The organism is Amycolatopsis sp., from assembly GCF_035276945.1.
Classification (GTDB): domain Bacteria; phylum Actinomycetota; class Actinomycetes; order Mycobacteriales; family Pseudonocardiaceae; genus Amycolatopsis_E.
Window position 1 is genome coordinate 1 of the sequence record NZ_DATELF010000075.1, and the last position, 57671, is coordinate 57671.

The following is a 57671-nucleotide window of genomic DNA, read 5'->3' on the forward strand; positions in this document are numbered from 1 at the left end:
ATCAGCTCCTTCGTCGCGGCGTACACAAAAGCGTTGCGGCGCTGGAGAAAGACGTCCGTGAGTGGATCAAGACGTGGAACGAGGACCCGAAGCCGTTCGTCTGGAAGAAGACCGCGGAGGAGATCCTTGACTCTCTCGCACGATATATCTCACGAATTTCCGGCGCGAAACACTAGTGAGTGTCCTCCCATGCCTTGTACGCGTCCCGGACCATGCACACCGCGTCGTCGATGTCGTCGGTCACATGCAGCAGCGCCATGTCCTTCTCACCGATCTTGCCTTCGGCGAACACGGTGCTCTTCACCCAGTCGTAGAGCCCGCCCCAGTACGAACGTCCAAAGAGGACGACCGGGAACTTCGTCACCTTCTTGGTCTGTACCAGCGTGAGCGCCTCGAACAGCTCGTCGAGGGTGCCGAAACCGCCGGGCAGGCAGATGAACGCCTGCGCATACTTGATGAACATCGTCTTACGCGTGAAGAAGTACCGGAAGTTCACCCCGAGATCCACCCACGGGTTCAGGCCCTGCTCGAACGGCAGCTCGATGCCCAGCCCGATGGACAGCCCGCCGGCTTCGGACGCGCCGCGGTTGACCGCCTCCATCGAACCGGGCCCACCACCGGTGATGGCCGCGAACCCGGCGTTCGCCAGCGCGGCGCCGAGTTGCCGGCCCAACTCGTACTCGGGATGTTCCCGCGGCGTGCGAGCCGACCCGAACACGGTCACCGCGCGCGGCACCTCCGCCAGCGCACCGAACCCCTCGACGAACTCGGCCTGGATGCGCAGCACCCGCCATGGGTCGGTGTGCACCCAGTCGGATGGGCCGCGCGAGTCCAGCAGCCGCTGATCGGTGGTGGTCGCCTCGACCCGCCGGCTGCCCCTGAGCACCACCGGCCCCAGATGTTTCTCCCGCGGGTGCTCCGGGTATTCGAATGCTTCTTCCGTCACCCCGCGAGCTTAGCGGCCTTCGCAGAAGCGACTAAGGTAACCAGAACGGGTGACTTCGTCACTCTACGCAGTCGTATTCAGGGTTTGCCGATGACGGGAACCTTTCCTCGATCGCGGCCAGGGAGTCGATCAACGCGGGCAGGTGGGTCTGGCCGAGATCCGTTGTCCAGAAGTTCAGCCTGTCGCCACTCCCGTCACGATCGATCGCGGTTCCCTCGACCTCGACCTTGCCCGACCGCTCGACCAGCACGGTGCGGAAGTACCGTAACTCGTCAACCCGGCCGGGACTTGCCCCGTTCGGCCAACGGCCACCACCTTCACCGGGCTGGACAACCAGTTGCCGTCCCAGAAATCGGTGGCGCCCGGGTACGTCCGCCCCCAGCGCGCGAGGAGTCCCGTTCATTTGGCGAGGAAGTCGCGCAGCACGTGGGCGACCTGCCGGATTTCCGTGGCCGACACGTGTTCTTCGCGGGTGTGCGCGAGCGTCGGGTCACCGGGGCCGAAGTTCACGGCGGGCATGCCGAGCGCGGCGAACCTCGCTACGTCGGTCCAGCCAAGCTTCGCCGCCACCTTCCCGCCCGCGGCTTGGACCAGTTCGGCCGCGGCGGGCGCGGAAAGGCCGGGCAGCGCACCGGCCGAGGAGTCCACAACGGACAGATCGAGGCCGCCGAAGACCTGCCGCACGTGCTCTTCGGCCTGCTCCGGGGTGCGGTCGGGGGCGAAGCGGAAGTTGACGGCGAGCACGGCTTCGTCGGGCACGACGTTCCCGGCGACTCCGCCGCGCACGGACACGGCCTGCAACCCTTCCCGGTAGGTCAGCCCGTCGATTTCGACATCGCGCGGCCGGTACTCGGTCAGCCTGCGCAGCGGCTCGTCAAGCGCGTGGATCGCGTTCACGCCCGTCCAGGCCCGCGCGGTGTGGGCGCGTTTGCCGGTGCGGCGCAGTTCGACGCGCATCGTGCCCTGGCAGCCGGCCTCGATCACGGCGTTCGAGGGCTCCCCGACGATCGCCAGGTCCCCGCCCAGCCAGTCCGGCAACTCCCGCTCGATCCGGCCAAGACCGTTACGGACGGCTTCGACCTCCTCGCAGTCGTAGAAGACGAACGTGAGGTCGTGCCTCGGCTGGGTGATCGTCGCGGCGAGGTGCAGGAACACCGCGTCGCCGCCCTTCATGTCGACGGTGCCCAGACCGTGCAGCACGTCACCGTCGCGCCGCAGCGGCAGATTCTGGTTCACCGGGACGGTGTCCAGGTGTCCGGCGAGGACGACCCGAGAGGGTCGCCCGAGGTTGGTCCGCGCGAGCACCGCATCGCCGTTGCGCACGACTTCGAGGTGCCCCAGACGGGTGAGCGCGGCCTGCACGGCGTCGGCGATGAAACCTTCCTCGCCGGAAACACTCGGAATGTCCACGAGTGCGCAGGCGATGTCCACCGGGTCAGCGCGCAGGTCGAGTTCGGTCATGTCTGGGGAGACTAGTGGGAGGACTACGGTGAGTCAGGTGCACACTCGAAGGACTTTGGCCATCGGAGCCCTCGCGTTCGTACTGGCCGGCTGCGGCGGTCAGGAGGCCGGCCCCACGCCCCGGGGCGGAGGGCAGGCCACCAGCCCGGACGCGCTGGCCGTCAAGCTCACCGCGCTGACCACCGACGAGTGTTATCGCACGCCCGCCAGGCAGTTGCCGAAGGGCTGCCAGAAGTACGTCACCGAGTTGAGCAGCACGGCCGGCATGGTGCGGGCGCAGGCCGGCCTCACCGCGTCGGCGGACGGGCTGGCCAAGGAGATCGACGACTACCGTTCGGCCCACTGCGACACCGTGCCTACTCCAGGTAATCCCTGCTCGGAGACCCTGTCCCGGATCGCCGACACGCTGCGGGAGATCAAGCTGAGGGTGGACACCCAGGTCACCAGCCGCTGAGGACCGGCGTTTACCTTAGGGCCGTGACCGAGACTCCGAACCCCGAGACCACCGGCGCGCACGGCGTCGGGCTGGCGACCGTGACGACCGACGGAACCGTCCTGGACACCTGGTTCCCGCACCCCAAGCTGGTCGAAGCCGGCGCCTCCGGGACCGAGCGGCTCTCCCGGGAGCAAGCCGTCGAGGCGCTCGGTGACGCCGTCGCCTCGCTGCTCGGGCCGGACAGCGACCGGGGTGTCGAGGTCGTCGCCGTCCGCACCGCCGTGGGCAGCCTGGCCGAGTCGCCTGCCGACACGCACGACGTGTACCTGCGCCTGCACCTGCTCTCCCACCGGCTGGTCCGGCCGCACGGCCAGAATCTGGACGGCGTCTTCGGCCTGCTCCCCAACGTGGTCTGGACCAACTACGGCCCCTGCCCGGTCGAAGGCTTCGAAGCGACGCGGCTGCGGCTGAGGACTCGCGGGCCGGTCACCGTTTTCGGCGTCGACAAGTTCCCGCGCATGGTCGACTACGTCGTGCCCACGGCCGTGCGCATCGGCGACGCCGACCGCGTCCGGCTCGGCGCGTACCTGGCCAGCGGCACCACCGTGATGCACGAGGGGTTCGTCAACTACAACGCCGGCACGCTCGGCGCCTCGATGGTCGAGGGACGGATCTCCGCGGGCGTGGTGGTCGGCGACGGCAGCGACGTCGGGGGCGGCGCGTCGATCATGGGCACCCTCTCCGGGGGTGGCAAGGAGGTCATCTCACTGGGCCAGCGCTGCCTGATCGGCGCCAACGGCGGCGTCGGCATCTCGCTGGGCGACGACTCCGTGGTCGAAGCGGGTCTCTACATCACGGCCGGGACGAAGGTGCTCGTGGACGGCCGGTCGGTCAAGGCGCGCGAACTGTCCGGTATCTCGGGCGCCCTGTTCCGGCGCAACTCGGCCACCGGCGCCGTGGAAGTCGTTCCGCGGACGGGTTCGGGCATCGAACTCAACGCCGCGCTGCACGCCAACGACTGATCAGGGGAGTTCAGGACGGAAAAGTTCACCTATCATTTACCCGGTGACCGTCGAAACGTTGCCCCGAGTGAATGGGTCGGTGTCCCGGCGTCCCCGGACGCCCGATGAGCTCGGCTTGCCCGGCGAGGCCGTGGTCGCGGGTCCCAAGGACTCCCCCACAACCCACCTCCGCGCGAAACTCGACGCCCAGTCGCGCGCGCTGCTGGCCTACGAGCAGGGGACCCGGTCGGGGACGGACCCGGAGGACCTGCACCAGATGCGCGTGGCGGTCCGCCGGATGCGCAGTGTGCTGAAGCTGTCCGGCGGTCCGGCGGTCGAACATGTCCGCATGGAGCTGAAGTGGCTGGGCGGGGCACTCGGCGACGTACGCGACTTCGACGTGCTCATCGGGCATCTGCGTGGGGTCACCGAAAGCTTCGATTCGGACGACCGCGAGGCCGCGGACCGCCTGATCGCGATCTTCGCGGCCGAGCGCGCCAAGGCGAGGCGCCGGATGAACCGGGCCCTGGGCAGCCGGCGGTACACCACGCTGCTGGAGACGATCGCCGACCTGTCCCGGACCGCCGAGATCTCCGGCACCTCGGACGGCGTCCCCCTCGATCCGGTGGACGCGCTGCGCAAGCCGTACCGCAAGCTCACCAAGGCGGTCGCGGCCCTGCCGGAGGACCCACCCGATGACGAACTGCATGCGCTGCGCATCTACGGCAAGCGCTTGCGATACGCCGCGGAAATGGCCACGGGCGCCGCGAGGAAGAAGCAGGCGGAACGGCTGCGGTCGCTGGTCAAGGCCACGAAGCGGCTGCAGGACGTACTCGGCGACCACCAGGACGCCGTGGTGGCCGCCGAACGGGTCCGCGAACTGGCCACCGTCTCGGAGGAATTGCCGGTCGGCTTCGTCGCCGGACGCATCGTGGAGCACGAGCTGACCCGTCGCACCGAGGCCCGCGCCACCTGGCCCACCGCGGTGGCCACCATCGACACCCTCGCCAGCCAGATCCTCCCTAACGCAGGTAGCCATCGGGGCGGACGAGGACGCTCGTACCCTCGTACGCGGCGAAGGCGTGACCGTTGACATCGACGACGAACGGACCGGCAACCCGCGCACCGGGACGTAGCACGGCGTAGGCGTGCGGCTCAGCGGGGGCGGGCTCGCCAAAGGCGAGGTGAGTGAAGTGCGGGCCGCGGAACAGGTCGAACAGCCGGATCGGCTTCCCGTTCGCGTCCACGACCGGCGCGTCCGGCGCGCGGTCTCCCGGGACGAGTTCGCCCGAGGCCGACGGCGAGCGGTAGCTGATGTCGAGCCCGAAGGTCTCCTCGCCGCGCTGGTGCGCTTCGGCGTCGCCCTCGGTGTGCTTGCGCAGCAACGTGGAACTCACGCCGAGCACCCGAGCCGCGACCTCCCGCCGCTCGGTCTCGTAGGTGTCCAAATCGGACTGCGACGCCAGCTTCCAGCCCAGGTTGTAGGCGTCCTGGACCCCGGTGTTGAGCCCCTGACCGCCGGTCGGCGGATGCACGTGGGCGGCGTCCCCGGCCAGGAACACCCGCCCCACCCGGAATCGCCGGGCGAGCCGCACGTTCGGCCGCCAGACCGTCGACCAGGTCAACTCGGTCAGCCGGACACCGGCCGACAACGCGTCCAGATTCCCCTGGAGGGTCGCCAGAGACGCGTCGTGGCCGTTCACCAGCGGCGTGCCGAACTGGAACAGCCCGGTGCCCGGCAGCGGGCTCAGCATGGTGCCCGACATGGGGTCGGAAGCACGGGCGAACCAGTAGCCGTAGGCGGGATCGAGGCCCTTGGCGCGCACGTCACCGAGCAGCATCCTGATGGACTCGTCCGTCGTGCCCTCGAACGCGACGCCGAGTGCCTTCCGTACGAAGCTGCCCCCGCCGTCGGCCCCCACGAGGTAGTCGAATCGTGAGGTCTCACCGGTGGACAGCGTCACCGTCACACCGTCGTCGTTCTGCGACAAGCCGATCAACTCGGTCCCGAGTTCGACGCGCACGCCGAACTCGGCCAGCCGTTCCCGCAGGATTCCCTCGGTCCGCGCCTGGCCCAGCACCCACGGGTTCGGGTAGGGCACGGCGGGGGTCGGTTCGCGCGACTCCGACATCCGCCGTTCGGCGACCAACCGACCGTCCACATAGGCCCGGAAGGTCGGCTGCGGCGAGCCGGCGGCGAGCACGGCGTCGAGTACGCCGATGTCCTCGAACACCTCCAGGGTTCGCGGCTGGATGCCATCACCCCGAGAGCCCCCGCAGTACGTAGTCGCTTTATCGACAATCCGCACGTCGACACCGCGTCTGGCGAGATCGATGCCCAGGGTCAGTCCGGTCGGACCGCCGCCCGCGATCAACACGTTCACGATGAATCTCCATTCAGTGAATTTTGATTCATCATGAACGCTGCTAGCGTGCGCTGTCAAGGAGGGCACGTGAAACGCAAGGAGAAGGCGGCCGAAACCGAGACCGCGCTGATGGAGGCGGCCAAGCGCCTGTTCGCCACACGGGGCTACCTGAACACCAAGATCACCGACATCACCGCGGAGGCGGGACGCGCCGCAGGGTCGTTCTACAACCACTTCTCCGGCAAGGAGGAACTCCTCGAAGCGTTACTGGCCGACCTGGCGGAGGCGGGGGACGCCACCGCGAGCACGGAGGGGCACAACCCGGACTTCTCCGACCCGGCCGCGATCCGCTTCCACGTGGCCGGCTACTGGACCTTCTACCGCGAAAACGCCGCGACCATGCTCGCGCTACGGCAGGCTTCGCTGGTCAACGAGGAGTTCGCGCGCAAGCTCAACCAGTTCACGCGCGAGCAGTTGAGCGACATCGCCGGGCACCTGGCCTACGTGCGAAATCTGCCCGCGAAGCCGGAAGCCAGCCTGACGCTGCTGGCCGCGACGATCGACAATTTCGCGCAACTGCGACCTGAACTGTCCGATGAAGAAGCCATCGAAGCTCTCACCCGGTTCATCTACCGCGGCCTCAACGGCACGGACTACTAGCCGGGCATTCCGCACATGAGCCGCCGACCTGCGGTGATACCCAGGAGATCATCTTGGGGCAGCCCGCTGACCAGCCGAAACGTGTTCATGTGCGGAGAACGGGGGCCGCCTACCCCGTTCGCCGCCGAGGTTTCACCCGGTGATCTTCGGGCGCGCCTGCGCCGACAGGTAGCCGCGGTTCCCTAGGCCAGGCGTGCGGCCGCCGCCTCGACGCGCTCGTCGGTCGCGGTCAGCGCGACCCGGACATGCCGCCCACCGGTCGGACCGTAGAAGGTCCCGGGCGCCACGAGGATGCCGCGTTCGGCGAGCCAACCCACCGTCTCCCAGGCATCCTCGCCGTGGGTTGCCCACAGGTACAGCCCGGCCTCCGAATGGTCGACCTGGAAACCGTTGTCCTGCAGGGCTTTCTGCAGCACGAGGCGGCGGCGCGCATAGCGTTCGCGTTGCGTCGCCAGCGCCGCGTCATCGGCCAGCGCGACGGTCATCGCCTCCTGCACCGGCCTCGGCACGATCATCCCGGCATGCTTGCGGACGGCGAGCAACCGAGCCACCAGCGCGGGATCACCGGTCACGAAACCGGCGCGATAGCTGGCGAGATTGGCCGATTTGGACAGCGAATGCACGGCGAGCAACCCGTCCGTCCGCCCGTCGCACACGTCAGGGTGCAGGATCGAGACCGGCTCGACGTCCCAGCCGAGCGTCAGGTAGCACTCGTCGGAGACGAGGAAAGCGCCGCGCTCGCGCGCCCAGCCGACCACCTTGCGCAGGTGCTCGACGCCGAGCACGCGCCCGGTCGGGTTGGACGGTGAGTTCAGCCATACCAGCCGGGGCCGCCGCGGGCCGAGCGCGAACAGGCCATCGGCGCGGAGCACGGACGCCCCGGCCAGCAGCGCGCCGACCTCGTAGGTCGGGTAGGCCAGTTCGGGGATGACCACCGTGTCGCCCGGCCCGACGCCGAGCAACCGGGGCAGCCAGGCGACCAGTTCCTTCGACCCGATGGTGGGCAGCACCGCGTCCGGTTCGAGCCCCACCACCCCGTGCCGCCTGCGCAACGCGTCCACGACGGCGGCGCGCAGGGCGGGGGTGCCGTGCGTGGCGGGGTAGCCGGGGATTTCCGACACCGAGGCCAGCGCCTCACGGATGGCCTCGGGCACCGGGTCGACGGGCGTGCCGACGGACAGATCCACCAGACCGCCCGAGTGGTCCCGGGCGGTCGCCGTGGCCTCGGCGAGGGAGTCCCAGGGAAAGTCGGGAAGCCGCAGGGTCATTCGCCGCGCGGGGCGAGGTCCTTGATCCACTGCGGATCGTCGCTGACCTTGCCGACCTTGGAGGCTCCACCGGGCGAGCCGAGCTTGTCGAAGAAGTCGACGTTGGCCTTGGTGTACTCGGCCCAGTCCTCGGGGACGTCATCCTCGTAGTAGATGGCTTCCACGGGACAGACCGGCTCGCAGGCGCCGCAGTCCACGCACTCGTCAGGGTGGATGTAGAGCATCCGGTCGCCCTCGTAGATGCAGTCGACGGGGCACTCGTCGATGCACGCCTTGTCGAGCACGTCGACGCAGGGCTCGACGATCACGTAGGTCACTGCGCTCTCCTGCTGTGTGAATGAGATCCAGCTACGGGTTCGGACATTACGCGGCTCCTGGAGGTACTTCCCTGGTAAGGCCACCCTTATTCTGCCTCGCCTACCGCACAATGTAACCCGTGTGGACCGCAGACATCCTGGAACTTCACTGTGCTGACGCCTGGCGCCCGGTGAGCGAAGACAAGATCGGGGACTGGCGGCTGCGGGCGGCGGCCGATCCGGTTGTGCTGTCTGGGGGGCGGCCCCCAGACCCCCGGCTGGAGGCAAGCCCTCAGACCCCATCTTGGGACGGGACCGCGCGAAGGGGCTTCACCGGCCGGGCCAACAGCGTACTGGCCGTTGGCGACCCCGGTATGCCGGTCGCGCGGGCGCTGGAGAAAGTGTGTGAATTCGCCCACACCCACCGGATTCCGGCAAAGGTCCAGGTGGTCGAGGGCAGCGAGACCGAGCGCGAGATCGCGGCCGCGGGCTGGAAGCCGGACACCGGGCACGCGCCGGGTCACGTCGTCTCGGTGCTCGTAGGCCCACTGAACGAAGGAGTACAGAGCGAAGGAGTACTGAACGGTCTGGGGGCTTGCCCCCAGACGGGATCCGGGCGTCACACCCCGGACGGGACGGTCTCGATGCTGTCCGAACCGTCTTCCGGGTGGTGGGAACTGACGGTCGGCACCTCGACGCCCGGCCCCGCACAGCGGCATGTCCTCACCACCGGCGAAATCGGGTATGGCGTCGCCGTTGTGGGGCGTGTCACGGCGGGCGCGGTCCGGGCCGCGGTGGCGGGCGGCATCCTGCTGGTGGCTCGACTGGCGGTGCGTCCCGAGTTCAGGCGGCGAGGCCTGGCGACGGCGCTGATGGCGGCGTGCGGATCGTGGGCGGCCGAACGGAATGCGGCGGCCTGCGTGCTCCAGGTGGCCGTGGACAACGCGCCCGCGCTCGAGCTCTACCGCCGGCTCGGTTTCCGCGAACACCACCGGTACCGCTACTGGCGGCCGTGGAAGGATCGGGTGCTGTGAAGGTTGTCGTAGTTGTGGGCGGAGTGGGTGGCGCCCGCTTCCTGCTCGGCGTGAAGGCCGCGCTCGGCCTCCCCCCGACCGGCCCCGGTGAGTCCCCGCACGAGATCACCGCGGTGGTGAACACCGGCGACGACGTGTGGATGCACGGCCTGCGGATCGCGCCCGACCTGGACACGTGCATGTACACCCTGGGCGGCGGGATCGACACCGAACGCGGCTGGGGGCACAAGGACGAGACGTGGGCGGTGAAGGACGAGCTTGCCGCGTATGGCGCCGAGCCCACCTGGTTCGGCCTCGGCGACAAGGACATCGCCACCCACCTGATCCGCACCAGGATGCTGCGTGCGGGATACCCGCTGTCCGCGATCACCGAGGCGCTGTGCGCGCGCTGGCAACCGGGCGTCCGGCTGCTGCCCATGACGGACGACCGGGTGGAGACGCACGTCGTCGTGGACGACCCGGAGAACGACGGCCAGCGGAAGGCGCTGCACTTCCAGGAGTGGTGGGTGCGGTACCGGGCCGGGCTGCCCGCGCATTCGATCGTGCCGGTCGGCGCGGAAGAGGCGAAACCGGCGCCCGAGGTGCTCGACGCGATCGGCGAGGCCGACGCGGTGCTGTTCGCGCCGTCCAACCCGGTCGTGTCGGTCGGCACGGTGCTCTCCGTGCCCGGCGTGCGGGACGCCCTCCGAAAGACCGCCGCCGGCGTGACCGGGGTGTCCCCGATCATCAACGGCAAGGCGCTGCGGGGCATGGCGGACGCCTGCCTCACCGCGATCGGGGTGGAAACCTCCGCGGAGGCCGTCGGGCGGCACTACGGGTCGCGGCAGACGTCGGAGAACGGCCTGCTGGACGGCTGGCTGGTCGCCGAAGGCGAGACGGTGGACGTGCCCGGCGTCGCGGTGCGCGCGGTGCCCCTGTTGATGTCCGATGTGGACGCCACCGCCGCGATGGCGATGGCCGCCCTCGAACTGTCCGGAGTGGATGTTGCGTAAACCCGATCATTCGGCGGGACGCCTGGAGGTCATCCCGGTCGAGGGGCTGCCGGAGTTCCGCCCCGGCGACGACCTCACCGGGGCGATCGCCGGCGGGGCGCGCTGGCTGCGCTCCGGTGATGTCGTGGTGGTCACCAGCAAGATCGTGTCGAAAGCCGAGGGGCGGCTGGTCCGGGTGCCCGCGGACCCCGGGGAACGCGACGCGGCACGGCGCAGGCTGGTCGAGGAAGAAGCCGTGCACGTGCTCGCCCGGTTCGGCAAGACCATGATCACGCAGAACCGGATCGGCGTGGTGCAGGCGGCCTCCGGAGTCGACGGGTCGAACGTGGCGGGCGACGAGATCGCCCTGTTGCCCGCCGATCCCGACGCCTCGGCGCTCGCGCTGCGCAACGGCCTGCGAGAACGGCTCGGCGTCGAGGTCGCGGTGATCGTCACCGACACGATGGGCCGGGCCTGGCGGGTCGGCCAGACCGACGCGGCCATCGGCTCCTCGGGCATCAAGGTCCTGCACTCCTACCAGGGCCAGTACGACGAGCAGGGCAACGAGTTGCAGGTCACCGAGATCGCGGTGGCCGACGAACTGGCCGCGGCCGCCGACCTGGTCAAGGGCAAGGTCGGCGCGGTGCCGGTGGCCGTGGTCCGCGGAATGTCCCTTGTGGACGACGGCTCGACCGCCCGCGAGCTGGTGCGCCCGGTCGAGGAGGACATGTTCCGGCTGGGCACCGCGGAGGCGATCGCCCAAGGCCGTCGCGAGGCCGTGCTGGTGCGCCGGTCCGTGCGGCACTTCACCGCCGATCCGGTGGATCCGGAGGCGCTACGCCGCTCGGTCGGGGCGGCGTTGACGGCCCCGGCGCCGCATCACACCCGCCCGGTCCGGTTCGTCTGGCTGCGCGACCGCGGGCTCCGCACGAAACTGCTGGAGGCGATGCGCGAATCCTGGCGTGCCGACCTACGCGCCGACGCGTTCACCGACGAGCAGATCGCCAGGCGGACCAGCCGCGGCGACATGCTGTTCGACGCTCCGGAACTGGTGCTGCCCTTCCTCCTGCCGGACGGCGCGCACACCTATCCCGACCCGCGCCGCAACGCCTGTGAGCGGACGATGTTCACCGTCGCGGGTGGCGCGGCGGTGCAGGGGCTGCTGGTCGCGCTGGCCGCCGAGGGACTGGGGTCCTGCTGGGTGGGCTCGACCATCTTCGCCGCCGACGTGGTGCGGGAGTTGCTCCAGTTGCCGGCGGACTGGCAACCGCTGGGCGCGGTGGCCATCGGACATCCCGCGGACGGCCCGGCCGCCCCGCGTGAGCCCCGGACCGAAGGGTTGCTCGAGCGGTGAGCCCGCGCCTCGACGCTATTTCCACTTTGGACGGATGGCGGCCGTCGAGCGCCGCCCAGGAGTCCCTGCGCCAGGCTTTTCTCGGGTTCCTCGCGGCGCGGGACGACGCGTGTGCCCGTTCCTGCGCGGCCGGCCACATCACCGCGTCGGCCGCGCTGCTCGACGCGGACCGCGAAAACGTGCTGCTGACTCTCCATCCGAGGGTCGGTCGCTGGCTTCAGCTCGGCGGGCACTGCGAGCCGGACGATCTGTCACTGGCCGGGGCCGCCCTCCGAGAGGCGACCGAAGAGTCCGGAATGGACGGACTGCGCGTCGACCCGGTGCCGATCCACCTCGACGTGCACCCGATCACCTGCTCGCTCGGCGTGCCGACCCGGCATTTCGACGTCCGGTTCGCGGTGTACGCCTTGCCCGGCGCGGAGCCGGTACGCAGCGACGAGTCCGACGACCTGCGCTGGTGGCCGCTGGACTCGCCGCCGCCCGGCTCCGCCGACCTGGCCGAGTTGCTGCTCAGCGCGCGGCGGCTCCCAGCTTCGCGAGGATCTGCCTAGCGTCGTTGCGCATGCCGGGCGCGTGCGGGTGGACAGGGCCGAGTTCCGCATGTTCGCGATGCCCTCGACCCACCGGACCCCCGGGCCTGGCACGCGTCGTGGCCCACGCTGGGCGTGTAGACGTCGACGAACTCGGTGCCGTGCCAGAATGCGTGGTCCGCGAGCATCCCGTTTGAACGCCCTTTCCTCCGCGTTCAGCCACGGAGCGTCGCCTTCGGCGAGCGCGGCCGCATTCGGGTTGCCGGGCGCGCAGTGCGCCGTCGAGTCCGGCACGATCGCCGGGTGGACGACCATCAACACCCGTGCCCGCGCGGCACGCAGATGGATTCCCTGAAGGGTCGCGGCGATCTTCGGCGCGGTCCGCGCGAACCTGACGGCGAGTTCGTCCGTGCCGTTCTTGGCGAAGTTGTCCCTACCCGGTGAGCCGGTCGGGTTACTGCCCCGGATCAGCACGCAGGTGATCAAACCTATGTCATTCCCGCCGATGCCGACGGTGACCAGCCCGGTATTCGCGTCGAGCGCGTCTGATTGTCACGCGATGGGGAGGAATTGCGTCCCGGTCATGTTGTCGGTGACCGCACCGGAACAACTCACGTCCTTGACGGCGGCGGGCCTGACCGCTTGTGCGACCAAAGCCGGCTAATCGTGGCCCGAACGGTCGCACAGCCCGGAACTGCCTGCCACGTCGGGAATCCCGGGCCCGGCGGTGTAGGAGTCGCCGAGCGCGACATAGCTGCCGGTGATGGCACCAACCGCCATGGCGGACGGGGTGAACACGGAAAGCGGCAGCGGACAGGAAAGGAGGGCAGCGATGGTTGTGCCGCGCTGGAAAAGTCTCACAAAAGGCCCCCGCAGACATCTTCGACGGTTCGCCGGGAATATGTCAGCGGCCTGACCGGACCAGCAACCGGCCGTACTCGTGGACCGGTCCAGAATTCGATTCTTTTTCCCCGCAGGTCACATCGCGCGTCACATCGCGCGGTAGTCCCGCACCGGCAACCGCGGGCCGAACCGCGGACGCCGGAAACCTGCCTCGAGGAGATAGCGGACGGCCCGCTGCCGTTGGGGCGCGTACGGGGCGAGCACTTCGGCGAGGCCGGCGTCGTCCAGCGCCTCGCCTACCAGTGCGTGGCCGACGACCGCGGGAATGTGATAGTCGCCGAAGCTGACCGCGTCCGGATCACCCCACGCCCGCTGCGCCACCTCGGCCGCGGTCCACCCGCCGATGCCCGGCACCTTCCGCAGCAACGACCGCCCCTCGGCGCCGCCGAGTTCGCTCGCGCCCGCCAGCCGGTGCGCGACCTGCGCGGCGAAGATCAGCGCCCGCCTGCGGCGGAGATCGACCCCGGCCCGGTGCCATTCCCAGTCCGCAATGGACAGGACCGCGCGCGGTGACGGAGGCACGCGCAACCCGGCGGGCGCCGGACCGGGCGCCTTCGCCCCGAACCACCGGCACAGCTCGCGCCAGGACCGGCGGGCTTCGAACCCGGTCACCTTCTGCTCCAGCACCGCGGGCACCAGCGCATCCCACACCCGCCCGCTCGCGCCGAGCCGCAGCCCGGGCATCCGGTGCCGCGCGTCCGCGACGACCTCGTGGTGCGCGACGAATCCGCGGTCGTCGTCGCGCGCACCGAGCAACGCGGGCAGGCCGTCGAGCAGGCGGCCGGCGCCCGGTCCCCACGCCTGCGCCTCGACCTCACCGTCGGCGAACCGGCGCACCGCGAGCGTGCCGGGACCGTCGGGGGTGTTGCCGGTCAGCCAGGTGACGCCCGACTCGCGGCGTTGGCACGGGTCGCCCTTGCCGCGGCCGTGCGGAGCCAGCACCGCACCCAGGTCGAGCGGGAACTCGGGTCGGTAACGCACCCCGGTGACGGTACCCGCCGGTTGGCTAGAGTTACCAAGCCACGGGGAACCGACCAGGAACGGATACGCAGTGCGATCACCTGATGACCTGTACGCGGTCGTGCCGGCAGGCGGAAGCGGAACCCGGCTCTGGCCGCTGTCCAGGGCCGCGCACCCGAAGTTCTTCCAACCGCTCACCGGCACGGCGAGGTCGTTGCTGCAGGCCACCTTCGACCGCCTCCGTCCGCTGGTCGGGCCCGAACGGATCTGCGTGGTCACCGGGGTCGACCACGCCGCGGGAGTCGCCCGCCAGCTGCCGGAACTGCCGGAACACAACATCATGGTCGAGCCGGCGCCCCGCGACTCCTGCGCGGCGATCGCGCTCGCCGCGGCGATCATCGAACGCCGTCACCCCGGCGCGCTGATGGCGTCGTTCGCCGCCGACCACCTGATCCAGGATGAGGAGGTGTTCCGGCGGACGGTGGTGGAGGCCACCGCGGGCGCGTCGGACGGCCTGCTGATGACCGTCGGCATCATGCCGACCCGCCCCGAGACGGGCTACGGATACGTCCAGTGCAGCGAGAAGGTGCGGCCGTCGACCGTGCAGAAGGTGGCGAAATACCGGGAAAAGCCGCCGCTGGACGTCGCGAAACAGTTCGTCGAGTCCGGAAAGTACCTCTGGAACGCGGGCATGTTCATCTGGCGCACCGATGTCTTTCTCGCGCGCCTCGCCGAATACCGGCCGGACATCGCGAAACTCATCCAGGAGATCGCCGCCGCCTGGGGCACCCCGCAGGGCGCTGAGGTGCTGGGCACGCTCTGGCCCACCGTCCCGCGCATCGCCGTCGAATACGCGGTGATGGAACCGGCGGCGGCGGACGGCCGGGTCGGCACCGTCCCGGGTGACTTCGGCTGGAGCGACATCGGCGATTTCGAGACGGTCGCGACGCTGCTTGGTTCAGACGAATCCGAAGCGACCGTTGTCGATCTCTCCGGGGAGCCCGCCGAGGGGCCTTCGGTGGTCGGCCTGGACAGCGACGGCCTGGTCGTACTCCCCCGGCGCGGGCGCGTGGTCGCGGCGCTGGACGTGCACGACCTGATCGTGGTGGACACCGAGGACGCCTTGCTGCTGTGCCGCCGCGATCGCGCCCAGGACATCAAGAAACTCATCGAACTACTGCGGGAACGTGGCGCCGAAGCGCACGTCTAAGGAGAACCGAGCCGGACGGCCGGCGAAAAAAGGAAACCGTTCCGCGGGTCTGCTGACGGCGAGCGCCGGTAGGCCCTACCCTGGACAACACGATCAGGCCTGGAAAGGCCTGCGGTGGAATCGGGAGGGCGAGGGCATGGACCCCCGCGAACGAGCTGACGCGTTGCTGGCCCGGGCACGGGCCCGGGGGGCCTTCGTCGTGACGCCGGATGATGCGACCTCCCCCATGGACGTGGCGAACACCCAGCAGATCCCCCGATCAGTGGTCGAGCGGATCGACCGCGGCGATGACCCGGACACCACGGCGGTGGTGCCCAGGTCGGTGATCGAATCGGTCCAGGGCAAACTGCCCATCGAACCCAAGCCGGACACCATGATCATGCCCGCCGTGCGCGAACCCGAGTCACACGAGGAAGAGGTCGGTGGCCTGATCCCGACCACCACGCAGTCCGCCGGCCGCTCCGATTTCGCCCGCCGCCTCGAAGGTCTGTGATTTTCCTAACGCGTTTCGATCCTGAGCCGGACGGCAAGGCCGAGCTTGATCGCGGCCAGCACCGGCTTCCACACCAGCCCGGGATGGCGGTCGGCGAGGTAGCGGTAAGCGCTCTCGTGGTGCGCCGCCAGCATCTTCTTGGGCGCCCGGGAAGTCGCCTTGCCCCCGATGTGGGTGACCGCGGCCGACGGGGCGTAGACGTTCTGCCAGCCCGCGCGGCCGAGCCGGTCACCGAGATCGACGTCCTCGAAATACATGAAGTACCGCGGATCGAATCCGCCGACCGAGTCGAACGCCTCCCGCCGGAACAGCTGGCAGGACCCGGAAAGCCAGCCCGACGTGCGCTCCACCGGCGCGCGTTCCTGGCGGTAGGCGCGGGTCCACGGGTTCGCGGGCCAGATCCTGCCGAACACCGCGTGCCCGATCCCGCGGCCGAGCGAAGGCAGCAGCCGGGCCGAAGGGTAGACGCTGCCGTCGGGCTCGCGGATCAGCGGCCCGAACGCGCCGCCGCGAGGCCACCGCCGGGCGACTTCGAGGAGCGTGTCCAGCGCGCCTGGGTCCCACTCGAGGTCCGGGTTGGCCACTACCACCCAGCCGTAGCTTTCGTCCAGCTCGGCGACCCCGCGGTTGGCGCCCGCGCCGTACCCGAGGTTCTCCCCGATGCGCAGCAGACGCACGTTCTTGCGCCGCGCGGCCTTGTCGAGCGCGTCGTCGGTGGAATCGTTGTCCGCGACCACCACCCGCACGTCGCGTGTGGTGGCCTTGTCGAGCGTGTCGAGGAAGCGCTCGAGGTCCTCGCCGGGAAAGTAGGTCACGACGACCACGGCGAACCCGTCGCCATAGCGTGTCGGCTGCGTCACCCGGCCCATTGTGCCGAATTCGCTCCGCCCCCCACGGACCAGCCCGCCAAACCCCGCGAGTCCAGCTCCCGCGTCAGGCGAGTCCAGCTCCCGCAACACCCGAGTCCAGCTCCCGCGTCAGGCGAGTCCGGCTCCCGCAACACGTGAGTTCGGTCTCGAGACAGGACGAACATCGCCACGACGCCAGTACACGCGTTGGTCGACGAGTCCGGGCGAGATGGTTGCTACCTGCTCTGTGCCACCGTCATCGAACCGGCTCACCGGCCGGAGGCGACCGGCGCCGGCGGACTGGACCTCATCACCCGGACCATCGAACTCTGAACAGCGCAAAGCCCGTGAGACGACCGTCCGGACTGCGTCACGGGCTCACTTCTCGGCCCCACCGGGGCGCCTCGCACGTTCACCCACGCCGGTGCGCGTACCAGGCTCGGCCGTAGGCCTCCCGGTGCCGCTCGGCGCTCGTGGCCCACGAGAACTCCTTCGCCCGCCGTTGCGCGGCGGCGGCCAGCGCGGCCCGGCGCGACGGGTCGTCGAGCAGTTCGGACAGGGCGACGGCGACGTCCCCCGCGCCCACTCCGCAGTAGGCCACCGCGTCCCCGCCCACCTCAGGCAGCGACAGCCGCCGCGTGGTGAGCACGCACGCACCACAGGCCATGGCCTCCAGCACCGGCAGCCCGAACCCTTCCCCGAGGCTCGGGTATGCCACCAGTTCCGCCCCGCCCAAGAACCCGGCCAAGGTGTCGAACGGCAGGTAGCCGGCCCGGATGACGCGCAGCCGCAGCGGCGCGGCGTCAAGGGCCTTCTCCACCTGGGTGTCCCAGCCGGGCTGCCCCGCCAGCACCAGTGCCGGCGGGTTCGGCCGGGTTTCCACCGCCTTGACGAAGCCGCGGATCAGCGCGGGCACATTCTTCCGTGGCTCCAGCGCGCCGAGGAACGCGACGTAGGGCGCGCTCTCGACGCCGATCAAGGAACGTGCGGCCTGGACATCTTCGGGCGAAGGCGGGTGAAAGCGTTCGACGTCGACGCCGTGCTCGATGACTTCCAGTTCCCGCGGCCGCACCTTGGTCACGCGGCCCAGTTCGGCGGCGGTCGCCCGGCTGGGCACGACGCACAGGGTGGCGCGGCGCAGGGCGGTGAGGGTCCACGCCCGGAAGAACCGGGCCTTGACCGACGAGTGCAGCACAGCGTCGGTGAAGAACGTCGCGTCGTGCAGGGTCACCACCGACGCGGCGGGATTCGCCAGCGGCATGGTGTAGTGCGGCGAGTGGAGCACGTCGATGCCCAGCCGCCGGACCAGCCTGGGCAGGGTGGCCTGTTCCCACGCCAGCCGCGCGGTCCTGGTCGCCGTGGGCTGGGCGGCCGGGACGATCCGTGACCCCGGCGCCAGCCTGCTGTACAGTCCAGTGTCGCGCGGCTGGCACACCACGGTGATTCGCGCGCCGTCCGCGTCGAGCGCCTGCGCCAGCGAGTCCACGTAGCGGCCTACCCCGCCTCGGTCCGCGGGCACGGCGGTAACGTCGATCAAGACGCTGGGTTCGCCTCTTCCCACCCGTGCAGAGTACGACCGAACCAACCGCGAACGGTGGGGAACTCACAAACTCATCGGGTCATGAATGGTCCAAACAGCGGTCGCCGCGGTGGTCCAGGAGAACTCGGACGCCCGCGCGAGACCCGATTTCCTCAGCTCAGCGGTCTTTCCAGGCGACGAAAGCACGGTGCGCAAGGCTGTCCCCAGCGCTTTCACGTCGCCTCGCGGCACACACAGGCCCGCTCCCCCGGCGACCTCCACGAGCGCGGGCGCGTCCGAGTGCACGACCGGCACCCCGGCCGCCATCGCCTCCAGCACCGGCAGGCCGAACCCTTCGGCCAGGCTCGGGGCGGCGAGCACCGCGGCGCCCCGCAGGACAGCGGCCAGCTCGCGGTCCGGCAACCGGCCGAGCACGAGCGCGTTTCCCGTGTCCACCTGCCCCCACCCGCGCTGGCCGGCGAGCACGAGCGGCACGTCGAGCTCCCGCATGGCTCGAACCAGGATGTCCACGCCCTTACGCGGCTCGATCGTGCCGACCGCCAGCACGTACCGCTCCGGCAGATCGATCGAGACGCGTTCCGTGTCGGTGAACATCTCGGTCACGCCGTGTCCGGCGACCTGCACGGGAACCGACACGTCCACCCGTCGCCGTAACTCGTCGGCCACGGCCTGGGTCGGCACCACCAGCCCGGTCGCGCGCCGGGCCGCGCGGCCGATCATGGCGCGATGCCACGAAACGCCGCGAGGAGTGAGCGTGCCGGGATGGGTCCAGGGAACCGTGTCGTGCACGGTGATCGAAAGCGTGCGCCGGCCAGGCCTTGGCGGGGCCAGTGGAGTGGGCGCGTGCACGGCGTCGCCGCCCGGCCAGAAGGGGACGCCGAGCTGCCACGCGGCGATCAGCGCCCTCGCCGGGAACGGCAGCACACGCGGGCCCTCAACCCCGTCGACCTGGGCTTTCTCCACGTCGGCATGCCGCGCGACGACGCTGGAGACCGCCCACCCCGGGGGCGCGGTCGCCGCCAGCGCACGCAGCAACTCGGCGGTGTAGCGACCCGTGCCACCCGGCACGGGCGCCAGCAACTGCTCGGCGACGACCACGAGTTCCGGCACGGCCCGTATTCTGCTCGCCGTGCCGGAGAACGCACGCACGACGGTCGTGGTGGTGACGTGGCGAGGCGTGGCGCACATCACGGCCTGCCTCGACGCGCTGGCCGCCCAGGAGCGTCCACATCGGACACTTGTGGTGGACAACGCGTCCGACGACGGCACCGCGCGGCTGATCGCGGAGCACCCGGCGAAACCGGAGGTGCTGCGGTTACCTCGAAATCTCGGCTATGCCGGTGCGATCGACGCGGCACTCCGCGTTGTCGAGACCCCGCTGATGGCCTGGCTCAACGACGACGCGGTCCCCAGCCCGGACTGGCTTACCCGGCTGGAGGACGCGCTCGGTCCCGCCGCGGCGGCGGGTTCGCGGCTGGAGGACGCCGAAGGCGGCGTGCAGTCCCTCGGTGTCCGGCTGACTCCCGACGGCCATGGCGCCGACACGACGCGGTTACCCGCATTCGGTTTCTGCGGTGGCGCGGTCCTGCTGCGGACCGACGTTCTGCGCGAAATCGGGGGAATCCCGGCGGACTTCTTCTGTTATTACGAGGACACGGACACCTCCTGGCGGCTTCGGCTGGCGGGGCACGATCTCGTCGCCGTACCGGACGCGCGGGTCACCCACCTCCACGGCGCGAGTTCGCGACCTGGTTCACCGGCCTTTCATCGGTGGAACGAACGAAACCGCCTGCTCATGCTGATGCGTTGCGCTCCCGCCGCGATCGCTCTTCGCGAGACAGCGAGGTTCATGGCGATCACCGCGCTGCTGCCGTTCCGCGAGAACGTTCCGGATGCGCCGAACTTCCGCGTCCGGCTGCGCTGCCGTGTGCTCGCCGAGATACTGCTGAGGCTGCCGGCGACGCTACGAGCCCGACGCGGCATCACCCGCCGTTCGACCGTCGGCCGCCATGACGTCTGGCGCAACTGGGCGCGCGCCTGTGACTAATATGCGACCCCATACGGCTAGGAGGTCGGACTTGGTTCAGGGGGATACGCCATTACCGCTGGTCTCGGTGATCGTGGTGAACTACCGCGGCGCCGGCGACACCCTTACCTGCCTGCGCGCGCTCACCGAAGACCTCGACTACCCCCGCGTGGAAGTCCTGTGTGTCGACAACGCCTCAGGCGGTAACGACGTCGCACGCATCAAAACCGTCCCCGGCGTGCGGGTGATCGAAGCGGGCGCGAACCTCGGGTTCGCGGGCGGTTGCAACCTGGGCGCGAAGCACGCCAACGGCACTGTCCTGGCCTTTCTCAACAACGACGCCAGGCCCGGCCGCGACTGGGTGCGGGCCGCCGTCGAAGAGTTGCGCGCCGAACCGACCGTGGCGGCGGTGGCGAGCAAGGTCCTCGACTGGGAAGGCACCGGCGTCGACTTCGTGGACGCGGGCCTGACCTGGTTCGGCATGGGCTACAAGCGGCACGCCGGGAGCGCGCTCGCCGACGTTGCCGCGGCCGACCACGAGATCGCCAAGGATGTGCTTTTCGCCACCGGTTCGGCGATGTTCGTCCGCTCAGGCGTGTTCGCCGAACTCGGCGGGTTCGACGAGCGGTTCTTCATGTTCTACGAGGACGTCGACCTCGGTTGGCGACTGAACCTGCGCGGCTGGCGGGTGCGGTACGTGCCCGGGTCGGTGGCCTACCACCGGCACCACGCCACGATGTCCGAAGTAGACAGTCCTGGCAGCGGCCGCGAGACGTTTCTTCTGGAGCGCAACGCGTTGGCCGCGCTGTACAAGAACGTCTCCGACGAAACCCTGGCCAAGGTGCTCCCGGCCGCACTGGCGTTGGCCGTACGCCGGGCGACCGCGCGCGGCGAACTGGACGCGACGCAACTCGATCTCGCCCATGGCGCCGGACCGGCCGACAGCTCCCCGGTCGAGGTGCCGAGAACGACATTGGCGGGCGTGCTCGCGGTGGATCAGTTCGTCGAACTGCTGCCGTCGCTGGTTGAGTCCCGTGCGGTCGAGCAGGCCGCCCGCGTCCGCACCGATGCCGACCTGATTCCCTTGCTGCGCAAGGCTTTGGAACCCGCCTACCCATTGCCGCGATACCTCGCGGCACACGAGGTCCTCGTCGAGGCGTTCGGCATCGAAAAAGTGTTCGGGCAGCGCCGGAAGATCCTGGTGCTGACCGGGGACGCGATCACCGAACGGATGGCCGGGCCGGCTATCCGCGCGTGGAACATCGCCACCGTCCTCGCCACCGAACACGACGTCCGCCTCGTCACGGTCAATCCGCTGGCCGTACCGCCCCCCGCGCCGTTCGCGGTGGGCGCCGCCCGCAAGCATGAGCTGGCCGAGCCGATCGCGTGGGCGGACATCGTGATCCTCCAGGGTCACGTGCTGGAAATGGCACCACAGCTGAAGTCCTCACACAAGATCGTGGTCTGCGACCTCTACGACCCGATGCACCTCGAACTTCTCGAACAGGGCAAGAGCGCGCCGGACGACAGGCGCGCGGCCGACCTCGCCGGGGTGACGAAGGTGCTGGACGCGCAACTGGAGCGCGGTGACTTCTTCCTCTGCGCCTCCGAGCGGCAGCGGCTGTTCTGGCTCGGGCACCTGGCCGCGCTCGGCCGCCTCTCCCCCCGGCTCTACGACGCCGATCCCACCACCCGTTCACTGCTCGCGGTCGTCCCTTTTGGACTGTCGCCGGAACCTCCGGTGCGCACGGGAGCCGGTCTGCGGCAGGCACTCGGACTCAACGAAAGCGATCACGTGGTGCTGTGGGCCGGCGGCGTCTACAGCTGGTTCGACCCGCTCACCCTGGTGCGGGCCATCGACCGGCTGCGGAACACTCGCGTGGACGTACGGCTGGTGTTCCTCGGCATGCGCCATCCCAATCCGGAGGTCGCCGAGATGGACATCGGCGCCCGCACGATCCGGCTCGCCGACCAGCTCGGGCTGACCGGCAAACATGTGTTCTTCAACGAACAGTGGGTGCCCTACGGAGAACGGCAGAACTGGTTGCTCGACGCCGACTGCGGCGTGACCACCCATTTCGCACACGTGGAAACGACGTTCGCGTTCCGCACCAGGGTGCTCGACTACCTGTGGTCCGGGCTGCCGATCGTCACCACGGACGGAGACGCCTTCGCCGACCTCGTCCGGCAGGAGCGCTTGGGCGTGGTCGTGCCGGCCGAGGACCCGGACGCTCTCGCCGAGGCATTGGACCGGGCGCTCTACGACACCGATTTCGCCGCCGGATGCAAGGAGCGCATCTCCTCGGTGGCCCCGCGGTTCGCCTGGCCCCGAGCGCTCACCCCACTCGTCGAGTTCTGCCGCGACCCGCGGCCCGCCGCCGACCGCCTGCCCGGATCGGCCGGTCTCGTGGTGTCCGAGCCGGTCCGCGGCCGCGAACTCGTCCGCCGCGACCTCGCCCTGGTGAGGGAGTACCTCAGTGATGGCGGGCCTAGGGAACTGGTGCGGCGGGTGGCGGGGCGCATGAAGAAAGTGGCGCTGCGACGTGGTTAGAGTCCTGCTGGACGGCACCCCGCTGCTCGGCAACCGGACAGGCATCGGCCGGTACACCGCCTCACTGGCCGAGGAACTGGCGTCAATGTCCGATGTGGACATGCGCGCGGTCGCGTTCACGCTCCGGGGCTGGCGGCGGCTGCGGCACGTGCTGCCGCACGGCGCGCATGCCCGCGGAATGCCAGTTTCGGCGCGGCTGCTACGGAAGACCTGGCTCCGCTCGTCGTTCCCGCCGGTGGAACTGTTCGCCGGGCGTGCCGATGTCGTGCACGGCACCAACTTCGTGCTGCCCGGAACCCTGCGCGCGGCCGGCGTGCTCACCATCCACGATTTGGCCTTCCTCGACGCCCCGGAAGAACTCGCGCCCAGTGACCACGACCTGCCCCAGCTCGTCCGCCGGGGCGCGGCCCGTGCCCGGTCGGTCTGCACCCCGACCGCCGCCGTCGCGGATGCCGTGGCGTCCCGTTTGGACGTTCCACGGGAGAAGATCGTGGTGACCCCGCTGGGTGTGGACGCGGCCTGGTTCACCGGCCGGGGGCCGGACGAGGGTCTGCGCGAACGGCTGCGACTGCCGCCGGAATACCTGCTCTTCGTCGGCGCTTCGGGGCCGCGCAAGGGACTTGACTGGCTCGTCAAGGCGCACGGCACCTCGCCGGACCTGCCACCGCTGGTGTTCTCCGGGCCGGGCTCCTTCGTGGCCACGGACCGTGCCCGGCACGTCGGTTATCTGTCCGATGTGGACTTACGCCAGGTGGTCGCGGGGGCGTCGGCGCTCGTGCTTCCTTCTCGCGACGAGGGTTTCGGCCTGCCCGTACTCGAAGCCCTGGCGTGCGATGTGCCGGTAGTCTGCACCGATATTCCAGCGCTTCGCGAGATTTCCGGTGGCTACACGCACCTCGTGCCGTACACCGACGTGGACGCGCTGGCCGATGCCCTGCGTGCCGCGGTCTCCGAACCCCGGCTGCCGGAAACCTCCATCGCCCGCCGCGCCCATGCCGGCACCTTCACCTGGCGCCGCTGCGCCACCGCCACCCTGACCGCCTACCGCAACGCCCTGGCCTCCTGAACCCGATCAGCGGGTGGAGGAGAGGTAGGCGTGCAGGGCGTCGCGCCACGGGCGAAGCGGTGTCAGTCCCGCGTCGCGCCAGGAAGCGTTGGAGAGGACCGAATAGGCGGGGCGCGGGGCGGGACGAGGGAACTCGTCGGTGGTGCACGGCCTGATCCGGTCGGGGTCCGCGCCGATCTCCTCGAAGATCGCGCGCGCGAACCCGTACCAGGTGGTCTCGCCGGCCCCGGCGCAGTGCAGCACCCGCCGGCCCGGCCCGGTTCCTTCGGCGATCCGCGACGCCAGTTCGAGCAACCCGGCGGCGAGGTCGGCCGCCCAGGTCGGCGAGCCGCGCTGATCGTCCACAACGGACAATGTCGCACGCTCGGCGGCCAATCGCTCGATGGTGTGCACGAAGTTCGAACCACCGGCGCCGTAGACCCACGACGTACGCACGATCCACGACCGCGCGCCCGAGCCCAGCACGGCATCCTCACCCGCGGCCTTGGTCCGGCCGTATGCGCTCCGCGGCCGCAACGCGTCCTCCGGCTCGTAAGGCCGGTCGTGCTCGCCGGAGAACACGTAGTCGGTGGACACGTGCACCAGCGGCACCCGCCGCGACGAGCAGGCCGCCGCGAGCACTCGCGGCCCGTCCGCGTTCACCGCGAACGCCCGCCATTCGTCGGTCTCCGCCGCGTCCACCGCGGTGTAGGCGGCCGCGTTGATCACCACCGGGCGACGGCCCGCCGCCCTCGCCCGCTCGGCCAGGTCGCTCACCGCGGCCACGACCGCGCTGGTCTCGGTCAGATCGAGTTCGGCCGAGCCGGGCGCCCGCACCTCGGCCTCGGGCGACGCGAGCCCGGCCAGTGCCCGGCCCAGCTGACCGCTTCCCCCCGGCACCAGCAGGCTCAACATCACTTGCCCACCAGTTCGGCGCGTTCCTTCAGCGGCTCCCACCAGGACCGGTTGTCCCGATACCAGGTCACCGTGTCGGCCAGCCCCCGCTCGAACGGCACCCGCGCCCGGTACCCGAGTTCCGTGCCGATCTTGGTGATGTCCACGGAGTACCGCCGGTCGTGCCCCTTGCGGTCGGTCACCGGCTCCACCATTTCCCAGCCGGCCCCGACCGCGGCCAGCAACCGCTCGGTCAGCTCGCGGTTGGTGAGCTCGGTCCCGCCCCCGATGTTGTAGATCTCGCCCGCGCGACCACGCTCCGCGACCAGGTTGATGCCGTGACAGTGATCGTCCACATGCAACCAGTCACGGACGTTCAGGCCGTCCCCGTAAAGGGGGACCTTGCGGCCGTCGAGCAGGTTGGTCACGAACAGCGGGATGACCTTTTCCGGGAACTGGTACGGACCGTAGTTATTCGAACACCGGGTGACGCAGACAGGCATGCCATACGTGCGGTAGAACGCCCGCGCCAGCAGATCGGAGGACGCCTTGGACGCCGAATATGGTGAATTCGGCTCCAGCACGTGGTCCTCCGGCCAGGAGCCCCGCTCGATCGAGCCGTACACCTCGTCGGTGGACACGTGCACGAACCTGGCGACACCGGCGGCGAGCGCGGACTGGAGCAGGGTCTGCGTGCCCAGCACGTTGGTGAGCACGAAGTCCGCCGAGCCCAGGATCGACCGGTCCACATGCGACTCGGCGGCGAAGTGCACCACCAGATCCACGCCGGAAACCACGCGCTCGACCAGCGGGGCGTCGCAGATGTCGCCGCGGACGAAACGCAGCCGGGGGTCGTCCGCGACCGGCGCGAGGTTGGCCTCGTTACCCGCGTACGTGAGCTTGTCCAGCACCACCACCTCGGCGTCCGCCAGCCACGAATAGGCCCCGGACAGCACCTGCCGCACGAAATGTGACCCGATGAAGCCCGCGCCCCCGGTCACCAGTACGCGCATCGACATCCTCCCGCAAAGTCCTTCCCCCACCTGGGCAACGTACGCCAGCCCGGCGGAGTCTTCACAAGGGGAACAGTAATCTTGAACCAGACACAGCGGGTGGGGGCGGGGAGGAGCGAGCGTGACCGAGGGGGTGGTTACCCGCGAGGAAGCGGCGGAGGAGCCCACGTGGCCCGCGCACGTCCCCGTCAGGCCCCGCCGCGGCCACCCGTTCGTGGTGTTCCTGCGGTGCGGCAGCAAGTTCATGATCACCCTGTTGTCGGTCTCCGTACTGGCTCTGACCTTCTACGGCTGGCGATACATCGGTGACCCGAAGGAAGGGCTGACCACCACCCAGATCTTCGACCACGAGGAGGAGCACGCCGTCCCGCTGGACGGCGCGGTCGACATCCTGCTGGTCGGCATGGACAGCCGTACCGACGCTCAGGGCAACCCGCTGCCCCAGGAAGTGCTCGACACGCTGCACGCCGGCGAATCCGACGGCGAACGCAACACCGACACCATGATCCTCGTGCACATCCCCCAGAACGGGCAGCGCGCGGTGGCGATCTCGTTCCCGCGCGACTCGTGGGTGGAACTGGCGGGCGGGTTCGGTAGGCACAAGCTCAACAGCGCCTTCGTCTACGCCTACAACGAACGGTCGCGGTCGCTGCAGCAGCAGGGCATGTCCGATCTGAAGGAGATCGACGCGCAGGCGAAGATCGCCGGCCGGAAGAACCTGATCGCCACGCTGGAGAACTTCATCGGCAAGCCCGGCATGATCGACCGGTACGCCGAGGTCAACCTGGCGAGCTTCTACGAGATCACCAGGGCACTCGGTGGGGTCGATGTGTGCCTCAACCACGCGGTCAAGGAGGAGAAGTCGGGTATCGACCTGCCCGCGGGCAGGCAGACCATCGAGGGGGTGCAGGCGCTGGCGTTCGTCCGGCAGCGCTACGACCTGCCGAACTACGACCTGGACCGGATCGCCCGCCAGCAGGCGTTCCTGTCCGGCATGGCACGCAAGGTGCTCTCCCGTGACGTGTTGCTGAACCCCGGCAAGGTCTCCGCCGTGATCAGCGCCGTGAAGAAGTCCGTCGTGCTCTCCGACAACTGGGACCTGATGGAGTTCGCCGCCCAGCTGCGCGGCCTGAACAGCGGAAATGTCGAGTTCCACACCATCCCCGTGGTCGGCCCCGCGAAGTTCGGGGGCGCGGACGTGCTACAGGTCGACCCGGCCATGGTGCACCGGTTCATCGAGCAGGTGACCACCGATCAGAGCGCGTCGGCGAGCCCGACCTCGTCCGCCACCGTCACGACTCCTCCGACGCCGGGCCCGAAGAACTCGGCCAACTCGATCAAACGCAGCGGCGCCGCCCTCACCAGCTCCTCGGTGCCGCCGCCCGCGAGCACGGAACCCACCATCACGGGCGGCGAAGTTCCGTGTGTCAACTGACGCGCGTGCCTTACGCTGAAACAGCTGCGCAGCGTTGAGGAGGGAAGCCACGCGGGTGGACGAGGACGAGACGACCGGGGAAGCCGAGCCCGCGGCGGAATCCGACACCGAACCCGGGGAAACCCGTTTGGTCACCAAGGCGCGGAGCGTCCCCCGGGTCGTTGGCAAGGTGGCGTTGTCCCTGCTTTCGGTGGTGGCGCTGGCGGCCACCGGTTACGGCTTCGTGACCTATCACAAGGTACAGAGTGACGTGCACATCAGCGACGTCCTCGACCTGCCCGCGGACGTCAAGGCCCCGCCTTCCGACGACGGAGCCGAGGACATCCTGCTCGTCGGCACCGATGCCCGCACCGACATGCGGGGCAACGCACTGCCGTCATCGGTGCTGAAGCAGCTGCGCACCGAGCAGTCGGGGAGCCTGAACACCGACACCTTGATCATCCTGCGCATCCCGAAGTCCGGCGGCAAGGCCACGGCGACCTCGATCCCCCGCGACACCTGGGTCGACATCCCCCAGAGCGGCCAAGCGAAGATCAATTCGGTGTACGCGGTGGCGAAGGCGGCCGCGGCGGAAGGCCTGCGCGGCAAGGAGGACGTGGCGGCGGTCGAACGGGATTCGGACCAGGCGGGCCGCAAGGAACTGGTCCAGACCGTGCAGGACTTCACCCAGGTGCGCATCGACCACTACGCCGAGGTGAACCTGCTGGGCTTCTACCTGATCACCGAGGCGCTCGGCGGGGTCCAGGTATGTCTGAACCACGCGACCGAGGACAAGGACTCCGGCGCCGACTTCCGGGCCGGGCTGCGGACCATCTCCGGCGGGGACGCGCTTTCCTTTGTCCGGCAACGGAAGAACCTGCCGCGCGGCGACCTGGACCGGATCGTACGGCAGCAGGCGTTCCTGTCTTCGGCCCTGCACAAGGTGCTGACCGCGGGCACGCTGACCAACCCGTCGACCATGGGCAACCTGACGAACGCGCTCGGCCGGTCACTCGTCCTCGACCCGGGCTTCGACCTGCTCCAGCTCGCGCAGAAGGCCAGGGGACTGGCCTCCGGGGACGTCTCCTTCGACACCATTCCCGTGATCACCATCAACGGCTGGAGCCCGGACGGCAAGCAGAGCATCGTGCAGGTGGACCCGGACGCGGTCCGCCAGTACTTCGCCGGCCTCGCCGGGCGCGGTTCCACCGGTTCGGGTGGCGGAGCGAGCGGCGGGGTGGCCCCGGCCGCGTACGACACGCCGTTGGCGCGGACCAGCGTCGACGGCGTCCAATGCGTCAACTAAGTCGGAAAGGAACACCGCGATGAGCCTGACCGACCACCTGCTGCGCCCGCTGCTCACCCAGCCGGGCCGCCCCCTGATCACCCACTACGACGACGCGGCGGGCACCAGGGTGGAGCTTTCCGTGGCGACCGTGGCGAACTGGGCCGCCAAGACGGCCAACTGGCTGGTCGAGGAGTTCGACGTCGAACCGGGCGACGACGTGGCGGTGGCGCTCCCCGCACACTGGCAGACGGCCGGTGTACTGCTCGGCGCCTGGTGGTGTGGCGCACATGTGGTCGGCGAAACCCTGGGCGCACGCGTGGCCTTCGTGGCGCCCGGGTCGCCGAGCGATGCGGAGTCGACGGCGGTTGTCGCACTGGACCCTCTGGGCCGTGGCCTCGGCGCACCGCCCGCCGACGGCTCGCTCGACTACCTCGCCGAGGCCCGGCTTTCCGGCGACACGTTCAGCCCGCCAGCGCCTGTTCCCGGCGACACCCCGGCGCTTGAATCGTCTACTGTGGACGAAATACTCGACCAAGCCTCCGCCGCCGCGGCAAAGTCCGGCATCTCGCCGGGCGCCCGAGTCTTGTCTACTATGGAATGGACGATGCCGGGCGGGATCGTCGCGGGGTTGCTCGCCCCGCTCACCGCCGGCGCGCACCTGGTACTGGTCACCGCGCCGGACCCGGCGAAGCTGACCGACCGCCGCCGCGCCGAGCGCACGACGGTCGACCTGCCCTGAACCTACGCGGTTTGAAGTTCCGGCGTCCGGGCGCGCTTGCGCCCGAAGATGAGGTAGTCCAAGGAGAGCCTGCCGCCGTTGAAGCCCAGCGCGAGCGAGGCCGCGGCCAGCAGCAGCACAAGTTCGTAGCCGCCCTGACCGGTCAGCCCGTTCTTGAGGTGCACCGTGAAAAGCGCGCCGAGCATGTCGATCACGTATGCCACGGCGAGCACCGGCAGCGCGAAGCCGATCATGAACGCTACCGCGCCGATGGTCTCGACCACGATGAGGAACAGCGCGGTCAGCGTAGGCAACGGGAGCCCCAGCGTGTCGACCATCTTGCTCGTCACGCCGACTCCCATGTTCCACTTCTGCAGACCGTGTGCCAAGAACACGACCGCCACCGCGATCCGTCCCAGCAGGGCCGTCACGTCCTGAATTCGTGCGTACATGTCACTCCCAACAGGTTCAAGTTTCAACTACATGGCGGAGGGTACCGCAGGAGCGGCTGGCAAAAGGCCACCAGTCGGACCAGTTGGTGACCAACCGCACGTTCCTCACCTTTTGCGGGTGAATGATCAGCACCGGGGATGCGTCCGATCACCGGGGCGGCCACACTCAAATCAGCCCTCCGGCGTGGACCCCCAGCGCGCCAGAGGGCTCCTTCATTTCATGGCGAACGTCACCGGCAGGAGGTCCCATGCACCCGTCGCGGTCCGGTCAGCAGGTGCTCGCCCGCAACGGCTTCGGCCTCACCGGATTCGCGCTCGGTCTGCTGGGACTGATCTTCTCGGTCATTCCACTCCTCGGCGTGGTGGCGTGGCCACTGCTGATCCTCGGGATCGTCTTCGCGGGGATCGGCCTTGCCAGAGCGCGGCGGAAGCCCTCCGACAGGAGCCTGGCGATCGCCGGACTCGTGCTGTCGGTGGTCGGGCTCCTCGTGTGTGTCGCGTGGCTCGCCGGTCTGGCCAGGCTGATCGGCAACCCGGCGGGCGACATGACCTTCGTGCGCTATGACGTCAGCGGCACGGCACACGCGGGCACCATCACCTACTCCGCCTTCGGTGAAGGCGAGAATGCGACCAGCCGGGAGTACACCATGCTCCCGTGGTCCAAGGACATCCAGATCAAGGGCCTGCTCGAGGGCAGTTCGCTGACCATCACCACGGGCGCCGACGGCGGAACCGTCACCTGCAAGGTCGTCGTCAACGGCACGGAAATCAAGCAGTCGACCGCCTCCGGCCCGTTCGCCACCGCCGTCTGCGAGGGCTTCTGACCCCTACCGGACGACTCGGAGCCAGATGTTCGTGGCCTGCGGCGCTTGAGTCAGGCTGTGCCGTTCGAGCTTGACGCTGGCCCCATCTGGACGGTTGAACAGCCGGACGCCGTCACCAAGCAGGACGGGCGCGACGCATACGAGAATCTCGTCGAGCACGCCAGCGTCGAGACACTGCCGGGCGACCTCGGCACCGAGGATGTTGACGTACTTGTCCCCCGCCGCGGCCTTGGCGGCGGCGACGGCGCTGTCGAGGTCACTCACGAACGTGACTCCGGGCAACGGAGCGTCGGGGATGTGATGCGTGAGCACGAACTGGGGACCACTCCACCCTCCGCCGAACGGCTTGCCCTCGTCGGCGGTGCCACGGTGCGGGTCGTCGCCGCGGAAGGTGCGGTTGCCGACCAGGAGAGCGCCGATGTCGCCGACGAGCGCGTCCACCGTCGGGTTCGGTCCGAGATACTTGGTCAACCAGGACATGTCACCATCGGGACCGGCGATGAAGCCGTCCAGTGACATGGTGGCCGAATACAGCATTTTGGCCATGACCCGCTCCTTCCTTGCCCCCCGTGGGAACGCTAGCGCATCGGGGGGTGCGGACTCGCGGGTCGCAAAAGCCCGACTCGCCGGTCACAAAAGCCCGACTCGCAGGTCGCGAAGGGCCGACTCGCCCGTCCCGAAAGCCCGACTCGCCCGTCCCGAAAGCCGGACTCGCGGGTCGCGAAAGCTCGACTCGGGTGGCCCGAAAGCCGGACTCGCGGGTCGCGAAAGGCCGGCTCGCGGGGGTGTCCGGCCTGCGTAGAGTTGGTGGTATGAGTGGCCTTGTGGCACCCCTCGTGACTTTGGCCGTCTTCGCCGTGCCGCTGGCCGGGCTGCCCTGGCTCGCGTCCCGCGTCCGCCGTCGTGGTGTCGGCGCCGGCCTCCTGGGACCGATCGAGGAGATCTGGGGTCATCCGGGCGCTCACCGGGCTCGTTTCGAGATCGAAGTGCGCCAGGAGCGTCAGGCGGAGGCACCATTCACCGGGTGATCCGTCGGCCTGAACCGGTGGCATAGTGACCCACCGTGACCGAACCGGATTTCCTTTCCCGCACCCGAACGTCCTACGACACGCTGTCCGGCTACTACGCCGAATGGATCCGTGACGAACTGGCCGCCAAGCCGCTGGACCGGGCACTGCTGAGCGGATTCGCCGAACTGGTCCAGGCCGCCGATCTCGGCCCGGTCGCGGACATCGGTTGCGGCCCCGGCCGCATCAGCGCGCATCTGCACAGCCTCGGACTGTCGGTATTCGGCATCGATCTCTCGCCACAAATGATCGCCATCGCCCGCCGGACCTACCCCCACCTTCGGTTCGAGGAGGGATCCATGACAGCGCTGGATCTGCAGGACAATTCCCTCGGCGGAATCGTCGCGTGGTACTCGATCATCCACATCCCGCAAGAACAGTTGCCGGAGGTCCTCGCCGAATTCCACCGGGTACTGGCCCCGGGCGGCTACCTGCAACTCGCGTTCCAGGTCGGCGACCACCTGTTGCACCACGCCGAGGCCGCCGGCCACCAAGTCTCACTCGATTTCCACCGGCGGCGGCCGGACCACGTCGCCGAACTTCTGCGCCAGGCCGGACTCGCCGTGCACGCTCAGTTCGTCCGCGAACCCGAGGAGGCCGGCAAGTTCAAGGAGAAGACTCCACAGGGTTTCCTGTTGGCCCGCAAACCAACCGGCACGCCCACCGCCGCTGGCACCGCACAACGTCACGAAGCGTGATCGTAAAGCCGGCCGAACTCCAGCTCGATCCAGATAACGTGAAACGTGTCTGCGGTACGAACGCCGGCCATGGGGCGGAATCCGTCATAGCGGAGAACCATGAAGTAATCAGCGTCCTGGAACTGCTGAGGAATCGGTGGCGGCCGCCCGCAACGCCTTCGGCCTCACCGGATTCGTGCTCGGGCTGCTGGGACTGGTCTCCTCGTTCGTCCCGGCCGTCGGCGCGGTGGCATGGCCGCTGGTGATCCTCGGGATCATCTTCGCGGGGATCGGCCTTGCCAGGGTCCGACGGAAGACCGCCGCCAACCCCGGTCCCACCATTGCCGGGCTCGCACTGTCGGTGACCGGTCTCGTGGTGTGCCTGGCCTGGCTTGCCAATGTCGCCAACCCGATCGGCGACTCGGGCAGCAACGTCACGATCGTGCGCTACGACGTCAGCGGCACCGCACAGGCGGCCACGATCACCTACTCCGCCTCCAGCGATGGCCACAGCGCGACCGGCCAGGAATACACCACCACGCTGCCCTGGTCCAAGGACATCCGGGCCAGGGGCCAACTCGAGGACAGTTCACTGACCATCTCAACCGGCGCGGACGGCGGAAACCGTCACCTGCAAGGTCGTCGTCAACGGTACGCAGGCCAAGGTGGCGACGGCCGCCGGCCCATTCGCCACGGCCACCTGCGACGGCTTCTGACCCTTGCCGGACGACTCGCGGCCGGATTCGCCGCCTGCGGTGCCGCCGAGGCAAGACGGGCGGGATGACGTCGTGGTGGGCGTCGAGACGGACGCTGATGGCCCGTTACTTCTCGAACCGGACCAGGAGCTTTTCGAGGACGACGTGGCGGCCGTTCTCGATGTACCGTCGTGGCTTCTCGATGAGGTGGTAGTCAGGCAACCGTGCGAGTTCCCGCAGGGTAGTCGTCAATTCGAGTCTTGCCAAGTGCGCCCCGATGCAGTAGTGGATTCCGAAGCCGAAGCCAAGATGCGGGGAAGCCTTCCGGTCGAGACGGAACTCCTCAGGATTTTCGAACTGCTCGGGATCGCGGTTGGCCGCTCCCATCAGGAGCAGGACCCGCGCCCCACGCGGGATGGTCACACCGCCGAGGACCACTTCGCGGGTGGTGACGCGGCTGTGGTTGCCGACAGGGCTCCACAGCCGCAACGCTTCCTCCGCTGCGGCCGGCACGAGGCCCGGGTCGGCCCGCAGCCGCTGCTGGAGATCCTGGTTGCGGGCAAGGTGCCACAGCAGATGACTGATCGCGTTCATGGTGGTCTCGTGGCCGGCCATGCAGTAGGAGACCAGCATCGAGTGCAGTTCGTCGTCCGTGATCGGCCGGCCGTCGAATTCCGCACGAACCAAAAAGGACAGGTGGTCGTCACCCGGCTCTTTTCGCGCTCTGGTGATCTCCTCGGTGAACATGGCGGCAAACTGCGGCCAAAATCGGCTGGCGTCACGATCCCTGGGGAGGTGCCGCCACAGATTTCTGGTCAGTTCCCGTATTTTCCATTGCGCTGCCTTCGACAACCCGATGGCCAGGGCGACCGACCGGATCGTGAGCGGCATGGCGAGTTCGTTGGCGAAGTCGCCCTGGCCTCGGTCTGCCAGTGGCTTGATGAGCTCGGAAGTGATCTCGGCGATCGACCCGGAGAGGCCGCGCATTTGCTCCAAATCGAGGGGAGGCGTCATCAGAGCGCGGAAGGTCGTGTGCTCGGGCCTGTCATAGTCGACCGGCGCGAACTTGGGGGTGCCGGTGGCTTTGGGGAAAAAGACCCCCTCAGCGGAGCTGAAAGTCTCGTGGTCCTTCAGCACCGCCTTGACTTCCCGGTAGCGGGAGACGAGCCACATTCCGCCATACGCTTCCGAGTAGGCTACCGGAGAGCGTTCTTGGATCCTGCTGTGTACAAGTTCCGCCAAGTCCGGCGTGTATTCGGGGTCATGGTGATCGAACCTGACCGTGAGCCGTTCCACCGGATCGCTTGCCGTCGGGGTCATGGTTTCTCCATTTCAGTAGTTGTGCGTCCTGGAAGCTCTCCGAGACCGCCGCGGTGACGGTCTCGACGGTAAAGTCCATAACCGACCTTACTTTTCAGCCCTTGCGTTCCGCGGAAGATCTGTAAGATGGGTCACGGCAAGCGTGTTTCGTTCGGTGTCCAGAAATTTTAGAGCGGCCCCCTTTAGTCTCGCTTGAGAATTCAATGAGCGCTGTCCGACTCGCGCCCCGAAGTGATCCGGCGCTCATCTACTGGCGTGGGAAGTAATTCGAGGTTACCCTCTACCGGGTAGAGACGGGCCGGGTGTGCGTCCCGGTGTCCACGTCTCGCGTTAGGGGAATTTCGTGACAGCGCATGCTCGATCCAAGCGAACACCGGAAAACGTCAGGGAAGGCGTTGCCGTCGTGGGTATCGCTTGTAGATTTCCGCAAGCGGGTGACGCGGACGCTTTCTGGGACAACCTGGTACAGGGGCGGAACAGCATCCGCGAGGTCAGCGTCGACCAGTGGGACAAGGAGACGTTTTACTCGCCGAAGCCGATGGAGCCCGGCCGGATAAACACCAAGTGGGTCGGCAGGCTGGCAGGCTCGCGTTGTTTCGACAACGCCTTCTTCAACGTGTCACCCCGCGAGGCCGTCGCCATCGACCCGCAGTACCGGGTGCTGCTCGAAGAGGCTTGGCATTGTGTTGAGGATTCCGGGCTGCCGCTGGAGTTACTGCAATCGGCCCGCACGTCGGTGAATGTCGGCCTGTTGGCGCAGGATTACCTGATCAAGGGCGTGTCGAACAACAAACGCGTCGACGCGTTCGGCCCGGCCGGGAACTACCCGAGCATGGCGTCCAACCGGATCTCCCACCTGCTCGACCTGGACGGACCGAGCAGGACCGTCGACACCGCCTGCTCGGCCTCGCTGGCCGCACTCGGCCAGGGCCGCAACGACCTGCTGCACGAGGGGTGCGACTTCGCGCTGGTCGGCGCTGTCAACCTGATCTGCTCGCCGTGGCGGTACCTGGCGCTCACCCAGTCCCGGATGTTGAGCCCGGACGGCCGCTCGTTCACGTTCGACTGCAGGGCCAACGGCTACGTGCCGGGTGAGGGCGCCGGCATGGTGCTGCTGACCACGGTCACGAACGCCGAACGGCTCGGGTGCCACATCTACGGTGTGATCAAGGGGCTGGCCACCAACCACAACGGGCGCAACCGCAACCTGACCGCGCCGAGCGCGGCCGCGCAGGTCGACGTGATCCGGCGGGCGCTCGCGGACGCCGGCGTGGCCGCGGCCGATGTCAGCTACGTGGAGGCACACGGCACCGGCACCAGCCTCGGGGACCCGATCGAGGTCGAGGCACTGAACGTGACGTACGGGCAGGACCGCGCCGCACCGCTACTGGTGGGGTCGGTGAAGACCAACATCGGCCACGTCGAGGCCGGCGCCGGCATGGCCGGGCTCATCAAGGTGCTGCAGATGCTGCGCCACGGGACGGTCCCGCCGACCCTGAACCGGAGCGTCACCAACCCGCTCATTCAGGGCGAGGGCGAAAGCGTCGAGTTCCCCAGCGAGGCGGTCGAGTGGAAGTCCGACAGCGGTCTGCGCACCGCCGGCATCAGCTCGTTCGGGTTCGGCGGCGTCAACTGCCACGCGATTGTCCAGGAGTACCAAGGGAAGCCGGTCCCGCGCGAGGACGCGAAACCGGTCACCACACAGGTGTTCACGGTCGCGGCGAAAACGCCCGGCGCGCTGCGCGCCACCCTCGAAGCGTGGGCACGGGAACCGCGCTGGTCCGACCCGAACGCGGTGGCCGCGCTATGCCGGGCCTCGAACCGGCGCATGCTGACGCTGCCGTACCGGTTCGGAGTGGCCGCGGCGGACCTGCCGGCACTCGAGCCGGCCCAGATCGTCCGGGAACTCACGAACCTCCGCCCGGTCGAGCGGGTGCCCGAACTGGCCGTGCTGCTGGCCGACGCGGCGCCGGGAGCAGCGGCGGCGCCCCGGGCCGAACACGACGACCTCGTGCGGGAGATTCATGCCGTCGCCGGTCCGGCCGCTCAGGCACACCGCGAACTGCTCGACGGGTTCGCCGACCGGCTGGCGGGGCTGCGCACACTCGCCCGGTACGGAGTCGTGCCCGTGGAGCTGGCCGCCGTCGGCGCGGCGAGCGGAGCCGCCGCGCTGGTGCACGCCGGAACGGTGCCGCTACCGGAGGCGGTCCGCGGGCTGATCGGCGACGGCACGGCGACCATTCAGGCGCCGCCGGACCACGGCCTGCTGGTCGGTGGCGAGCGGCTGCTGCCCAACGAGCTGACCGGGGACTATCTTCGCGAGCTGGTGGACGCTCGGGCGGACACCCGGGAGGACGTCGCGCCGTATGCCCGGCACGCCGCGCTGCTGCTCGACTACCAGCACACGTTCGCGCGGGCCGTCGGGCGTTGGGAGAAGGTCGCCGGAGAGCACGGTTTCTCGGTGGCCGACGCGATCCGCGGATTCGACGACGGCGCGCCCTCGCGGCACACGTTGGCGACCGTCGCGCTGGTGGTCGACGTCGCGATCAGCGAGATCGACCAGGCGTGGGGCCTCACTCCGGCACCCTGGCTGCGGCCAGCCATCCACGAGCTGGCAACCCTGGTACGGCGATCGATCATCGAGCCGGCCGACGCGGTGGCCGCGCTGTTCGGCGACGCGGACCTCGACAAGCTGGCTGCCGGGGCCCGCGAGCACCTCGCGGTCCGCTCGGCGCCGCTGGCGGATCTTCCGGTGCTGCGCCGGCGGACGCACGAGTGCAACGCCGGCCGACGGGTGGCTCTCGCGGGATCGGAGTCCGCGCTCGTGCTGCTCGACGCGACACGCGCACGCGCCGACTGCGTGCTGGTCCTCGGTGAGACGCCCACCCCGGACGGGGACGACGTGGTGCGGATGGCGGGCGCGGAGCCGACCGCGGCCCTGCTGGAACTGTGGCGGCGCGGCTGTGCCATCGACTGGGCGGAGTCGGAACCGGTGGAATCGCCTCACCTGCCCGGCCTGCCTACCTACGTGTTCGACCGGCACGCCTACTGGATCGAGGACGACGCACTGCGCATCGACGGCCGCGAGCCACCTGGGGAACCGGCCGCCCCCCGCGAGCCCGCCGAAGACGAGCCCGCCCTGAAGGCACCGGTCGCGAAGGCACCGGTCGCGAACGAGCCGACCCCCAAGGAGCCGGTCGTGAACGAGCCGGCCGCCGCCGTGCCCGAGCCGGCGCCGCGGCGCGACGAGGACATCCTCGACCGGCTGCGGGACCTGCTGTGCCGGCTGGTCGCGGAGGCCACAAAGACCCCGGCGGCGAGCATCGGGCCGGACACCCCGTTCGCCGACCTGGGCATCGACTCGCTGATCATCCACGCGCTCAACACGCGGCTGTCCGCGTGGTTCGGTGACATCGCGGCCACGCTGTTCTACGAGTGCCGCGACGTCGGCGAACTCGCCGTCCGGATCTGGCGTGACTACGATGCCGCGGTCACCGCCCACCTGGGCGCGGAACAGCCGCCCTCGACGCCGGTGCCGGACGTGCAAGCCGTTGTGCCGCAACGAGATTCCGTGCCGGTGCCGGTGCCGCGCGCGGCGCGGGTGACCGACACCGAAACAGCGGCCGGCATCGCGATCGTCGGGCTGGACGGCCGGTTCCCCGGCGCGGACACGCCGGCCGAGTTCTGGGCGAACCTCTGCGAAGGGCGCGACTCGGTCACCGACATCCCGGCGTCGCGGTGGGACCACTCGCGGTACTTCGACGCGCGCCGCGATGTGCCGGAGAAGGTCTACGCCAAGTGGGGCGGCTTTCTGTCCGACGTGGACCACTTCGACGCGGCCGCGTTCGGCATCGCGCCCGACGAGGCGCGGTTCATGGACCCGCAGGAGCGGCTGTTCCTGGAGGCGGCGCACAACTGCCTCGAGGTCGGCGGCTATCCGCGGGAACGGCTCCGCGAGGTGCACGACAACGAGGTCGGCGTGTTCGTCGGCGCCACCTTCAACAACTACCAACTGGTGCAGTACGAGGCCGAGTTGGCCGGGGCACCGGCCAGCTCGATCAACTCGCAGACCTTCGCGATCGCCAACCGGGTGTCGTTCACCTACGACCTGCGCGGGCCCAGCCTCACCCTGGACACCGCGTGCGCGTCCGCGCTCAACGCCATCCACCTGGCGTGCGAGAGCCTGCGGCGGGGCGAGTGCTCGCTGGCCATCGCCGGTGGCGTGAACCTCTCGCTGCACCCGTCGAAGTACCAGATGCTGGCGCGCTACCAGTTCCTGTCCTCCGACGGCCGGTGCCGGGCGTTCGGCGAGGGTGGTGACGGCTACGTGCCGGCCGAGTCCGTCGGCGCGTTCCTGTTGAAACCGCTCTCGCACGCCGAACGCGACGGTGACCGCATCTACGGGGTCATCCGCGGCAGCGCGCTCACCCACGGCGGTCGGACCAACGGCTTCACCGTACCGAACCCGACCGCGCAGGCCGCGGCGATCGAACGGGCGCTGCGGCAGGCCGATGTGGACCCGGGCACGATCAGCTACATCGAGGCACACGGCACCGGCACCCGGTTGGGTGACCCGATCGAGATCGCCGGCATCACCGCCGCGTTCGGGCGCCAGCGCAAGCAGTACTGCTCGATCGGCTCGGTCAAGTCCAACATCGGTCACGCCGAGGCGGCCGCGGGCGTCGCGCAGGTCGCGAAGGTGGTGCTGCAGTTGCAGAACCGCACGCTGGTGCCGTCCCTGCTGCATGCCGACCGGACCAACCCGGACATCGACTTCGCCAACTCGCCGGTCTTCGTGCAAAGCACCCTGCGGGAGTGGGACCCGGCCGCGATGGGACTCGGGGCCGCGCCGCGCCGCGCCGGCGTGACCTCGATCGGCGCCGGCGGAACCAACGTCCACCTTGTCATGGAGGAGTACCGATAGCCGTGCGCCACTACGTCATCGCGGTTTCCGGGCGGTCCGAGGACTCCGTTGCCGCGCATGCGGAAGATCTCGCCCGTTACCTGTCGGGCGGCCAGCACGCCCCGGCGCGGGTGGCGTTCGGGCACCTGCTGACGCTGCCCGCGGTCGCCTGCACCCTGCTGCGCCGCCGGGAGACGCTGACCCACCGGTTGGCGTGCACCGCCGGCTCGATCGCCGAAGCCGCGGAGAAACTGTCCACGGCCGCCCGGCACACCGGCGACCACCTAACCCTTGCCGGGCTTGGCATCTACACGGGCAGCGTGCCGTGGAGCCTGTTCGGCGGGGAGCGGCACGCCGAGGACCGGGACTACCTGTCGCGGCTCGCGGCCGGCGGACGGCACGACCAGCTCGCGAGGTTGTGGACGGTCGGCTACCCGGTCGACTGGGCACTGGTCTATCCGGAACTTCGCGACGAGCGGCCCGTGTACCTGCCGCCCACCCGACTGTCCCGCCGCCGCTACTGGCCGGCGGCCGAACGGCCGGCGCGGAAGGAAAGCGTTGCGCCACAGCCGGAACCGGTGATCGAGACGGTTGAGCCCACCGTGCCGGTCACGCCGGGGCCGGTTGCCCCCGCGGCGGAACCGGCGCCGGGCGGGCTCGCCCGCGAACTGGCCGGGCTGCCGCCCACACTGCGCCAACAGCACCTCCGCGGCTACCTGCAGGAGCGGATCGCCCGGCTGCTCGGCTTCCCGGACGACGAGCTACCCGCCATCGACACGGGTTTCTTCGACCTCGGCATGACGTCGGTGCACCTGGAGCAGGTGCGCGGCGAGATCAGCGACGCGCTGTCGTTCCGGCCGAGCGAGACTTCGGCGTTCGAGCATTCGACGATCGCCGAGTTCGCCCGCTACCTGGAGCGGTCGATCGACGTCACCGCGGCGGCACCATCAACGTTGCCATCAGCAGCGCCATCAGCAGCGGCGGAGGCCGAGATCGCGTTGCCGTCGCTCGACGCGATCGACGCCCTCTCCGCCGTGGATCTCGAACGAGTGCTGATCGAGGCCGTCGGGAGATGACATCCGTGGACGAAGTAACGACGCTGAAAGCGTTGCTGCGCAAGTCACTGGCGACGATCAAGGAACTGAACCGCGACGCGGCGCAGCGCGGAAGCACGGTATCGGGGTCACCGGAGACCGCCACGTCGTCCGGCGACCCGATCGCGATCATCGGCGACGCGTGCGAACTGCCCGGCGGCGCGACCACGCCGGAGGCGTACTGGTCGCTGCTGTCGTCCGACAAGGACTGTGTGCGCGACGCGCCGGCCAGCCCGTGGCTGCGGGAGTTCTACCACCGGTACTTCCAGGAACATCCCGCCGCGGCCGGGTACGCGCGGGCGAACTACCTCGATGGCGACGTGATGCGGTTCGACCCGCGGCACTTCGCCATCTCGCCGACCGAGGCCCGCGACATGGACCCGGCCCAGCGAATGGCGCTCACCCTCACCGCGCGGGCGCTGGAGCGGGCCGGGTACCACCCGCGGCGGATCGACGGGCGGGTCGGCGTGTACTTCGGCGTGATCGGCGGCGAGTACGGCGCGCTCGCCCGGCGTGCGTTCCAGGCCGGCGGCTATGTGGCCACCGGCACGCTGAACAGCGTGGTGTCCGGCCGGGCGAGCCACACCTTCGACTTCGACGGTCCGGCCATTTCGGTGGACACCGCGTGCTCGTCCTCCCTGGTGGCGCTGCACCTGGCGTGCGAGGGCATTCGCGGTGGCGACTGCGACATCGCCGTGGTCGGCGGGATCAACCTGTTGCTGGACCCGTCGTCGTTCACCGTGCTGGCCGGGGTCGGTGCGGTGTCCCCGGACGGTCGCTGCCACGCGTTCAGCGGCGACGGCGAGGGATACGGCCGCGGCGAGGGCGGTGGTGTCGTGGTGCTCAAGCGGCTGTCCGCCGCGCGGCGCGACCGCGACCAGGTGCTGGCCGTGGTGCGCGCCACCGCGATCAACCACGACGGCACCTGCAGCGGGCTCACCGTGCCCAACGGCAGGGCACAGGGCCGGCTGATCGAGGCCGCGCTGCGCCGGTCCGGCCTGGCCGCCACGGACATCGACTACCTGGAGGCACACGGCACCGGGACACCGCTCGGCGACCCGATCGAGATGACCGCGGCCAGCCAGGCGTACTGCCGGGACCGGCCAGCGGATCGGCCGCTGGTCGTCGGGTCGGTGAAAGCGCTGATCGGGCACCTGGAGGCCGCGAGCGGCATCGCGTCGCTGCTCAAGCTGATCATGGTGCTGCGCCACCGCCGGGTGCCGGCGCAGCCGATGTCCGGTCCGGTGAACCGGAACATCGACTTCGACGGACTGCGGCTGCGCGTGCCCACCGCTCCCGTCGACCTGCCCGCCCCGTCCGGCCGGGCGCTGACCGGCGCGATCAGCTCGTTCGGCTTCAGCGGCACGAACGCGCACGTCATCGTCAGCGCTCCCGATCCGGAGCCGCCCCGGCCGCCCGCCACCCGGGTGCGGCACGCGCTGCTGCTGGCCGCCGGCTCCCGTACCGCGCTGGACACCTGCGTCGCCGACGCGGTCGCCGACCTGGAGCGGGTGTCCGACGCGACGCCGGTGCTCGAAGCCGCGAACGGTCCTTCGATCGCCGAGGACATGTGCTTCACCCGCGCGACGGGCCGCGAGCACGGCCCCTACCGTACGTACGTCACCGGCACCGACCGCGCCGAACTCCTGGCCGCGCTGCGCGCACAGCAGGCGGTGCCGCAGTTCGTCACCGACTCCGGACTGACCCGGAACGGTCCGCTCAAACGGGCGGTGCTCCTCGATGGGCACGCCCCGCCGGATTCCTGGTCACGGGACTGGCACCGCACGTTCGCCGCGTTCCGTGCCGGCTTCGACCGGGTCGCGGCGGGGACGTCGCTGGCCCGGCTGCTGGAGCCCGGCGAGCAGCCCGCGGACGCGGCGGAGCTGGCCGGATTCCGGCTCGCCGTGCTGTGCGGCACGGTCGCCCTGTGGCGCGGTTTCGGGGTGGTGCCCGAGATTTGGTGCGCCGCCGGCATCGGCGTGTACGCGGCCGCCGTCGAGTCCGGCACGCTACCCGCGGACGCCGCACTCGCGGACCTGGCCACGTTGTTCGCCGACGTCCCGCTGGACACCGACGGCGACCTGCCCGCGCTGGCCGGCCTCCGGGTGCCGGAGGCCGGACACGGTGGGACCGGCCGGCTGGACGCGGCGCTGGTCGACCCGCTGGACGGCGGGTTCGTCGGCCCGAGCCAGCTCGCCGACCCGACCTACTGGCTGCGGGCGGCCACCGCACCGGCCGATCTCGGCCGCGGCGCGCGGCGGTGCGCCGAGCACGATGTGCGGGTCGCGGTGGCGGTCCACCCACCGGGGCCCTCGATCGCGGAGGCGCTCGTGGTCGTCGCGCCCGCGCCCGGCGACGATCCGCGGGACGCGGTGCTCTCGGTGCTGCTGCGCCTGTACGAACTCGGCGCGGACGTGGACTGGGAGCCGCTCTACGCGGGCTCGACCGCACGCCGGGTCACGTTGTCCACGACGCCTCTGGACGAGGCCCCGTACGTGCTCGCCGACCCGGTCATCCGCCCGGTCAATGCGGTCGAACCGGTGTCCGGCGACCCGCTGGAGCCGCGGCCGCACCTGTCACCGCGCAGCGGCGGCGAAATCGACTTCACGCTCGGTGCGCCCGCGCTGCCACTGGCCGACACCCACCACATCGTGCATATCGGCTACTTCGTGGAGATGCTGCTGCGGTCGGTCGCCCTGCTGCGTCCGGACACCGCCTTCCAGATCCGCGAGATGCGGTTCAGCACCGCGCTCGTGGTCTGGGACACACCGGCCAGGGTACGGCTGGTGCTGGAGGAGTCCGGCGACTCGCCCGCGTTCGCGTTCTACTCGCTGGTGGACGAGGCCACCAACCGCTGGCAGCAGCATGTGTCGGGAACCCTTGCGCGGCAAGGAGATCCGCCCGTCGCGGCAGCGGCGGAAACGGGCCCGCCGACGCGATTGCTTTCCGGCGCGGAGTTCTACGCGAAGCTGGCCGAGCGGGGCCTGCGGCTCGGGCCGAGCGTGCGGGCCGTCGGGGACGTGTACACGGACGGCACCGGCGTGCTGGCCGACGTCGAGCCCGCGCACGCCGTCGCACCGCAACGGGCGCTGGCACGGGTCGCCCCCGGCATCCTCGACGCGGGCGCGCAGGTGTTCCAGATGGCGATGCCGCCAGAGGTGCCCCCCACCGCCGCGTTCATGGTCGAGGCGCTGGAGGGCCTGCTCGTGCACGCGGGCGGACTGGCCGCGCCTGCCCGGCTGCGGGTCGACGGAGTGCGTGCCGTGCCCGGCGACAACGCGGTGACCGGACGGCTCCTCGTGCTGGACGCGAGGGACGAAGTGATAGTCGAATGCGCGCGGTGCACGGTGCGCTGGATCGAGGGCGGCGTCGAGTCGATTCTCGCCGCGGCCGGTCTGGCCGGCGACGAGCCGCGCCTCACGGACGCGGAGATCGCCGACCCCGACCGGCTGCCGGACGCGGTCATGCGCGTGCTGTCGGTGCTGACCGGGGTCCCTGCGTCCGACATCCGGGGCGGTGAGACGACCACCGCGCTCGGCGTGGACTCACTGCAGGCGACCAGACTGCACCGGGCGCTGGAACCGGTCAATCCGTCCGATCGGGTGCCGCTCGCCGACATCGTCGCGGGCATCGGAGTCGCCGAGCTCGCCCGCCGGCTGCGCGGCGACACGAACGAGACCCGGCGGCCGGCGGCTGCGGCGCCGGTGCGGCGCCGGAATTTTCTCCAGCTGTCCAGGCAATCCCCGCGGCTGCGGCTGCTGTGCGTGCCCTACGGTGGCGGCAGCACGCTGGTGTTCCAGGGCTGGCAGGCGTTCTTCCCGGACGACGTGGAAGTCTGCCCGGTGTCGCTGCCCGGCCGGGGCGATCGGCTCGGCGAACCGCTGGTACCGGACGTCTACCAACTCGTGGACGACCTCGAGGAGGAGGTGCTGCGCTCGGTCGACACGCCGTTCGTGCTGTACGGGCACAGCTTCGGCGCGCTTATCGGCTACCTCCTCGGCCTGCGGCTGCAGGCCAGGGGCCTCACCAGCCTGCGGCACCTGTGCGTCGGCGCGTTCAGCAGCCCCGGTGGCCGCGGCAACCCGTTCCAGCTGGAGTGCCTGGCGGAAATCGCCGCGGCCGGGTATCCGGGCATGCCGAGCACCGAGGACATCCAGGCGCTCGACACGGACGACCTGCGGCGCCTGGCCGCCATCCTGCGGTTCCCGCTGCGGCCCGCCATGGATCGGAGCTTCCTGCGGATGGCGTTGCCGGTGCTGGTCAACGACATCCGGCTGGTCGGGAGCTTCCGGCACGAGGACGCCGTTCCGCTCGACGTGCCGATCACCGCCGTGCACGGTAGCGGCGACGACCGGGTCGAGGAACAGCAGATGCGGGACTGGAAACGGTGGACCACCAGGGACCTCGACTTCCACGTCCTCGACGGCGACCACTTCTTCCTGCACCCCGACCAGCAACGGGCCGCGCTACTGGACATCCTCGTTCGCGGACCGCTCGCGGGTCCGGGCACCGGAACGGAGCATGTGTCATGACCGCTTACGACATGCTCGCACGCACATCCGCTTCAGCCTCTCCACCAGCGTCCGCGCGCCGTGCCCGCCGAGCGGGTTCACGGTGAACAACCCCCACCGGACCGGCAACTTTTCCGCTCCGGTCCGTAATACGACCGGATCACCAGAGCACGAAGGAAACCGCATGAAGGCGTTGTGGTTCGACCGCACCGGTACTCTCGACGCGCTCACCATTGCCGAGCTACCGGTCCCCGAACCGGGCAAGGATGAGGTCCGGGTTCGTGTGCACGCGGCCGGAATCCATCCGAGTGGCCTCAAAAACGTACTCGGCCGCTTTCCCCGCACCACCTACCTCGCCACCAAGACCGGCGGGACGGACAGGTTCGTGTTCGTCGCCGAGAACGACTGAGCGCCGCCATGCCCGCTTTCGTGTTCGCCGGACAGGGTTCCCAGCGTCGGGGTATGGGACGGGATCTCTTCCCGCTGTTCCCGGACCACGTCCGGGCCGTCGACCGGATCCTCGGCTACTCGATCGAGGAGTTGTGTGTCGACGACGACGGCTCGCGGCTGTGGCAGACCCAGTACGCCCAGCCCGCGATCTACGTCGTCAACGTGCTGGCCTATCTCCGGTTCCAGGCGGACACCGGGATTACCCCGTCCTGTCTGCTCGGCCACAGCCTCGGCGAGTACTGCGCGCTGCACCTCGCCGGCGCCTTCGACTTCGAGACCGGTCTCGAACTGGTCGCCGAGCGCGGCCGGCTCATGGCCGCCGATGGCTCCGGAGCGATGGCCGCGGTCATCGGCCTGAGCGTTGAGGATGCCCACCGGGTGGCCGGTGACTGGCCGGGCGGCGGTGTCTGGATCGCCAACCACAACGCCCCCGACGAGGTGGTCGTCTCCGGCCATGCCGAGATGATCACCGCCGCCAAACGGCATTTCCTCGACGCCGGGGCGTCCACCTACGTGCCGCTCCAGGTGAGCGGTCCCTTCCACACCCCGCTCATGCGGTCCGCCCAGACCGAGTTCGAGACCGTGCTGTCGAGGACCCCGCTCTCGGCACCCCGGATTCCGGTCATCAGCAACCTGACCGCCCGCCCCTACCTCGACCGTGGTGTGCGGGACACCCTGGCAGCACAGATCTCCAATCCGGTGCGGTGGGTCGACAGCATCACGCTCCTGCTCGGACGCGGGGAAACCCGGATGATCGAGATCGGCCCGAAACGGGTGCTCACACCCTTGATCGGCAAGATCGCGGCCGCCGCCTGAGCGACCGGAGCGGGTAGTCGTCGTGATGAGCCGGACGGGCATGTTCCAGCGAACCGCGGCCACACCGGTGAGCTGGCACACTCAGGCCATCTGCCCGGCGCGAATACTCCTCAGCCCTTGAGCAGGGCGCGGGCCATCACCAACCGCTGGATCTGGTTGGTGCCCTCGTAGATCTGGGTGCTTTCGGAAGAGCATAACCGCCACCTGCGGGAATCCTTCCGATCTCTCCTCTGACCAGGCAGTTTTCCGCTTGCTGCCGTTGGCCGAAGTTGGCCGTATTCGACTGTCTGACGGGACAGAGACGGAACAGCGCAGTCGCGCTCCACCGTCCACAAAGGAGAGTCGCCGAGGCGTTGCTCGTCCTACGGCCGGTGCGGCTCCCTGGACGCGGTCGGATCCCACATTCTGCGTGCCCATGGCACGGGCATGGTCCGGCTCGGCGCCGCGATGGTCGGGCGTGCCGACGAGCTCGACGGCGGCCAGCCGCCTCGGTCCCCAGCTGGACCCTCGATCCTCCCCTGAACGCCCGCGCTCCCCTTGGTTCCTCCCGCATCTGGCTGGGGGTTGAGCGTGGGTCACCCCGGTCCCCGATCGTGCGGGAGGGAGGTGATGGAGCCATGAACTGTACTGGGTGCGGTAATACAGGAACGGCCATAGAAACAGACGGCAGCGGATTTATCCACAGAAAAGCGTGCGGCTGCGGATGCCCTAACCTAATGGGCCGTGCTCGGGCTAGCCGAGCCACCCAGTCCCGCCTAACGTGAGGCTAGACCTGCAATTCGCGTCGGCGGTGGTCCTCGGCGGAGGAGAGTCCGAGGGCCAACTCGGGCGCTTCCCCGGCACCCAGCTCGGCCGGCGCGGTCAAGTAACCCACTCGGCTGCGCTGGCCGAGCTTCCACCTCAGGAAGGAGTCAGCATGTCCGATTACGGCAGTTGTCCTGTCTGCGGTTTGACGGTGAACGTGCCCTCGGGGTCCTCGGTGCCGATGATGCACCGCGCGCCGGGTGAGCAGGGGAAGTGCCCGGGTTCCGGACAGACGGCGAACTGAACACTACGATGGCCGCTGTGGAGACTCAAACCAAGCGGATCTGCTCGATGGAGGGCTGCAACCAGGAGATCTACCTGCGTCCCGAGGAGCGCGAAGTGTGCGCCGGGTGCGAGCTGCGTGGTGGGCCACCACCGGCCCGGCCTGTTGAGGATCGGGCCGAGGGTGGTTCGGACGCTCAGCGTGTCAAGGCGTACCTCGCGGGGATGACCGTCGAGGAACGGCAGTACCAGATCAAGAACCTCGAGCAGTTCAACGGCGCTCTGGCCGAGCAGTGGCGGCAGTGGAACGACGAGCTGACCGCCGAGGAAGCAACTCAGCACTAAGCACGACAAACGCGGCCCCGCCCCGGCGAACCAGGGCGGGGCCACGTGCTGTGCGGGGTCGGTCGAGCGGCTGGCCAGGTCGAATGGCTTGCCGTGCTGCTCCTGGGCGCGCTTCTCGTCCAGGACAGTGCTCGCGTAGGCGCCGAGCGCGCGGCGGAGCGCCGCAACCCGGTCCTCGGTACGGACACGTTCCCACGCCATCGCGCCGAACTCATCAACCCGGGCATACTCGGAGAGTACCGAGAAGACGCCGAACTATCAGCTACTGCGTATGTAGAGTACATGGAACTGCGGCACCATATTCTCGACGAGGGTGATCATACGTTTGAGATTCCACCAGAGCCTAAGGGTGAGATGCGTCACGATCAGCAGATCAAGGTGGCTCAATGGGAGCTAGAGCGAGCCGAGTTTGTCGCTCGCGGCGCCACTGACAGATTTGCGACCGTCGACCCGTCGAGCAGGATCCGGTATGAGTCGATCTATCGTCTGCACGTCGAGCCGGAATTTGCCAAGCGGGCCGTGAAGGCGATCAAGCCGTCGGACATCTCGACGTTCCAGACCGAACTGGGCGAGCGGGTCGGCCCCTCGACTGTCGCGACCGCTCGCCTGGTCGTGGTCGGTGTTCTGGACCTCGCGGTGGCGGACGACGCGATCAAGAAGAACCCGGCGCGGTCGAAGATCGTGCAGACCGTGAGCAGCGACAGCGGCGAGAAGATCCAGGCATGGAGCGACGAGCGGGTGTTCTCGCTGATCGACGGGCATCCCGACTCGCTACGGGCCATGCCGACGATCGGCGCCACGTGCGGTCTGCGAGAGGGTGAGCTGTTCGGCGTCGCCGAGGAGGACATTGACTTCGACGAGGGCGTGATCCATGTGCGCCGACAGCTCAAGAAGCTCGGCAAGGATCACGTGTTCGCGCTGCCGAAGAACGATCGGACCCGCATCGTGCCCATGTCCGACTGGACTGCGCAGAACATTCGCGTGCACATCGCGAAGTACAAGCCCCAGCCGCTGACGCTGCCGTGGGAGAAGCCGACAGGCAAGCCCCAGACGCACAAGGTGCTGTTCCGGTGGCTCGACGGCGACCACATGAAGCCGCGGGCCTACTCGGAGACAGTGTGGAAGCCTGCGCTCGTGGCGGCCGGGGTCATCCCTGAGCCAACCAAGGACAAGCGCGGCCGGCGGCGGTACGTCACCACCCGCAAGGAGGGCACGCACCAACTCCGGCATTGCTACGCGAGCGTGATGCTCGCCGATGGTGTGAACGTCAGGGAGCTCGCCGAGTACCTTGGCCACGCTGACCCAGAGTTCACGCTCAAGATCTACGCCCACATGCTGCCGGACTCGCACGACCGGGCCCGACGGGCGATCGATGCCCGCATGTTCCGGCCGCGCGCGGTCTCGGACGGAACATGGACGGAACGGAGGTGACCAGCGTGACCGCTCGCCGAACGAGCCGAATGGGTACCAAGATCGTTGGCACCCCTCGTCACCTGTGGAAACTCAGCCTTTCAGCAGGGCGCGGGCCATCACCAACCGCTGGATCTGGTTGGTGCCCTCATAGATCTGGGTGATCTTCGCGTCGCGCATCATGCGTTCGACGGGGAAGTCGCGGGTGTAGCCGGCGCCGCCGAAGAGCTGGACGGCGTCGGTGGTGACCTCCATGGCGACGTCGGAGGCGTAGGACTTGGCGGCGCTGGCCATGAAGCTTGCGCGGGCATCACCGCGTTCGGAGGCGGCGGCGGAGGCGTAGACCAGGTGGCGGGCGGCTTCGATCTTGGTGCCCATGTCGGCCAGCATGAACTGCACGCCTTGGAATTCCGCGATCGCCTTGCCGAACTGCTTGCGGTCCTTGACGTAGGCGACCGCGGCGTCCAAGGCGCCCTGCGCGATGCCGAGGGCCTGGGCGCCGATGGTCGGGCGGGTGTGGTCGAGGGTGCGGAGCGCGGTCTTCAGGCCGGTACCGGGCTCGCCGATGATGCGGTCGGCGGGAATGGCGCAGTCCTCGAAGTAGATCTCCCGCGTCGGCGACCCCTTGACGCCGAGTTTGCGCTCCTTCGGGCCGACCGAGAACCCGGGGTCGTCCTCGTGCACGGCGAACGCCGAGATGCCGTTGGACTTCTTCTCCGCGCCCGGGTCGGTGACCGCCATCACGGTGTACCAGCTCGACTCACCGGCATTGGTGATCCAGCACTTCGTGCCGTTGAGCACCCAGGAGTCACCGTCGAGCCGCGCGCGTGTGCGCATCGACGCGGTATCCGACCCGGCCTCCCGTTCGGACAGCGCGTACGACGCGGACGCCTCGCCAGCGGCGATCGGCGGCAGGACCAGCTTCTTCAGCCCTTCGGACGCCGACAGCAGGATCGGCTGGGTCCCCAGCTTGTTCACCGCGGGGATCAGCGACGCCGAGGCGTCCACCCGGGCGACCTCCTCGATCACGATGCAGGCCACGACGGCGTCGGCGCCCTGCCCCTCGTAGGCCTCGGGGATGTGCACGGCGTTGAAACCGGACTTGACCAGCGCGTTGTACGCCTCGATCGGATAGCGCTCCTGCTCGTCCACCTCGGCCGCGTAGGGCGCGATCTCCTTCTCGGCCAGGGCACGCACGGCCGCCCGCAGCTCTTCGTGTTCCTCCGCCAGCTGGTACAGCCCTGGTCCGTTTGACACCTCGAGTCACTCTCCTCAAACGTGTGCCCTGGTCGATGTTATCGCTCGTTTACTAGGACGTCCTTGTGTTCTTAGCCGCATCTTCGTCCTAAAGTGGAGTGATGTCGATCACGTGGCCCGCTGGACTGCCATCCTCGCCCGACTATCCGGACTTGCCCGTCGGCTCGATCCTCGCCGGAGCGGCGGCCCGCTTTCCGGACCGGATCGCGTTCGCACACAATGGCCGTGAGCTCGGTTTCGCCGAGACCTACCGCGCCGCGTGCCGGTTCGCGAACGCGCTGCACGCCCACGGCGTCGAACCGGGCGAGACCGTCGCCATCCATCTGCCGAACTGCCTGGCCTACCCGGTCGCCTACTACGGAGTCCTGCTGGCCGGCGCGACCTTCACCCCGGCCAACCCGCTGCTGCCGCCTGCCGCGCTCGCGGCGCAACTGGCCGACTCCGGCGCGGTCGCGGCGGTCACCTTCGGCCGGGCCGCGGACGTCCTGGCCGGAGTCCAGGACCAGACACGGATCCGGCTCGTCGTGGTGACCGCCCCGGCCGGGGAACTCGCGGCGGGCCGGCTCGGCTTCGCCGAATTCCATGCCGGGCAACCGGAACAGCCACCCCAGGTGGACATCGACACCCGTACCCGGCTCGCCCACCTCGCCTACACCGGCGGAACCACCGGCCGGTCGAAGGGCGTGAAGCTGCCCCACCGCAACGTCGTGGTGAACTCGTTGCAGTACGCCTGCTGGGGCACCGGTTCGGTCCCGGCGCTCGACGAGCAGGGCAATCTGGCGCTCGACCAGGTCGGTGACGAAGACGAGTGGCCAGTCCGGCTGGGTACCGGCTGCGGGATCAACCTCACGCCCTGGTTCCACGCGATGGGCACCATCGGTGGCCTGAACATCCCGGTGGCCTGCGGCGTCACCTCTGTGCTGCAGGACAGCTTCGACCCCGTCGCCTACCTGGCGGAAGCCGAAAAGCGCCGGGTCACCACCATGGGCGGGGCGCCTGCCCTGTTCGCCGCGCTGCTGAACTGCCCCGACTTCCACACGCGCGACCTGTCGTCCGTCCGGACGATCACCTCCGGCGCGGCGCCGATGCCGCTCGAGATGCTCAAAGCGTTGCAACGCCGGTTCCCCGACGTGGTGATCGCGGAAGGCTACGGCCTCACGGAAGTGACCATGGGCGCCACCCAGGCACCGTCTGCGCGCTCGGCGGTGCGGAAACCCGGCACGGTCGGCCTTCCGGTGTTCGACACGGAGGTCAAGATCGTACCCGCGGAGGGCGGTGAGGAACCCTTGCCGCCCGGCGAGGCGGGCGAGGTGTGCATCCGCGGCCCGCAGGTGATGACCGGTTACCACAACAGTCCGGATGAGACGGCCGCGGTGCTGGTGGACGGCTGGCTGCACACCGGTGACATCGGCATCCTCGACACCGACGGCTACCTGTCCATTGTGGATCGCAAGAAGGACATGCTGATCTACAAGGGATACAACGTCTACCCGCGCGAACTGGAGGAACTGCTGCTGGCCCAGCCCCTGGTGCGGGCCGCCGCCGTGGTGGGCAGGCGGAGCGCCGACGTGGGCGAACTACCGGTGGCGTTCGTGGTCCTCGACCCGTCGGCGGCACCGGCCGATCCGCAGGAGGTCATCGGCAAGGTCAACCAGAACGTCCTGCCCTACAAGCGGATCCGGGAGCTGCACGTCGTCGATGAGATCCCGGTTTCGGCCGCGGGCAAGATCCTCAAACGCGAACTCCGCGCCCAACTCCGGCAGAACGAATCAGTCGGCTAGGCGCGTGCGGAGAGCTACGTCCTTGTCGAGCACGAGCTGTTCGAGGTCGGCCTGGAAGGTGGCCATCCGGTCACGCAGCGCGGGGTCGCTCGCCGCAAGGATGCGGACGGCGAGCAGCCCGGCGTTGCGAGCACCGCCGACCGAGACGGTGGCCACCGGGACCCCGGCAGGCATCTGCACGATGGACAGCAGCGAATCGAGCCCGTCGAGGTGCTTCAGCGGCACCGGCACGCCGATCACCGGCAGCACCGTCGCGGAAGCCACCATCCCCGGCAGGTGCGCGGCGCCGCCCGCGCCCGCGATGATCACCTTGAGCCCCCGGTCCGCGGCGGTCTTGGCGTAGTCGAGCATCCGCTGCGGGGTGCGGTGCGCCGAGTAGACGCCCACCTCGTAGGGCACGCCGAACTCGGCCAGCGCCTGCCCTGCGGCTTCGAGCACCGGCCAGTCCGAGTCGCTGCCCATGATCACGCCGACGTCGGTGCCCACGAAAACTCCTCGGGTCAGTGGATCTGGTGGCCGTCGAGCCATTCGCCGTGGGACAGCCAGTGCGCGGCGAGCTTCGCGCGGGTGCGCAGCTCTCCCATGTCCGAACCGACGACGTTGACATGGCCCAGTTTGCGGCCGGGCCGCTCGCCCTTGCCGTACATGTGCACCCGCACGTCGGGAAACCGCGCGAACAGGTGGTGCAGGCGCTCGTCCGGGCCCATCGCCGGTTTCTCCGGCGCGCCCAGCACGTTCGCCATCACGGTCGGCGCGCGCAGGCTCGTCGCGCCCAGCGGGTAGTCCAGCACGGCCCGGAGGTGCTGCTCGAACTGGGAGGTCTGCGCGCCGTCCATGGTCCAGTGCCCGGAGTTGTGCGGGCGCATCGCGAGTTCGTTCACCACCAGCCCGCCGTCGGTGTCGAACAGCTCGACCGCGAGCACCCCGGCCACCTTGAGCTCGGCGGCGATCCGCAGGGCCAGCTCCTGCGCCTCGTGCACCTGACGGGAGGTGAGCCCGGGCGCGGGCGCCAGCACCTCGGTGTTGATCCCGCCCTCCTGCACGGTCTCCACCACCGGCCAGGCCGCGCCCTGCCCGAACGGCGACCGCGCGACCAGCGCGGCGAGCTCGCGGCGCATCCGCACGCGCTGTTCCACGAGCAGTTCGGCGCCACCGGCCAGCAGTTCGGGCACGACCTCGCGGGCCTCGGCATCGGAGCCGAGCATCCACACGCCCCGGCCGTCGTAGCCGCCGCGAGCCGTCTTCAGCACGACCGGCCACGAGTGCGTGGCGGCGAACTTCAGCACGTCGTCCACTTCGGACACTTCGGCGAACGGCGGGCACGGGAATCCGTGCGCCGAGAGGCGTTCCCGCATGACCAGCTTGTTCTGTGCGAAGGGCAGCGACTCCACCCCTGGCCGTAGCACGAAGCCCTCCATGGACAGGGTGAGCAGGTGCTCCCCGGGCACGTGCTCGTGGTCGAAGGTCAGCACGTCTACTTCGGAGGCGAACGTGCGGAGCGCTTCGAGATCGGTGTGGTGCCCGATCGTCACCTGGCTCGCGACCAGGCCGGCCGCGTCGTTCTCGTCCGCCGCCAGAACCCGCAGCGACTGGCCGAGCGAAATCGCGGCCTGATGCGTCATCCTGGCGAGCTGGCCGCCGCCCACCATGCCCACCACGGGAAGACCGGTCCGAGAGTCCATAACGATTGAAGACTAGAGCACAGAGGATTCCCGCTGACGGGTACGTCGCAGCTCACGGGCGGTCATGCCGAGGATGCCGAGCGCCGCGGCGAGTACGTAGGCGTTGCCGAGAACCGACCGGCCCGGCCCCCAGCCGAACTCGGTGGCCCCGCCGTTCGGCACGAGCATCACGACGCAACTGACGAAGAGCGCCGCGACCGCCGCGGCCCAGAGCCACCATCCCCGTACCGCGAGCAAGGCGATCAAGGGCACCGCCCAAACCCAGTGATGCGACCAGGAAACCGGCGAGACCAGCAACCCGAGGAAGGCCGTCACCAGCAGCGCGGCGAGCGTCTCGCCCCGCCGGTGCAGCCGCCGCACCAGCCAAACCGCGGGCACCGCGAGAGCCGCGCCGATCAGCAGGGCCACCGCCATCGCCCACGGCGCGTCCTCCGTGGCGCGGCTGACCCAGCCGTTGAGCGACTGGTTGAAGATCCAGTGCACCCCGCCGACCCGCTTGGGGTCGAACGCGGCCTCGGTCCAGTACCGGATCGCGTCACTCGGCGCCAGCGTGAACATCAGGGCTTGGAGCGCGAAGAACGTGCCCAGCGCACGAAAGCCGTCACGTGCGCGGCCGGTCACGAACAGGTGCGCCACGAAGATCAACGGGGTCAGCTTCACCGCCGCCGCGACCCCCGTCAGGAGCCCTCCCACCCGTCTCCCGCCACCACCCGCGACGGAGGCGCTCCGCGCCACTCCATCGGTCCCGTGCGACCCGCCCAGCACGAGCACGTCCACGATCACCAGTGCGAGCAGGATCAGGTTGATCTGCCCCAGAAACAGCGTCTTCCACACCGGCTCCAGCGCCAGCGCACACACCGTCAGCCCGGTCACCGCGAGGGCACGGGGCCGCGCGCAGACCCTGATGACGACGGCAAGCGACAGCACGGAAGCGGCCGACACGGCTCCCCACACCAGGCCCGCAGGCATTGCCGCGAGCGGCACGAAGAGCAGGGCGGCCGCGGGCGGGTAGGTGAACGGCAGCGCCACCCAGGACGGCAGCGCGCCCAACCGTTGCGGGTCGTACAGCGGGTCGCCGTGCAGGAAAGTCAGCGCCCCGGCCCGGTACACCGCGCTGTCCGCGCCCAGCCGCCAGCCCGCCAGCCAGCCGAGCACGCCGACGGCCAGGACGACGAGGACCAGCAGGCCGACCGGGACCGCGGACTCAAGCCGACGCGCGGGCACGGCGCTGCAAGGCCCACCGGGTGACGAGCACCCCGCCGAGCACGATCGGCATCAGGATGTAGGCGTTGCCGAGCACGCCCTGCCAGACCTTCCAGTGCAGTTCGATGTTGCGCCCGTTCGGCAGCACCAGCAGCACGCAGCTGATGAACACCGCGATCACCGCGCCGGTGCCGACCCACAGCTTCCACGCCCTCGCCAGGTTGGTCTGCGGCAACAGCGAGACGAGCAGCACGATCAGCGGCACACACCACACCCAGTGGTGCGACCACGAGATCGGCGAAGCCAGCAGCGTGAAGAACGCGCTGACCAGCAACGCCGCCAGGGCCTGGCCCCGGCGGTGGAAGTGGAGCAGCAACCACACGGCCGGGATGGCGATCAGCGCGCTGAGGCCCAGCGCCGCCTTCGACGCCCACGGCGCCAGGTCGGTCACCCGGTTCATCAGGCCGTTCAGCGACTGGTTGCCCGCCCAGTGCACCGGCCCGATCCGACCGGTGTCGTAGATGGTCTTGGTCCAGTACCGGATCGTGTCGCCCGGGATGAGCAGCAGCATCAGCGCCTGCAGGCCGAGGAAGGTACCCAGCGCGCGAGCCGCGTCGGCGCGCTTTCCGGTGAGGAACAGGTGCGCCACGAAGACCAGCGGGGTCAGCTTCACCGCCGCCGCGACTCCGACCAGCACCCCGCCCCAACGAGAACCGCGCGCGGTGACCACCAGGACGTCGACCACGACCATGGCCATCAGGACGAGGTTGATCTGGCCGAGGAACACTGTGCGCCAGACCGGTTCCAGGCCGAGCATCAGCACCGAGGCCACCAGGGTCGCGCGCGCCGGCGAAGACCACCAGCGGGCACCTTCGACGGGCTTGGGCAGCGAGCCGATCGCGACCCTGATCACCAGTGCCATCGCCAGCACCGAGATCGCGGTCAGCACGCCCCAGGCGACCTGGGGCGGCAGCAGCGCCAGCGGCACGAACAGCAGGGACGCCGACGGGGCGTAGGTGAACGGCAGCAGCGCCCACCACGGCTCGGACGCCAGGGTGCTCGAGTCGTACAGCGAATCGCCGTTGAGCAGGGTTAGCGCACCCGCCCGGTAGACGGCGCTGTCCACGCCCAGCCGCCAGTCGAAAACGGCGCCGACGACGCCGACCGCGATCGCCAGCGCCGGCACCATCGACAGCAGCAGGATCGACCGTGGGCGCATGGAAAGCCGGGCGAGCGAGACCCGCAACGCCAGACGCGGAGCAATGGGCATGGCGGACTCGCCGCCGGTGGCAGACACAGACTGCGTCACGTCACCAGGAAATCACGAACACACCTCACAGGGGCCACATACCCCTGAATCACGCACGGCCGAGTCGGGAAAGAAGCGCGCAGGCGCCTTCGTGGGTCGGGGGAAGGCGCACCATGCGCAGCCGCGGCGCGCGAATCCCGTCGAGTTCGGTGTCGGCGGACAGCCGGTCGTGCAGTTCACGCCGCAGCCGCACGGCCCGCACCATCGACTGCCCGTCTCGGGGCAGGACGGCCGCCGCGGTGGACGGCCCGAGCGACGCCAGGGTTTCGCCGCCGTCGAACGCCGCCCGCAGCGCCTCCGCGGTCAGGATCATCGCGGTGGCCCGTGGCCAGCCGGTGACCTCACGCAGGTCCAGGCCAACCACCAGGACCGTGTGCTCCTCGGCGACCGGCCGCCCTCGCCGGACCGACCCCCGGTACAGCTCGCCGAGGCGCGTGCGCAGGTAGGCCGCCGACGTGAGCCCGGTCAGCGGATCGGTCACCTCGACGTGGGCGAGCCGGCTGAGCGCGACGTCCGCCCAGGCGACCGCGGCCACCCGGAGTAGCCGGGACGGGATGTCGTCCACGTCCGGGCAGGTCAGCTTGTGGTCGGCGAGCACGTTGTGTAGTGCCGCGAGGTCGGCCAGGGTCTCGGCCAGCCCGGCGCCCGTGGCGGCCCGTGCGCGGGCCAGCCCCACCAGGAGTACGTCGGGTGTCCGGCCACGCAGCACCGCCGAGCACACGGCGTCGACCTCGGGCAGCGCCCAGTCGCTCGGGAATCGCCAGCCGGAGGCGAGGCTCGCGGTCCGCCAGCGCGCCCGCAACGTGCGCAGGGACTTCTCCAACAGCGGCTTCTCCATTTCCCGTCGAGTCTCCGCTGAGATGACGGCCGCCGCACTGCCACGTGACGCGGGTTCACCGGACGCGGGTGAACTCGTTGGGCCCTCCGGGTCGTCCGATGACCCGGCACATGACGCAGTGTCGATCGTCGGCCACACTGATCGCGGCGTTCGGTCAAAGTTGAAGAGTTGAGCCCCGCCGGTACGACTTTTGGAGAGAATGACGAAGTGTCCACGGTTCCCGATGATTTCGACGGCCAGGGCGACGCCGAGCTGATCGCGCTGGTTCGTTCGGGAACTCTCGCGGCCTACGGCACCCTCTACGAACGTCACGTGGCGGCCGCCTACAACCTGGCCCGCCAGCTCGCCCGCTCCAAAACGGAGTCCGACGACCTGGTGTCCGAGGCCTTCGCGAAGGTGCTGGACATCCTGCGCGCCGGGAAAGGGCCGGACAGCGCCTTCCGCGCCTACCTCCTCACGACCCTGCGGCACACCGCGTACGACAAGTCCCGTAGGGACAAACGGGTCGACCTGAACGAGGACATGACCACGGTCGGTGGGGCGGCCGCGGCCGACGCGCTGACCGTGCCGTTCGCGGACACCGCGATCGCCGGTCTCGAACGCACCATGGCGGCCAAGGCGTTCGCCCGGCTGCCCGAGCGCTGGCAGGCGGTGCTCTGGCACACCGAGATCGAGCAGCAGACCCCGGCCGAAGTGGCCCCGCTGGTCGGCCTGACCGCGAACGGCGTGTCGGCCCTGGCCTACCGCGCCAGGGAAGGGCTCCGGCAGGCCTACCTGCAGGTGCA

Annotated in this window: 50 protein-coding genes and 1 pseudogene (1 of these 51 running past the window's edge); 29 read left to right on the plus strand and 22 right to left on the minus strand. The window is 69.5% G+C overall.

Annotated elements, in window-relative coordinates; translation table 11 throughout:
• Positions 1-172: 172 nt before the first annotated feature.
• The 3 genes from VJT49_RS13095 to dapE are packed head-to-tail and all read right to left on the minus strand — an operon-like array spanning position 173 to position 2407.
• Positions 173-946, minus strand: coding sequence for a TIGR00730 family Rossman fold protein (locus VJT49_RS13095; protein WP_324165052.1), 774 nt, complete (start codon positions 944-946; stop codon positions 173-175).
• Between the two features lie 58 nt (positions 947-1004).
• Positions 1005-1349, minus strand: a complete 345-nt coding sequence (locus VJT49_RS13100; RefSeq protein ID WP_324165053.1) for a hypothetical protein — start codon at positions 1347-1349, stop codon at positions 1005-1007.
• Positions 1346-2407 (minus strand): succinyl-diaminopimelate desuccinylase, encoded by a 1062-nt coding sequence (gene dapE / locus VJT49_RS13105; RefSeq protein WP_324165054.1) that lies wholly within the window; start codon positions 2405-2407, stop codon positions 1346-1348. The genes VJT49_RS13100 and dapE overlap by 4 nt, the downstream gene beginning before the upstream one ends.
• 37 nt (positions 2408-2444) lie before the next feature.
• Between dapE and VJT49_RS13110 the strand changes: the two genes are divergently transcribed.
• The 3 genes from VJT49_RS13110 to VJT49_RS13120 are packed head-to-tail and all read left to right on the plus strand — an operon-like array spanning position 2445 to position 4937.
• On the plus strand, positions 2445-2861 hold the full coding sequence (locus tag VJT49_RS13110) for a hypothetical protein (RefSeq protein WP_324165055.1): 417 nt from the start codon (positions 2445-2447) through the stop codon (positions 2859-2861).
• Between the two features lie 23 nt (positions 2862-2884).
• On the plus strand, positions 2885-3865 hold the full coding sequence (gene dapD / locus VJT49_RS13115; RefSeq protein ID WP_324165056.1) for a 2,3,4,5-tetrahydropyridine-2,6-dicarboxylate N-succinyltransferase: 981 nt from the start codon (positions 2885-2887) through the stop codon (positions 3863-3865).
• Between the two features lie 43 nt (positions 3866-3908).
• The gene (locus VJT49_RS13120; RefSeq protein ID WP_414635936.1) at positions 3909-4937 is read left to right on the plus strand and encodes a CHAD domain-containing protein; all 1029 of its coding nucleotides are present in this window, start codon (positions 3909-3911) and stop codon (positions 4935-4937) included.
• Here VJT49_RS13120 and VJT49_RS13125 read toward each other — a convergent pair.
• Positions 4867-6231 carry an FAD-dependent monooxygenase gene (locus VJT49_RS13125; RefSeq protein WP_324165107.1) on the minus strand — a complete coding sequence of 455 codons (1365 nt, stop codon included), beginning with the start codon at positions 6229-6231 and terminating at the stop codon, positions 4867-4869. The two genes, VJT49_RS13120 and VJT49_RS13125, sit on opposite strands and share 71 nt — an antisense overlap.
• A 30-nt stretch (positions 6232-6261) precedes the next feature.
• Here VJT49_RS13125 and VJT49_RS13130 point away from each other — a divergent pair, with 30 nt between their 5' ends.
• The gene (locus VJT49_RS13130) at positions 6262-6870 is read left to right on the plus strand and encodes a TetR/AcrR family transcriptional regulator (protein WP_324165057.1); all 609 of its coding nucleotides are present in this window, start codon (positions 6262-6264) and stop codon (positions 6868-6870) included.
• 182 nt (positions 6871-7052) lie between these two features.
• On the opposite strand, the gene dapC is transcribed toward VJT49_RS13130, so the two are convergent.
• Both dapC and fdxA read right to left on the minus strand, forming a co-directional pair.
• Positions 7053-8138 carry a succinyldiaminopimelate transaminase gene (gene dapC, locus VJT49_RS13135; RefSeq protein WP_324165058.1) on the minus strand — a complete coding sequence of 362 codons (1086 nt, stop codon included), beginning with the start codon at positions 8136-8138 and terminating at the stop codon, positions 7053-7055.
• Complete coding sequence (gene fdxA, locus VJT49_RS13140) at positions 8135-8455, minus strand: ferredoxin (RefSeq protein WP_324165059.1); 321 nt, start codon at positions 8453-8455, stop codon at positions 8135-8137. Before fdxA ends, dapC begins: the two co-directional genes overlap by 4 nt.
• A gap of 119 nt (positions 8456-8574) precedes the next feature.
• Here fdxA and VJT49_RS13145 point away from each other — a divergent pair, with 119 nt between their 5' ends.
• Genes VJT49_RS13145 through VJT49_RS13160 form a run of 4 tightly spaced genes read left to right on the plus strand, consistent with a single transcriptional unit; the run spans position 8575 to position 12344 of the window.
• Positions 8575-9468: a GNAT family N-acetyltransferase gene (locus VJT49_RS13145; RefSeq protein ID WP_324165060.1), complete on the plus strand. Its 894-nt coding sequence runs from the start codon at positions 8575-8577 to the stop codon at positions 9466-9468.
• Positions 9465-10460, plus strand: coding sequence for a 2-phospho-L-lactate transferase (cofD, locus tag VJT49_RS13150; protein WP_324165061.1), 996 nt, complete (start codon positions 9465-9467; stop codon positions 10458-10460). The genes VJT49_RS13145 and cofD overlap by 4 nt, the downstream gene beginning before the upstream one ends.
• The gene (locus VJT49_RS13155) at positions 10450-11793 is read left to right on the plus strand and encodes a coenzyme F420-0:L-glutamate ligase (RefSeq protein ID WP_324165062.1); all 1344 of its coding nucleotides are present in this window, start codon (positions 10450-10452) and stop codon (positions 11791-11793) included. The genes cofD and VJT49_RS13155 overlap by 11 nt, the downstream gene beginning before the upstream one ends.
• Entirely contained in the window at positions 11790-12344 is a 555-nt protein-coding gene (locus VJT49_RS13160; RefSeq protein WP_324165063.1) for an NUDIX hydrolase, read from the plus strand. Before VJT49_RS13155 ends, VJT49_RS13160 begins: the two co-directional genes overlap by 4 nt.
• A gap of 969 nt (positions 12345-13313) precedes the next feature.
• Here the strand turns inward: VJT49_RS13160 and VJT49_RS13165 are convergent.
• Positions 13314-14207 carry a DNA-3-methyladenine glycosylase 2 family protein gene (locus VJT49_RS13165; RefSeq protein WP_324165064.1) on the minus strand — a complete coding sequence of 298 codons (894 nt, stop codon included), beginning with the start codon at positions 14205-14207 and terminating at the stop codon, positions 13314-13316.
• Between the two features lie 70 nt (positions 14208-14277).
• On the opposite strand from VJT49_RS13165, the gene VJT49_RS13170 reads away from it, so the two are divergent.
• Positions 14278-15396, plus strand: coding sequence for a mannose-1-phosphate guanylyltransferase (locus tag VJT49_RS13170; protein WP_324165065.1), 1119 nt, complete (start codon positions 14278-14280; stop codon positions 15394-15396).
• Between the two features lie 136 nt (positions 15397-15532).
• Entirely contained in the window at positions 15533-15889 is a 357-nt protein-coding gene (locus tag VJT49_RS13175; RefSeq protein ID WP_324165066.1) for a hypothetical protein, read from the plus strand.
• Positions 15890-15894: 5 nt separating this feature from the next.
• On the opposite strand, the gene VJT49_RS13180 is transcribed toward VJT49_RS13175, so the two are convergent.
• From VJT49_RS13180 to VJT49_RS13190, 3 genes are all read right to left on the minus strand, one after another.
• Positions 15895-16758 (minus strand): glycosyltransferase family 2 protein, encoded by an 864-nt coding sequence (locus tag VJT49_RS13180; RefSeq protein WP_324165067.1) that lies wholly within the window; start codon positions 16756-16758, stop codon positions 15895-15897.
• 391 nt (positions 16759-17149) lie between these two features.
• Positions 17150-18298: a glycosyltransferase family 1 protein gene (locus VJT49_RS13185; protein WP_324165068.1), complete on the minus strand. Its 1149-nt coding sequence runs from the start codon at positions 18296-18298 to the stop codon at positions 17150-17152.
• Between the two features lie 42 nt (positions 18299-18340).
• Positions 18341-19387 (minus strand): glycosyltransferase family 1 protein, encoded by a 1047-nt coding sequence (locus VJT49_RS13190; RefSeq protein ID WP_324165108.1) that lies wholly within the window; start codon positions 19385-19387, stop codon positions 18341-18343.
• 19 nt (positions 19388-19406) lie between these two features.
• On the opposite strand from VJT49_RS13190, the gene VJT49_RS13195 reads away from it, so the two are divergent.
• From VJT49_RS13195 to VJT49_RS13205, 3 genes are read left to right on the plus strand one after another with little or no spacing between them, the layout of a single operon-like run.
• Entirely contained in the window at positions 19407-20324 is a 918-nt protein-coding gene (locus VJT49_RS13195) for a glycosyltransferase family 2 protein (RefSeq protein ID WP_324165069.1), read from the plus strand.
• A 31-nt stretch (positions 20325-20355) separates the two neighbouring features.
• Positions 20356-22854: a glycosyltransferase gene (locus VJT49_RS13200; RefSeq protein WP_324165070.1), complete on the plus strand. Its 2499-nt coding sequence runs from the start codon at positions 20356-20358 to the stop codon at positions 22852-22854.
• Entirely contained in the window at positions 22847-23920 is a 1074-nt protein-coding gene (locus VJT49_RS13205; RefSeq protein WP_324165071.1) for a glycosyltransferase family 1 protein, read from the plus strand. The genes VJT49_RS13200 and VJT49_RS13205 overlap by 8 nt, the downstream gene beginning before the upstream one ends.
• Positions 23921-23926: 6 nt before the next feature.
• Here the strand turns inward: VJT49_RS13205 and rfbD are convergent, their stop codons facing one another.
• Entirely contained in the window at positions 23927-24814 is an 888-nt protein-coding gene (gene rfbD, locus VJT49_RS13210) for a dTDP-4-dehydrorhamnose reductase (RefSeq protein WP_324165072.1), read from the minus strand.
• Positions 24814-25806, minus strand: a complete 993-nt coding sequence (rfbB, locus tag VJT49_RS13215; RefSeq protein ID WP_324165073.1) for a dTDP-glucose 4,6-dehydratase — start codon at positions 25804-25806, stop codon at positions 24814-24816. Before rfbB ends, rfbD begins: the two co-directional genes overlap by 1 nt.
• Before the next feature lie 214 nt (positions 25807-26020).
• Here rfbB and VJT49_RS13220 point away from each other — a divergent pair, with 214 nt between their 5' ends.
• Genes VJT49_RS13220 through VJT49_RS13230 form a run of 3 tightly spaced genes read left to right on the plus strand, consistent with a single transcriptional unit; the run spans position 26021 to position 29247 of the window.
• A complete protein-coding gene (locus VJT49_RS13220; RefSeq protein ID WP_324165109.1) occupies positions 26021-27241 on the plus strand; it encodes an LCP family protein in 1221 nt (406 codons plus the stop codon).
• Between the two features lie 55 nt (positions 27242-27296).
• Positions 27297-28526, plus strand: coding sequence for an LCP family protein (locus VJT49_RS13225; RefSeq protein WP_414635937.1), 1230 nt, complete (start codon positions 27297-27299; stop codon positions 28524-28526).
• Between the two features lie 19 nt (positions 28527-28545).
• Positions 28546-29247 (plus strand): TIGR03089 family protein, encoded by a 702-nt coding sequence (locus VJT49_RS13230; RefSeq protein ID WP_324165074.1) that lies wholly within the window; start codon positions 28546-28548, stop codon positions 29245-29247.
• A gap of 2 nt (positions 29248-29249) precedes the next feature.
• On the opposite strand, the gene VJT49_RS13235 is transcribed toward VJT49_RS13230, so the two are convergent.
• On the minus strand, positions 29250-29678 hold the full coding sequence (locus VJT49_RS13235) for a DoxX family protein (RefSeq protein ID WP_324165075.1): 429 nt from the start codon (positions 29676-29678) through the stop codon (positions 29250-29252).
• 248 nt (positions 29679-29926) lie between these two features.
• On the opposite strand from VJT49_RS13235, the gene VJT49_RS13240 reads away from it, so the two are divergent.
• The gene (locus tag VJT49_RS13240; protein ID WP_324165076.1) at positions 29927-30502 is read left to right on the plus strand and encodes a DUF4190 domain-containing protein; all 576 of its coding nucleotides are present in this window, start codon (positions 29927-29929) and stop codon (positions 30500-30502) included.
• A gap of 3 nt (positions 30503-30505) precedes the next feature.
• Here the strand turns inward: VJT49_RS13240 and VJT49_RS13245 are convergent, their stop codons facing one another.
• A complete protein-coding gene (locus VJT49_RS13245; protein WP_324165077.1) occupies positions 30506-31048 on the minus strand; it encodes a dihydrofolate reductase family protein in 543 nt (180 codons plus the stop codon).
• Positions 31049-31314: 266 nt separating this feature from the next.
• Between VJT49_RS13245 and VJT49_RS13250 the strand changes: the two genes are divergently transcribed.
• From VJT49_RS13250 to VJT49_RS13260, 3 genes are all read left to right on the plus strand, one after another.
• A complete protein-coding gene (locus tag VJT49_RS13250; RefSeq protein ID WP_324165078.1) occupies positions 31315-31530 on the plus strand; it encodes a hypothetical protein in 216 nt (71 codons plus the stop codon).
• A gap of 35 nt (positions 31531-31565) precedes the next feature.
• On the plus strand, positions 31566-32267 hold the full coding sequence (locus tag VJT49_RS13255) for a class I SAM-dependent methyltransferase (RefSeq protein WP_324165079.1): 702 nt from the start codon (positions 31566-31568) through the stop codon (positions 32265-32267).
• Positions 32268-32403: 136 nt separating this feature from the next.
• Positions 32404-33030, plus strand: a complete 627-nt coding sequence (locus tag VJT49_RS13260) for a DUF4190 domain-containing protein (protein ID WP_324165080.1) — start codon at positions 32404-32406, stop codon at positions 33028-33030.
• Between the two features lie 37 nt (positions 33031-33067).
• On the opposite strand, the gene VJT49_RS13265 is transcribed toward VJT49_RS13260, so the two are convergent.
• Positions 33068-34261, minus strand: a complete 1194-nt coding sequence (locus tag VJT49_RS13265) for a cytochrome P450 (RefSeq protein ID WP_324165081.1) — start codon at positions 34259-34261, stop codon at positions 33068-33070.
• Between the two features lie 343 nt (positions 34262-34604).
• Here VJT49_RS13265 and VJT49_RS13270 point away from each other — a divergent pair, with 343 nt between their 5' ends.
• The 5 genes from VJT49_RS13270 to fabD all read left to right on the plus strand — a co-directional run bounded on the left by VJT49_RS13270 (position 34605) and on the right by fabD (position 46035).
• Positions 34605-39185 (plus strand): beta-ketoacyl synthase N-terminal-like domain-containing protein, encoded by a 4581-nt coding sequence (locus VJT49_RS13270; protein WP_324165082.1) that lies wholly within the window; start codon positions 34605-34607, stop codon positions 39183-39185.
• A gap of 2 nt (positions 39186-39187) precedes the next feature.
• Positions 39188-40240 carry an acyl carrier protein gene (locus VJT49_RS13275; RefSeq protein WP_324165083.1) on the plus strand — a complete coding sequence of 351 codons (1053 nt, stop codon included), beginning with the start codon at positions 39188-39190 and terminating at the stop codon, positions 40238-40240.
• A 5-nt stretch (positions 40241-40245) separates the two neighbouring features.
• The gene (locus tag VJT49_RS13280) at positions 40246-44790 is read left to right on the plus strand and encodes a beta-ketoacyl synthase N-terminal-like domain-containing protein (protein WP_324165084.1); all 4545 of its coding nucleotides are present in this window, start codon (positions 40246-40248) and stop codon (positions 44788-44790) included.
• A gap of 163 nt (positions 44791-44953) precedes the next feature.
• Positions 44954-45178 (plus strand): hypothetical protein, encoded by a 225-nt coding sequence (locus VJT49_RS13285; protein WP_324165085.1) that lies wholly within the window; start codon positions 44954-44956, stop codon positions 45176-45178.
• A gap of 8 nt (positions 45179-45186) precedes the next feature.
• Entirely contained in the window at positions 45187-46035 is an 849-nt protein-coding gene (fabD, locus tag VJT49_RS13290; RefSeq protein WP_324165086.1) for an ACP S-malonyltransferase, read from the plus strand.
• A gap of 110 nt (positions 46036-46145) precedes the next feature.
• On the opposite strand, the pseudogene VJT49_RS35215 reads toward fabD, so the two are convergent.
• A pseudogene (locus VJT49_RS35215) lies at positions 46146-46271 on the minus strand (acyl-CoA dehydrogenase); the annotation flags it as partial.
• Positions 46272-47100: 829 nt separating this feature from the next.
• Between VJT49_RS35215 and VJT49_RS13295 the strand changes: the two are divergent.
• The gene (locus tag VJT49_RS13295) at positions 47101-47406 is read left to right on the plus strand and encodes a hypothetical protein (RefSeq protein WP_324165087.1); all 306 of its coding nucleotides are present in this window, start codon (positions 47101-47103) and stop codon (positions 47404-47406) included.
• A 45-nt stretch (positions 47407-47451) separates the two neighbouring features.
• Positions 47452-48837 (plus strand): site-specific integrase, encoded by a 1386-nt coding sequence (locus VJT49_RS13300; protein ID WP_324165088.1) that lies wholly within the window; start codon positions 47452-47454, stop codon positions 48835-48837.
• Between the two features lie 72 nt (positions 48838-48909).
• Here the strand turns inward: VJT49_RS13300 and VJT49_RS13305 are convergent, their stop codons facing one another.
• Positions 48910-50055, minus strand: a complete 1146-nt coding sequence (locus tag VJT49_RS13305) for an acyl-CoA dehydrogenase family protein (RefSeq protein WP_324165111.1) — start codon at positions 50053-50055, stop codon at positions 48910-48912.
• A gap of 119 nt (positions 50056-50174) precedes the next feature.
• On the opposite strand from VJT49_RS13305, the gene VJT49_RS13310 reads away from it, so the two are divergent.
• Complete coding sequence (locus VJT49_RS13310) at positions 50175-51854, plus strand: class I adenylate-forming enzyme family protein (protein WP_324165089.1); 1680 nt, start codon at positions 50175-50177, stop codon at positions 51852-51854.
• Here the strand turns inward: VJT49_RS13310 and purE are convergent.
• From purE to VJT49_RS13335, 5 genes are read right to left on the minus strand one after another with little or no spacing between them, the layout of a single operon-like run.
• Positions 51843-52316, minus strand: coding sequence for a 5-(carboxyamino)imidazole ribonucleotide mutase (gene purE / locus VJT49_RS13315; protein WP_414635941.1), 474 nt, complete (start codon positions 52314-52316; stop codon positions 51843-51845). The genes VJT49_RS13310 and purE overlap by 12 nt on opposite strands.
• A 38-nt stretch (positions 52317-52354) precedes the next feature.
• Positions 52355-53536 carry a 5-(carboxyamino)imidazole ribonucleotide synthase gene (locus VJT49_RS13320; protein ID WP_324165091.1) on the minus strand — a complete coding sequence of 394 codons (1182 nt, stop codon included), beginning with the start codon at positions 53534-53536 and terminating at the stop codon, positions 52355-52357.
• A 12-nt stretch (positions 53537-53548) separates the two neighbouring features.
• Positions 53549-54760, minus strand: a complete 1212-nt coding sequence (locus VJT49_RS13325) for a glycosyltransferase 87 family protein (RefSeq protein ID WP_324165092.1) — start codon at positions 54758-54760, stop codon at positions 53549-53551.
• Positions 54741-56048: a glycosyltransferase 87 family protein gene (locus VJT49_RS13330; protein WP_414635939.1), complete on the minus strand. Its 1308-nt coding sequence runs from the start codon at positions 56046-56048 to the stop codon at positions 54741-54743. Before VJT49_RS13330 ends, VJT49_RS13325 begins: the two co-directional genes overlap by 20 nt.
• A gap of 49 nt (positions 56049-56097) precedes the next feature.
• Positions 56098-56886, minus strand: a complete 789-nt coding sequence (locus tag VJT49_RS13335) for a GGDEF domain-containing protein (RefSeq protein WP_324165093.1) — start codon at positions 56884-56886, stop codon at positions 56098-56100.
• 207 nt (positions 56887-57093) lie between these two features.
• Between VJT49_RS13335 and VJT49_RS13340 the strand changes: the two genes are divergently transcribed.
• On the plus strand, positions 57094-57671 hold the 5' end (the start) of the coding sequence (locus VJT49_RS13340; protein ID WP_324165094.1) for a sigma-70 family RNA polymerase sigma factor. It continues 1483 nt past the right edge of the window; only the first 578 of its 2061 coding nucleotides appear in the window; its start codon is at positions 57094-57096; the stop codon falls past the right edge of the window.

Coding starts and splice junctions, on each gene's coding strand:
- VJT49_RS13320 (WP_324165091.1), bottom strand. CDS start 53,536: ATGGACTCTCGGACCGGTCTTCCCGTGGTGGGCATGGTGGGCGGCGGC.
- fabD (WP_324165086.1), top strand. CDS start 45,187: ATGCCCGCTTTCGTGTTCGCCGGACAGGGTTCCCAGCGTCGGGGTATG.
- dapC (WP_324165058.1), bottom strand. CDS start 8,138: ATGACCCTGCGGCTTCCCGACTTTCCCTGGGACTCCCTCGCCGAGGCC.
- VJT49_RS13175 (WP_324165066.1), top strand. CDS start 15,533: ATGGACCCCCGCGAACGAGCTGACGCGTTGCTGGCCCGGGCACGGGCC.
- dapE (WP_324165054.1), bottom strand. CDS start 2,407: ATGACCGAACTCGACCTGCGCGCTGACCCGGTGGACATCGCCTGCGCA.
- VJT49_RS13180 (WP_324165067.1), bottom strand. CDS start 16,758: ATGGGCCGGGTGACGCAGCCGACACGCTATGGCGACGGGTTCGCCGTG.
- VJT49_RS13250 (WP_324165078.1), top strand. CDS start 31,315: ATGAGTGGCCTTGTGGCACCCCTCGTGACTTTGGCCGTCTTCGCCGTG.
- VJT49_RS13310 (WP_324165089.1), top strand. CDS start 50,175: ATGTCGATCACGTGGCCCGCTGGACTGCCATCCTCGCCCGACTATCCG.
- rfbB (WP_324165073.1), bottom strand. CDS start 25,806: ATGCGCGTACTGGTGACCGGGGGCGCGGGCTTCATCGGGTCACATTTC.
- VJT49_RS13155 (WP_324165062.1), top strand. CDS start 10,450: ATGTTGCGTAAACCCGATCATTCGGCGGGACGCCTGGAGGTCATCCCG.
- VJT49_RS13130 (WP_324165057.1), top strand. CDS start 6,262: ATGAACGCTGCTAGCGTGCGCTGTCAAGGAGGGCACGTGAAACGCAAG.
- VJT49_RS13235 (WP_324165075.1), bottom strand. CDS start 29,678: ATGTACGCACGAATTCAGGACGTGACGGCCCTGCTGGGACGGATCGCG.
- VJT49_RS13335 (WP_324165093.1), bottom strand. CDS start 56,886: ATGGAGAAGCCGCTGTTGGAGAAGTCCCTGCGCACGTTGCGGGCGCGC.
- VJT49_RS13265 (WP_324165081.1), bottom strand. CDS start 34,261: ATGACCCCGACGGCAAGCGATCCGGTGGAACGGCTCACGGTCAGGTTC.
- VJT49_RS13240 (WP_324165076.1), top strand. CDS start 29,927: ATGCACCCGTCGCGGTCCGGTCAGCAGGTGCTCGCCCGCAACGGCTTC.
- VJT49_RS13245 (WP_324165077.1), bottom strand. CDS start 31,048: ATGGCCAAAATGCTGTATTCGGCCACCATGTCACTGGACGGCTTCATC.
- VJT49_RS13285 (WP_324165085.1), top strand. CDS start 44,954: ATGAAGGCGTTGTGGTTCGACCGCACCGGTACTCTCGACGCGCTCACC.
- VJT49_RS13230 (WP_324165074.1), top strand. CDS start 28,546: ATGAGCCTGACCGACCACCTGCTGCGCCCGCTGCTCACCCAGCCGGGC.
- purE (WP_414635941.1), bottom strand. CDS start 52,316: ATGGGCAGCGACTCGGACTGGCCGGTGCTCGAAGCCGCAGGGCAGGCG.
- rfbD (WP_324165072.1), bottom strand. CDS start 24,814: ATGTTGAGCCTGCTGGTGCCGGGGGGAAGCGGTCAGCTGGGCCGGGCA.
- VJT49_RS13100 (WP_324165053.1), bottom strand. CDS start 1,349: ATGAACGGGACTCCTCGCGCGCTGGGGGCGGACGTACCCGGGCGCCAC.